Source organism: Oerskovia sp. 140933 (genome assembly GCF_059651515.1).
Genome location: NZ_JAMXIO010000011.1, coordinates 57672 through 113804, shown reverse-complemented (window position 1 = coordinate 113804; position 56133 = coordinate 57672). Strand labels below are relative to the sequence as shown.

Here is a 56133-nt window from a genome sequence, read left to right as displayed (position 1 = left end):
TGCCCGACGGCGCCGCCCACCCCCGCCCCCCCGTCACCCGCGCAGCGACGCGGCAGGGCAGGTCAGACGGACAGCTCGACGCTCCCCGCGCCCTCGGCGCGGACGACCTGCTCGCCGACCTGCACGGCCCACGGCGCCCGGGCGTCGTCCGAGGAGACCGTGACCCGCGCGCCCTCGCGGCGCGTGCGGAACGTCGTCGGCCCGCCCGTCTCCGACGGGACCGTGGTCGTCGAGTCGTGCCCGTCGGGCAGCTCGAACAGGCGCAGGGTCACGCCGTCGGCCCACTCGTAGTCGGGCCGGTCCGTGCGCCCGCCCACCGGCAGGACCGTGCCCGGGCGGACCAGGAGCGGCAGCGAGTCGAACCCGTGCCGCTCGCTCACCCACCGCGGCCCGGAGACGGAGCGCCCGTCGAGGAGGTTCGTCCAGCTCCCCTCCGGGACGTAGTACTCGACGTCGCCCTCGGTGCTGAACACCGGGGCGACGAGCAGCGCGTCGCCCAGCATGTACTGGGTGTCCACGCCGGCCGTCCCCCGGTCCTGGGGGAACTCGAGCATCATGGGCCGCATCATCGGGACCCCCTGCCCGTGCGCCTCCCCCGCCACCCGGGCCAGGTACGGCATGAGCGACATCTTGAGCCGTGTGAAGGCCCGGGTGACGTCCACGGCCTCGTCGTCGAACGCCCACGGCACGCGGTAGGAGTCCGAGGCGTGCAGGCGGCTGTGCGAGGACAGCAGGCCGAACGCGGCCCAGCGCTTGAAGACCGCGGGGTCCGGCGTGCCCTCGAAGCCCCCGATGTCGTGGCTCCAGTACCCGAACCCCGACAGCGCGAGCGAGAGCCCGCCGCGCAACGACTCGGCCATCGACGCGTAGGTCGACTCGCAGTCCCCGCCCCAGTGGACCGGGAACTGCTGTCCGCCCGCGGTCGCCGAGCGGGCGAAGAGCACCGCCTCGCCCTCGCCGCGCTCGGCCCGCAGCAGCTCGAACACGGCCTCGTTGTACAGGTGCGCGTAGTAGTTGTGCATGCGCTGCGGGTCCGACCCGTCGTGCCACACCACGTCCGTGGGGATCCGCTCGCCGAAGTCGGTCTTGAAGCAGTCCACGCCCTGGTCCAGCAGGCCCTTGAGCTGCGCGAGGTACCAGGCCTTCGCGTCCGGGTTCGTGAAGTCGACGAGCGCCATGCCCGCCTGCCACATGTCCCACTGCCAGACGTCGCCCGCGGGCGTCAGCACCAGGTACCCCTTCTCGCGCCCCTCGGCGAACAGGTGCGAGCGCTGGGCGACGTACGGGTTGATCCACGCCGAGATCCGCAGCCCCTTGGCACGCAGCCGCGCGAGCATGCCCTCGGGATCGGGGAACGTCGCCGGGTCCCACACGAAGTCGCACCAGTGGAACTGCCGCATCCAGAAGCAGTCGAAGTGGAAGACGCTCAACGGGATCTCGCGCTCTGCCATCCCGTCGATGAACGAGGTCACGGTGCCCTCGTCGTAGTCCGTGGTGAAGGACGTCGACAGCCACAGGCCGAACGACCAGGCGGGCACCCTGGCGGGCCGGCCCGTGAGCGCGGTGTACCGGCTCAGGATCTCCTTGGGCGTCGCCCCGTAGATCACGTAGTACTGGAGGGTCTCGCCCACGACCGAGAACTGCGTGCGCGAGACCACCTCGGTGCCCACCTCGAACGAGACCCGCTCGGGATGGGCCACGAACACGCCGTAGCCCGCGTCCGACAGGTAGAACGGGACGTTCTTGTACGCCTGGTCGCTCGCCGTCCCGCCGTCCTCGTTCCAGATGTCGACCGACTGCCCGTTCTTGACCAGGGCGCCGAAGCGCTCGCCCAGGCCGTACAGGTGCTCGCCCACGCCGATCGTGAGCTGCTCGCGGACGTGATGGGCGCCGTCGGGCGTCGTGACGACCCCGACGCTGCGGTCCGTCGAGCTCGTCAGGACCCTGCCGTCGGCCACGAAGTCCACGCGCCAGCCGCCGTCGGTCGCGACCCGCGCCGCGAGCCTGCCCGAGGTCAGCGACGCGCCGTGCTCCCCCTCGACGAGGGGCACGACGACCTTGGAGTCCCCCGACGCGCGCGCGACCTCGAAGTGCGGGCCCGTGTCCCGCCGCCCCTGGTGGTGCTCGATGCGCACCCCCACGACGTCGTCCATGGGTGCGTCGAACGACACCGTGACCAGCGGCCGGTTGAGCGTGTCACCACGCGTCAGGATCGGTGCCGTGGGCGCGTACACCACGAGCCGCCCGGCGTCGTCGACGACCTCGTCGACCGACTGCGGCCGCAGCAGCGTCACGCCCGGCAGCAGCTTCCAGTAACCATCCGTGAACTTCATGAGTTCCTCTCGATCAGGACGACGGCGTCGTCGGCCGCGAGGACGACCTCGCCGGCGGCAGGTGGGAGCCCGGTCAGGAGGTCGACGACCTCGGACCCGGGATGACGTGGGAGGGCGGACGACGACCCCGGGAGCAGGTCCTCCACGCGGACGCGGACCGTGCCCCGGCCGTGGTTGAGCACGAAGAGCGCGTCGCCGCGCCGGACGACCTCGACGCCGGGGACGCGCACAGCGGGCGCGGCCCCCTCGACGCCCGCCTCGGCGATCGCCTGGCGCAGCACGTCCGCGAGGGCGTCCTGCGGTGGCACGGTCCCGACGTACCAGGCCGCGCCCGAGCCCGGGCGCCGGTGACGCGTGATCGCCGGGGCCCCGTCGAGATGTCCGCCCCGGAACGACGCGAGCACCTCGGCACCCTCGGAGCGCAGCAGCTCGCCGAGGACCTCGGCCCGGAAGGAGCCCGACCGCGACGACGACGCGTCGGGCGTCCCGGCCGGCGCTCGCGACGGCTCCCCCGGCCGCCCCGGCGGCCCGGCCGTCCAGACGACCTCCGCGCCGTCGTCGGGAAGCGGGACCCACTCCTCGCCGCTGACCCCGACGACGTCCCGCAGCAGGGCGGGGAAGCGTCCGGTCCGCACGTGCGCGGACTCGTCGGCGACCCCTCCGAACGGGCCGAGCACGAGCGTCCCTCCCCGCACGACGTGCTCGCGCAGCGTGTCCGCCGCGGGCTCGGTGAGCAGGTAGAGCTGAGGCGCGAGCACGACGTCGTACCCCGACAGGTCCTCACCCGGGCGGGCGACGTCGACCGCGACGCCGTCCTCCCACAGCGGGCGGTACCAGGACCGGAGCTGCGCCAGGGCGTCGAGCCGGTCCGTCGGCAGGGCCTCGCCCTGCGACGCCCACCAGCTCGGCCAGTCGAACAGGATCGCGACCCGTGCCCCGACGCGCGAGCCGACGACGGGACGCAGCCTCGCGAGGTCCGCCCCCAGCCGCCGGACCCCCTGGTGCGCGCGGGTCTCGGGGCCCGCGTGCGGGAGCATGGCCGAGTGGAAACGCTCGGGCCCCTTGGTCGCGGCCCGCCACTGGAAGAAGCAGATCGCGTCGGCCCCGCGGGCCACTGCCTGCAACGACTCGAGGCGCGAGCGCCCGGGCGACTTGGTGAGGTTGTGCGGGCGCCAGCTCACGGCGCCGGCCGCCTGCTCCATGAGGACCCAGGGGCGACCGCGCCCGAGCGAGCGCATGAGGTCGTGCGTGAGCGCCGACGTGCTCGCGGCGTGCGGGTCCGTCGGGTCGGGGTACGCGTCGTCCGCGACCACGTCCAGGTCCTCGGCCCACGACCAGTAGTCGACGAGCGGGAAGAATCCCATGAAGTTCGTCGTCACGGGCCGCACGGGGTCGATCTCGCGGATCAGGTCGCGCTGCTCGCGGAACAACGACCGCAGGGCGTCGGACGAGTAGCGACGGAAGTCCAGGACCTGGGTCGGGTTGAGGTGGTACGGCGCCCGGCGAGGAGGGGTGATCTCCTCCCACCGCCCGTAGTGCTGCGACCAGACCGACGTCCCCCACGCCTCGTTGAGCGCCGCGAGGGAGCCGTAGCGCTCGCGCAGCCACCCCCTGAACGCGACCGCCGACTCCTCGCCGTGGCAGACCTGACCGAACTCGTTCCCCACGTGCCACATCCGGACCGCCGGGTGCGCGGCGTACCGCTCGACGAGGTCACGGGTGATCGCGAGCGCACGCTCCCGGTAGATGCGTGAGGCCGGGCTGAACTGGTTGCGCGAGCCCCACCCCAGACGCACGCCGTCCGCGTCGACCGGCAGCGTCTCGGGGTACAGCTTCCCGAGCCAGGGCGGCGGCGAGGCCGTCGGTGTCGCGAGGTCCACCGCGACGCCGTGCGCGTGCAGGAGGTCGAGGACCTCGTCCATCCAGGCGAAGTCCCGCACGCCCGGCTGGGGCTCGTAGCGCGACCAGCTGAAGACACCGACGGTCACGAGGTTGACCCCCGCCTGCCGCATGAGCCGGACGTCCTCGCGCCACACGGACGGGTCCCACTGCTCGGGGTTGTAGTCGCCGCCGAACAGGACGCCGAGCTCGGTCGTCAGCGGGGCGAGCCCGAGGGCCGGGTCCGTGCCCGGGGACGGGCGACCGCCGGCGCGGTCAGGGGTCAGTAGCGTCATTGCCTCTCCTGGTCTCCACTTCATCGAAGCGGTTCAACACGCTAGTCTGACCGCCGAGGTCCTGTCCAGCGTCTTTGCGAGACGCATCGTCGAACACGGCCTCCGGGACAGCCTGTGTCCACCCTGCTGCCACGAGGAGGCAAACCGCATGATCGCGCGGCAAGACGAGCATCGAGGCTCGCCGAGCGGCCCGTTCGACAGATGGTCGCTCGTGGACGACCGGCCCGCAGAAGATTGGGTCGAAGCGCTTCCGGTGGGCAACGGGAGGATCGGCGCCATGTGCTTCGGCAGGATCGGCACCGAGCGGCTCCAGGTCAACGACGCGACCGTGTGGTCCGGCACGGGGACCGAACCTCTCCCCCGCGACGGGGCCGCGAGCACCGGTGCACGCCCCCCGGCCTGGACGCCCGACGCCCCACGGGCCCACGGACCCGCGCACCTCGCCGCGGTCCGGGAGGCCGTCGCAGCAGGAGACACCCACCGCGCCGAGCGTCTCCTGCAGGACGTGCAGACCCCGTACGCGCAGGCCTACCTCCCGTTCGTCGACGTCTGGGTGACCGTCGAGGCCGCCGACGGGGCGGGTGAGGACTCGGACGGGGCCGCCCGGACGGCCGAGGCAGGACGGCCGGACGGGCTCGGCGGGCTCAGCGCGCTCAGCGGGCCAGGCGCACCCGCGACGAGCCGGGCTGCCGGCTACACGCGACGGCTCGACCTGCACGAGGCCGTCGCGTCGCACGAGTACTCTCTGCCGGGGTCGGTGCGGCCGGGCCCCGACGTCCGTCACGAGACGTGGGTCAGCGCCGCCGACCACGTGCTCGTCCACACGGTCACGTCCAGCGCACCGAGCATCCTCACGGTCCGCGTCTCGAGCGTCCTGCGGCCGGCGCCGGTCGCTGTCCCCCGCTCGCACCCCGCCCCCGGGGCGGGCCCCGGTCTCGCCGAGGCCCGCAGCGACCTCTCCGACGGGGTGCTGCGGCACGAGGTACAGCTCCCGGTCGACGTCGCTCCGGGCCACGAGAGCGTCGAGGTCCCGGTGCGGTACGCCGACGGCGGGCGGCACGCGGTCGCGGTCGTCGCGGCCCCCGGTGCGCGGGTCGAGGACGGCCTGCTCGTCCTGCCCGCGGCGCGGCGGCACGTGCTCGTCGTCGCGACCGCGACCTCGCAGGACCCGACGTCCGCGGGACCGCTCTCGCGAGCCGAGGCGTCCGCCCGCGCGACCGCGAGCGCCGTCGCGGCCCTCGGCGACCAGGGAGCCCCCGGGGTGCCGGGCACCGCGACGGACGACCTGGTCGCAGGCATCGTCGAACGACTTCGACGCCGCCACGTCGACGAGCACCGTCGCCTCTTCGACCGGGTCCGGCTCCGGCTCGGGCCGGCCCCCGCGCGGGAGGACGCGACGGGCACCACGACGACCGAGCACCACCTGCGGCGCCCGGCCGCCGGCGAGGCGACACCGGTCGACGCCGCGGACCCCACGCTGGCCGCGCTCGCCTTCCACCACGGCCGCTACCTCCTGATCTCGAGCTCGCGACCCGGGGGCCTCCCCGCGACCCTGCAGGGCCTGTGGAACGACGAGCTCCCGGCGCCGTGGAGCAGCAGCTACACGCTCAACGTCAACACACCCATGAACTACTGGGCGGCCGAGACCGCGGGCCTCGCCGAGTGCCACGTACCTCTGCTCGACCTGACCGCACGGATCGCCCGGGGCACCGGGGCCCGGGCGGCCGCGACGCTCTACGGCACGCGCGGGTGGGTCGCGCACCACAACACCGACGCCTGGGGGCACGCCTGGCCCGTGGGCGCGGGGCACGGCGACCCGGCCTGGGCGAGCTGGGCGCTGGGAGGGACCTGGCTCGCGCGCCACGTCTGGGACCACTACGTGTTCGCGCCCGACCCGGACTACCTGCGCGACGTGGCGTGGCCGGTCCTCGAGGGAGCGGGGCTCTTCGCGCTCGACTGGATCTGCACCGACGCCCCGCGCGACGCCGACGGGTTCGTGGGGGCGCCGCGCCGCGCTTGGACGTCACCGTCGACGTCCCCCGAGAACCACTACGTCGGGCCCGACGGCGTCCCCGTCGCCGTCGCGACGTCGGTCACCATGGACGTCGCCCTGCTGCGCGACCTCGCGGCGTCGTGCCGCGCCGCGCACGACGCGCTCGTGGAACCGGGCGGCCCGGTGCGCGAGGCTCCCGGGTGGCTGACCGACCTCGAGACCGCGGTCGCGCTCCTCCCTTCCCCGCGGGTCGGCCCCCGGGGGGAACTCCTCGAGTGGGCCGAGGACCTGCCCGAGGCCGAGCCCGCGCACCGGCACCTCTCGCACCTCGTGGGACTGTTCCCCCTGGGGAGCCTGACGCCCGACGAGGATCCCGCCCTGTGCCGGGCCGCCGCACGCAGCCTCGACCTGCGCGGCCCCGAGTCGACGGGCTGGTCCCTCGCCTGGCGGGCCGCGCTGTGGGCGCGGCTGGGGCGGGGCGACCGGGCCCACGACCAGGTGCAGCTCGCGCTGCGGACGGTCGAGGCGCCGTCGGGCCCGCGGGAGGGCGAGCCCGCCCCGCACCGCGGCGGGCTCTACCCGAACCTCTTCAGCGCGCACCCGCCCTTCCAGGTCGACGGGAACCTGGGCCTCACGGCGGCGATCGCCGAGATGCTCCTCCAGAGCCACACCGACCACCTGGACCTGCTCCCCGCGCTCCCCGCGGCCTGGCCCGAGGGCGAGGTCGACGGGCTGCGGGCGCGCGGCGGGCTCCTCGTGGGGATCACCTGGCGGGACCTGCGCGTGACCGAGGTCCGGCTGACCGCTCCCCCGGCGCGCGCCGTGCGCGCCAGTCTGCGCACCGCGGACGGACGCCGCACCGACGTCGACCTCGCGCCCGGCGCTAGGGTTGCCCTCGGGCACGAGGCCCTCGGCGCGTCCGGCACGTCCTCCGTCACGGACCCGACCGCCTCCCAGGACCTCGTCGGCCATGCCGCCGGACCATCCGCCGGGGGTCCGCCGTCCCCCGCCGTCCCCGCTCGAGAAGGAGCACACCGTGGCCACGATCGATGACGTCGCGAAGACCGCTGGGGTCTCCGCCTCGACCGTCTCCTACGTCCTGTCGGGCAAGCGCCCGATCTCGGCGGCGACGCGGCACCGCGTCGAGCGCGCGATCGAGCAGCTCGGCTACCGGCCGCACGCGGGGGCGCGTGCCCTGGCCTCGGCGCGCACCAACGTCATCGCGCTCATGGCACCGCTGCGCGTGGGCGTCAACGTCGGGGTCATCATGCAGTTCGTCGCCGGCGTCGTGACGAGCGCGCGGGCGGTCGACCACGACGTCCTGCTCCTGACCCAGGACGACACCACGGGCCTCGACCGGGTCGCGAGCGGCTCGATGGTCGACGCCCTGGTCATGATGGACGTCGAGGACGACGACCCGCGCATCCCTGTCCTCGTGGGTCTCAAGCAGCCGACCGTGCTGATCGGGCTCCCCCGCGACCCCGCGGGCCTGAGCTGCGTGGACCTCGACTTCGAGGCCGCGGGACGCACCGCGGTCCGGCACCTGCTCGACCGGGGGCACCGGCACGTCGCGCTGATCGGCTCGCCGCCCGCGGTGCTCGAGCGGCACACGTCCTACGCCGAACGCATGCTGCGAGGCTTCACCACGGCGTGCGAGCAGGCGGGTGCGACGTTCGCGGTCGAGCCTGCCGAGTCGTCCGTGGCGGGCGCCTACGACGCGGTCGACCGGCTCCTCGACTCGATGCCGGAGGTCACGGGCGTCGTCGTGCACAACGAGGTCGCGCTGCCGCACGTGCTCGCGCACCTGCGCGAGCGCGGCAAGTCCGTGCCCGGCGACGTCTCGGTCGTGGCCGTGTGCCCCACCGACGTCGCCCTCGCGATGCAGTCCCCCGTGACGAGCGTCGACATCCCGGCCGAGGCGATCGGCCGGGTCGCGGTCGAGATGGTCGTGGCGCGGCTCGGGGGCGACCAGCCGGCCGAGACCAGGCTGCTCGCCCCCGTGCTGACCGACCGGGGCAGCACCCGCGGGGCGCCACGGTAGCTGCGGGTCGGTCGTCGGAGCCCTCAGGTCACCCCTTGATGGCCCCGAAGATCACGCCCTTGGTGAAGTGCCGCTGGACGAACGGGTAGATCGCCAGGATCGGGATCACGGCCAGGACCATGACGGCCATCTTGACCGGCAGCCCCGTCACGGCCCCCGCCGCGACGTCCACCTGGTTGACCCCGCTGCCCGGCAGGGTCACGCCCTGGAGCACGTACGAGCGCAGCACGAGCTGCAGCGGCCACTTGGCGTTGTCGTTGATGTAGAGCATGGCGTTGAAGAACGCGTTCCAGTACCCGACGCCGTAGAACAGCGCGACGACCGCGATCGACGCCTTGGACATGGGCATGACGATCCGGCCCAGGATGCGCCAGTCCCCCGCGCCGTCGATGCGCGCGGCGTCGGTGATGCTCCGGTCGATGCCCATGAAGAAGGCCCGCAGGATGAGCACGTTGAACGCCGACACCGCGCCCGGCAGGATCAACGACCAGTAGGTGTCGATGAGCCCGAGCGCACTGACCAGCAGGTAGGTCGGGATCATGCCCGCCCCGAAGAACATGGTCACGAGCAGCGTGAACAGCAGCGGGCGGTGCCCGAACGAGCCCGGACGGCTCAGACCGTAGGCCGCCAGGATCGAGACGGACGTGGACAGCAGCGTGCCCACGAGCGTCACGCCGATGCTCACGAGCGCGGCCTGCGTGACGATCCCGCCCGCGAGGATCTGCGAGTACGCGCTCAGGCTCAGCGACCCGGGGATCGTGACCAGGCCTCCCGAGCGCGTGATGTCGGCCTGCGAGGACAGCGACGTGAGGATGATCGTGTAGAGCGGGAAGACCACCACGAACACGATCGCGGCGAGGATCACCACCTTGGCGACCGCCCCCACGGGGTGCGGGTCGCCCTCCCAGGGGGCGCGGTGCTTGGACCGTCGGCGCCGCCTGGCGGCGGGGGCGCCTCCCGACGAGCCGGGGGTCGCTCGGCCGGGAGCGCCCGGCACGCCTGTGCTGTCGGGCCCGCTGCGCGGGACCCGGTCCGCGTTCGTCGTGGTGCTCATGCTCGCTTGTACACTCCCGCTTCTCCGAAGACGTGCGCCAGCTTGTTCGCGCCGAGGACCAGGAGCAGGGAGACGATCCCCTTGACCAGCCCCGCGGCGGCCGCGAAGGCCCAGTCGCCGTTGACGACGCCCTGGTAGTAGACGAACGTGTCGATGACCTCGGACACGCCCGCCCCGACGGCTCCTCGCTGGAGGATGAGCTGCTCGAACCCGACCGTGAGCGCGTCGCCCAGGCGCAGGATGAGCAGCAGGATGATGACCGGCCGCAACGCGGGCAGGGTGATGTGCCACATGCGGCGCCACCGGCCCGCGCCGTCCATGGCCGAGGCCTCGTACAGCGCCGGGTCCACGGTGCTGAGCGCGGCGAGGAAGATGATGATCCCCCAGCCCGCGTCCTTCCAGACCGACTGCGCCGTGATGAGCAGCAGGAACGTGTCGGGGTTCGTCATGAGGTCGAAGCCCTGGTGACCGGCCGCCGCGAGGTGCTGGTTGATGAAGCCGGCCCCACCGAAGATCTGCTGGAAGATCGTCACGACGAGCACCCAGGAGAAGAAGTGCGGCAGGTAGACGATCGACTGGATCATGGTCCGCACACCCGGGGTCACGACGCTGTTGAGCAGGAGCGCGAGGACGATCGGGACGGGGAAGAAGAACACGAGCTGGAACGCCGTGATCGTCAGGGTGTTGACGATCGCGTCGAGGAAGAGCGGGTCGGTGAAGATGCGCTCGAAGTTGGCCCACCCGATGAACGGGCTGCCGCCGATCCCGACGTAGGGCGAGTAGTCCTGCCACGCGACGACGTTGCCGAGCATGGGGACGTAGGCGAAGACGACCAGCAGGATCACCGCGGGCAGCGTCATGAGGATCAGCGACCGGTCGCGCCGGAGGCGGACCCGCCAGGGGATCTTGCGGACCGCGGGGACGGACGGGGCGGTGGGGTCCGCCACCGCGGCGGCGCCCCCTCCCGGGCCCGACGGCGTCGCGTCCGTCGGGCCCGGGACCTCGCCGTCGGCGGTGGCCACGGTGGGCGCCCCGTCGCGGTCTCCGACGTGGAGCGTCACTGCGCGTCCAGGATGTCCTGGTAGAACGCGCGCAGCTCGTCACCGCCGGCGGACTTCCACGTGGTGATCGCCGCGTCGAGGTCCGTCATGGACTTGCGGCCGCGCGCGATGTCCTTCTCGAGGTCCTCGAAGGGCTGGGCGATCGAGGCGTACTGGTTGGGCTCGGTGATCTGCTGACCGTAGAAGACCGGGTCGACGGTCGTCTTCGCGGCGTCGGCCATCCAGGTGCAGAAGGCCTCGACGAAGCCCGGGTACTGGACCTTGGCGTTCACGACCGGCGGGTCGGTGAGGAAGATGAAGGTCGGCTGGAGCTCGGTCGCCGCCCGGTCGGTCGAGACGGGAAGGTTGTTCTCGTCCAGGTCGTAGTGGACGCCCTCGACCCCGTAGTTGATGAGCGCGAACTCCTCGGTGCCGAACGGGGACGCCAGGAAGTTCGCGACCGCCAGCAGCTCTTCGATCTTGGCCTTGTCGGAGTTCTTCTTGAGGAAGCTGAAGATGTTCGCGGGGTTGCCCTTGAAGAGGGTGGCCTTGCCGCCGTCGGCCGCGAAGGGGGCGAAGGGCAGCTGCGAGTACGCGGCGTTGATGGGGAGGTTGCGTCCCAGCGCCTCGTGCCAGCCACCCAGGCCGTCGCTCGAGATGAGGACCTGGCCCGACTCGAAGCGCTGCTTGGCGTCGCCGGAGTTGTCCGCGACCGCGTCGGGGTGGACGGAGCCCTGCGCGTAGAGCTTGGACTGCCACTCGAGCGCCGCTCGGTACTCGTCGGTCTCGACCCGGTGGACCAGCTTGCCCGCGTCGTCGACCTTCCACTTGGGGGGGACGGAGTACATCTGCGTGGCCGTGACCCACAGGTCGTTGGCCCCCCACCGCTTGGCCGCAGGGTCCGTGACCTCCTTGGCGAGGTCGAGCAGCTCCTGGGCGTTCGTGGGCAGCGCCGTGATGCCGAGCTCGTCGAACACGTCCGCACGGTAGAACGTGGCGTCGGTGATGATCTCGCCGGGGAAGGGCAGCGCGTACAGCTTGTCGTTGAAGACGCAGAACTTCCAGGTGTCGGTCGAGATGTTCGCGAGGTTGGGGTACTTCTTGACGGCGTCCCCGGCGAGGAACGGCGTGAGGTCCTCGAACAGCGCGTCGACGGCCTGACCGAAGCGCGGCGGCACGTTCCAGGAGGGGATCGAGACCCAGTCCGGGACGTCCTTCGCGGACGCGAGCACGGCCGCGAGCTTGTCCCCGTAGGTGTTGCCGTCGCTGATCTGGAACGCGAGCGTGGTCCCCGACGCCTCGTTGACCGCGTCGAAGTACTGGTTGCCCTTGGTCGGCGGGATGGTGCCCCACAGCGGCGTCATCGCGGTGTAGGTCCCGCCGCTCCCGGGCGGCTTCGGGAACGCCTTGACGAGCTCCTTCGGGATCGAGGCGTAGCCCGCCGTCGATCCGTTGACGCTCGGGAAGTCGGGCGAGACGTACTCGACCGGGAAGTACCCCGGGAGCACGCCCGCGCTGACCTTGCCGGCTGTGCCGGCGTTCACCCCGGCGCCCGCGGTGCTGCACGACGAGAGCAGCGAGGGCACGCCGACCACGGCGATCCCGGCGCCGAGCAGGCCGAGGAACGAGCGGCGATTGAGCGTGCCCTGCATCGGTGAGGTAGCGGATTGCCTCTTCATGGGCGTTCTTCACTCCTTCGTGGATAACGCGGCACGGCATCGTGCCATGGTGCGGGCTGGCGGAGCCAGACCGTTCGTGGATGCTCGTCGTCAGCCTCGAAGAACGTCGAAGCGGTTCGACGCCCAGGACTCTATGGCACGCACACCGGGTGAAGCAATAGCAACCGTGGAAACGTGACCACCTTGCCTCGCTGCGCGATCTGGTGGACGATACCGACACCCCTCTTGGCCTGTACGTACCCGGTTCATTGTCGAACCGTTTCGAAGAACGAGGAGCCATGCACTCTCTCCACGACGCCCCCGACCTGGCCCAGGACGCCCCTGATCTCGACCCCGTCGAGGTCCGGGCCGGCGCGGTCCTCGCGCTCCTGACGCTCGACGAGAAGATCGCCATGCTGCACCAGGCGGCCCCGGCCGTCGAGCGGCTGGGCCTCGCCCCGTTCCGCACCGGCACCGAGGCCCTGCACGGGGTCTCGTGGCTCGGCACCGCGACGGTCTTCCCCCAGCCCGTGGGGCTCGCGGCCTCGTGGGACGAGGACCTGCTCACCCGCGTGGGCGACGCGGTGGCGACCGAGGTCCGGGCCAAGCACGCGGCCGACCCCACGGTGAGCCTCAACGTCTGGGCACCGGTCGTGAACCCGCTGCGCCACCCCCTCTGGGGCCGCGGCGAGGAGGGGTTCTCCGAGGATCCTCACCTGACCGCAGAGCTCGCGACGGCCTACGCCCGGGGGCTGCGCGGCACGCACCCGACGGTCTGGAAGACCGTGCCGACGCTCAAGCACTTCCTCGGCTACTCGAACGAGGTCGACCGGTCGGTCACGAGCTCGCACCTCCCACCCCAGGCGCTGCGCGAGTACGAGCTGCCCGCCTATCGGGGCGCGGTCGCCTCCGGCACGGTCGGAGCCGTCATGCCGTCCTACAACCTCGTCAACGGGCGTCCCAACCACGTCGCCCGCGAGCTCCTGGACGAGCTGCGAGGCTGGGCCCCGGGCTCGATCGCGGTGGTCTCCGACGCCGCGGCCCCCACCAACCTGGTCGAGTCCGAGCGCTACTTCCCGACGCACACCGCGTCGCACGCCGCCGCGCTGCGGGCCGGCGTCGACTCGTTCACCGACAACGACGCCGACCCCCGCCTCACGGTCGAGCGCGTCACGGCGGCGCTCGACGCCGGCCTGGTCAGCGAGGCCGACGTCGACCGCGCGGTCCTGCGCCTCCTCGTCCTGCGCGCCCGGACGGGCGAGCTCTCCCCACCCGACCAGGACCCCTACCGGTCGATCGGTCCCGACGCGATCGACCTGCCCCAGCACCGGGCGCTCGCGCGCGAGGCGGTCGCGCGCGGCGTCGTCGTGCTCTCGAACCGCGGGGCGCTGCCGCTCCCTGCCGCCCCGACCCGGGTCGCGGTCGTCGGCCCCCACGCCGACCGGGTGGTCCACGACTGGTACTCGGGCACACCGCCGTACACCACGTCGATCGCCGCAGCTCTCGTCGCGCGCTACCCGGGAGCGGAGGTCCTCGTCGCCGACGGCGCCGACCGGGTCGCGCTGCGCTCCCGCTCGACGGGCGCGTACGTCGAGGTGAGCGACGACGCGTCGGTCCTGACCGCGACGTCCCCGACCTCGACGCGCAGCACCCACCTCGACGTGACCGACTGGGGTGAGGGGGTCCTGACGCTGCGCTCGGTCGCGAGCGGCCGCCTGCTCACCGGGTCCTCGTGGATCCTCGCGGCGGACGCCGAGCGGATCGGCGGCTGGATCGCGCAGGAGACCTTCCGCTCGCACCGCCACGCCGACGGGTCGTGGTCGCTCCAGCACGTCGGGAGCCGCCGGTGGGTGCGCGTCCAGCACGGCAGCGGCCTGCTGGTCGCCGACGCCGACGACGCAGCGGCCGCCGAGCGGTTCACGGTGCGGACCGTGCGGGCCGGTGCCCCGGAGGTCGCCCGGGTCGCCGCGGAGGCCGACGTCGTCCTCGTCGCCGTGGGCAACGACCCCCACGTGCTGGGCCGGGAGACCGAGGACCGCCCGCACCTCGACCTGCCCACGGGCGCGCAGGAGATCTGGAAGGTCGCGCACGAGTCGGGCCGCCCCGCCGTCCTCGTTGTCGTCTCGAGCTACCCCTACGCCCTGGGGTCGGTCGCCGACGAGGCCGCCGCGGTCGTGTGGACGTCGCACGGCGGGCAGGAGCTGGGCCCGGGGCTCGTCGACGTGCTCTCGGGCGACCTCGAGCCGACCGGACGCCTCGCGCAGACGTGGTGGCGAGAGACCCGGGACGCGGGCGAGATCCTCGACTACGACGTCGTGTCGGCCGGCACGACCTACTGGTACAGCGACGCCGACCCCCTGTATGCGTTCGGGCACGGCCTGTCCTGGTCCACGGTCGCGTACGACGCGATCACGCTCTCGACCCCCGAGCTCCCCTCGGCGACCGGGACGACCCCCGAGGAGGTGACCGCCCGGGTCGCGCCCCTCACCGCGACCGTGCGCCTGCGCAACACGGGGACCCGACCGGTCGACGAGCTCGTGGCCCTGTACGGGCTCACCCGGGAGCTGCCGGTGGCCGCACCACGCCGTCGCCTCGTGGCCCGCACCCGGGTCCACCTCGCGCCGGGCGAGGCCGCGAGCGTCGACCTCGCGATCGACGTCTCGCGCCTCGCCGTCTGGGACGTGGGCCTGAGCGCGGAGGGTCGGGGCACGTCGTCGCCCGGGGCCTTCCACCTCCAGCCGGGCCGCTACGCGATCGGCACGGGCCCCTCGAGCGTCGACCTCCCGGTCCGCGCTCCCCTGCGGGTCACGGGTGCGCCCCGCCCCGCCCGACCGCTCGACGGGGTGACGCTCCTCGCCCACGGGTTCGACGCGTACGACGGGGTGCTCACGAGCGACCGTACCCCCGAGGAGGGCTCGGCGATCGAGGTCGCGGCCGGCCGGACGTCGGGCTGGGCGCGCTACGACGGCCTCGTGCTCGACGGCGTGCCGCGCGCGACGTTGTCCGTCGCCTCGACGACCGGGCCCCGCACGTGCCGCGCGCCCGGTGCGGGCGGGGACGGACCAGGTTCCGGCGCCGGCGCCCCGGGGACACCGGACGGCCCGTCCGTGGGGACGGTCGAGCTCCTGGTCCGCCGCGCCGGGGACCACGCCGGCACCTGGGAGCCCGTGGGCCGGGTCGAGGTCGGGGCCGCGGGCCGCTACACGTGGCGGGACGCCGCCCTCGACGTCCCGGGCACGATCACGGGCACCGTGGACCTCCTCGCCCGGGTCGAGGGCGCCGCACGGCTCGCCTCGATCAGGTTCTGAGGCGAGCCGACGGGTGCGTGGGCCCGCGGTGAGTCACCGGGGCGCACGTCCCGCCCGACGGCGCGCCGCGCGCACGGGGCGCGTGCCGCCGTCGGGCACCGGGCAGCGCCCGGCGCGGGTCAGACGACCGGAAGGCCCCCGCGCCACACCGCGAGCGGCATGAGGTCGGCGTCGGTCACGACGACGTCGGCACGGCGCCCGGCCTCGAGCGCTCCGATGTCCGAGCGCCCCAGGACGCCCGCGGGCGTGTACGAGGCGGCCTTGACCGCGTCGACGAGCGGGATGCCGAACCCGGTCGTCGCCCGCACCACGTCGAGCAGGTGGAACGTGCCGCCTGCGATCGAACCCTCGGGCGTGCCGTCGTCGAGCCGTGCGACGCCGTCGGCGACCGTCACGGCCATGGGGCCGAGCTGGTAGGTGCCGTCCGCCATGCCTGCGGCGGCCATCGCGTCGGTGACGAGCACGATCGCGTCGGGCCCGACGAGCTCGAACACGCTGCGCACGGTCCCGGCCGCGAGGTGGGTGCCGTCGGCCACGAGCTCGACCACGAGCTCGCCGCGCGCCGCGGCCGCCAGGCACGCCGCGACGGGACCCGGCGCCCGGTGGTGCAGGGGCCGCATGCCGTTGAACAGGTGCGTCGCGGTCAGGCGCGGCGCCGGGCCGACGGGCTCGCCCGCCGCGGCCTGCGCCGCCCGGCGCGCCGCGAGGGCCGCGACCCCCTCGGCGATCGCGGCGTCGGTCTGCTCGGACGAGGCGTCGGTGTGCCCGATCGAGGGGACCGCGCCGACCTCGACGAGCGTCTCGACGACGCCCCCGGGACCCGTGTTGCCCGGGACCTCGGGCGCGAACGTCATGGTGCGGAAGTGTCCGCGCCCGGCCTCGGCGATGGCCCGGACCAGGTCGGCGTCGCCCGCGAGCATGTCGTGCGGGTTCTGCGCACCGCAGCGCACCTCCGACAGGAACGGACCTTCGAGGTGGATGCCCGCGATCTCGCCCGCGTCTCCCAGGTCGGCGAGCGTCGCGACCCTCCGCAGGAGCGTCTCGCGCTCGGCCGTCACGAGCGAGGCGACCAGGCTCGTGGTCCCGTGGCGCCGGTGCTCACGCACCGCGACGAGAGCCTGCTCGGCGTCCTCGGCGTCCGGGAAGCTCGCGCCGCCCCCACCGTGGTTGTGCAGCTCGACGAGCCCGGGCAGGACGACCTGACCGTCGACCGGAGCCTCGGCCGCCTCGACCTCGGCGCCGTACCCGGCGGCAGCGGCGTCGCGGCGGTCGCCGACCCACGCGATCGTCGCCCCGTCGAGGACGACGACGCCGTCCTCGACGACCTCCTGCGGGGTGACCACACGCCCACGCAGTGCGGAGCGCGCGGCTCCGGCGGACGACGGGACGGTGGGCTGCGGGGAGGCGTTCGACGTCATGTCCTCATTCTTGCGCACTTCGTTCGGACGACGCACGAATGGCCACGGTGCCCACCGCGGAGCGGTCGAGGGCCGAGACGGCGACTCATCCGTCGCGCAGGAGCCGACGCGCCGCCCGAGCGAGGTGCGCGATGTACAGGCGCTGGAAGGTCGGGACGAACAGGCGCAGCGCCGAGACCCAGCGCGCCGCGGGGTTGCTGAAGGCGTCCACGACGAACCACACGTCCCCGGCCGCGTCACGTTCGAGCACGAACGACTCCTCGCCCACGAACGCGTGTCCCGGCAGCGTCCCGTACCCGAACCCGATCCGCTGCTCCTCACGCTCGACCCACACGATCTCGCACGGTTCGCTCAGGCGCAGCCACCCCAGGCCGAGCAGCGTCGTCACGAGCCCGCCCGGCGTGGCGACGGGCGCCGACGTCTCGATCCGCACGCGGGCGGCGCGGTGCACCTGCCAGGTCAGGAGCTGCTCGCCCAGACGTCCGAGCTCGTCGACCGAGTACGGTCGCTCGGAGAGCCGGTGCCGCAGGCGGAGGTGGCCGTAGCCCTCCGGCAGCTCGGCGGCCAGGGTGGCCCCCACCTCGGGGTACGTCGTGCGGCTGAGGGTCGTCATGCCTGTCTCCGTCCTGGGCTCCTGCTGGGTGTATGTGCCGGGCGTGGTCTTTCTTGCAGCAGCGTGTCGGTGCGCGGCGACCGACCCGGCGGACCGGGGCGCCGCTGCGCCTCGCGCGCGACCCGCCCCAGCCCGAGCAGCGTGCACAGCGCGAACCCGAGCGCGTTCGCGAGGCCGTGCGTCGCCGCCATGAGCCCGATGCCCGGGTGCGGCGCCCCCGTGAGCTCACCGACCGCCCACCACACCGCGAGCAGCATCGAGGCGCCGAGGGCGACCGAGCCCACGGCGAGGAGGACCCGCGCTCCCCGCCGGGCCGGGATCCCCAGGACGGCCCAGGCGGTGCACCAGAGCGCGCCCGTCAGCACGAGCGCGCCCAGGAGCTCGACCAGGTCGCTCACGAAGTAGCCCACCAGGACCGTCCCCGTCCCCAGCGGCACCCCGAGCGCACCGAGACGGGCGGCAGCCGGTCGACCGGTTGCCCGTGCCGGGGTGTCGCGGTCGACCACGACCGTCAGCCCCGCGACGAGCGCCGCGGCGAAGCCCGCGAAGAGCATGTGCGGGACCGTCAGCGTCAGGTACGTCCCCGAGAACCCGAGCAGTCCCCAGCCGCCCCGGTCGGCGAGCATGGCCGCGGCACCGACCCCCGGCATCACCAGAGCGACCCCGACGGCGAGCCGCACCTCGAGCGGGAGCGGCGGCGTCGGGCCGGGCAGGACCAGGCGGACCGCGGCGCCGAGCAGGACCACCGCGCCCACCAGGAACGGGACGGTCGCCCCCTGGGCGAGGGGACCCGACGGGAGCCACGCCCCGGCCGCCGCGACGGCACCGGCGGCAGGCCACCACGGACCTCCCGCCCCCGGGACGGTCCGCGGCCCCAGCAGCGACAGCCCCAGCGGGAGGACGACGACGAGCCCGACGGCCACCACGACGTCGACGAGGAGCGCGGTCGCCGGGCTCACGTCAGGCCTTGAGCGAGGCGGTCAGGCGCAGGACGTCGTCGACGACGCCGCGCGCCACCGGCAGGCGCGAGAGACGGACGAGCGTGCCCACGATCGGACTCGCCCCCGCCACGAGGCGCCGCGTGCGCACCGTGCCTGCCGACGAGTCCTGGACCCAGAAGAGCGTCACCCCGAGCTGGGCCAGCCACAGCAGCTCGGGCAACCGGGCCCGCAGGGCCGACGGGACGGCGGGCGAGGCCCCCGCGACCACGTCCTCGAAGATCCCGAGCGACAGCTCTCGAGCCTCGCGCGAGGCCTCGCTGAACGGGTTGGCCGCGGCGCCCGGACGGATCGCGACCGAGACGAACTCGGCACCGAACGAGTGGTACGGCGAGAAGACGTCGACCGACGCGTCGAGCACCCCGCGCAGCCGCTCCGTGAGCGTCCCGCCGCGCGCCAGGAACTCGTCCGCCGCCGCCCGGTGAGCGCGCAGGACGTCGAGGTACAGCTCCTGCACCAGGTGGTCCTTGGACGGGAAGTAGTAGTACGCGTTGCCCGTGCTCACCCCGGCGCGCTGCGCGATCGCCCGCATGGTCGTGGCCTCGTAGCCCTGCTCACGCAGCATGGCCAGCGCCGTGTCGAGGACCGTGGCCCGGGTGTGCGCCGACTTGGCGGTGAGCGTCGTGGGCACGGTCGGCGCGACCCGCTCGGGCCCCGTTTTGAACATGTTCAAAAACCTAGCACGAGAAGAGCCCGCCCGGCCACCACGGCCGGACGGGCCGTCCCACGCCCCCTGCTGCTCCTAGAACAGCCGGGAGTCCACGTCGTCGACGCCGCGCATCGCGTCGTAGTCCAGGACCAGGCACCCGATCCCCCGGTCCGTCGCCAGGACGCGGGCCTGCGGCTTGATCTCCTGCGCCGCGAACACACCCCGCACCGGCGCCAGGAGCGGGTCCCGGTTCAGCAGCTCCAGGTAGCGCGTGAGCTGCTCCACGCCGTCGATGTCGCCGCGACGCTTGATCTCGACCGCCACCGTCGCGCCGTCCTTGTCACGCGCCAGGATGTCGACCGGACCGATCGCCGTCGGGTACTCGCGACGGATCAGCGTGTGCCCCGTCCCCAGCAGCTGGATCTGCGCCGCGAGCATCTCCTGCAGATGAGCCTCGACCCCGTCCTTGATCAGGCCGGGATCGACACCCAGGTCGTGGGCCGAGTCGTGCAGGACCTCGTACAGCTCGATCTCGAGCCGGTCGTCGCTCTTGGCGTGCTGGACCGCCCAGAGCTGGGTCACCCCGCGCTCCCGCGCAGCCTCGTCGGGCTCCGAGACCGCCATCGAGCACGGCGGGCTCATCCAGTTGAGCGGCTTGTACGAGCCGCCGTCCGAGTGCAGCAGCACGCTGCCGTCAGCCTTGACGAGCAGCACGCGCGTCGCGAGCGGGAGGTGGGCCGAGAGCCGGCCCGTGTAGTGAGCCGAGCACCGGGCAACCACGAGACGCACGAAGAACTCCTCAGAAGGGACGATGGGGCGGTGGGACCGGAGGGTCGCCGCGGCGGCGAACCGCCGCTGGGGCGAGCACCGGACAGCGCCGGCAGGGACCCCACGAGCGACCGTAGCACCCGGCCACGGCACACCGGCCGGCTCAGACCACCACGCCGCGGCGGCCCGGCGGGGCGGCCTCGAGCCACGACGCCAGGCCGGCGTACGCGCCGCTCGACATCGACAGCTCGAAGCGGACGCCCTCGTACGAGCACTCCACGAGGAACAGGTCGCGGTCCGCGTCGAGCGGACGCCGGGACACGATCTCGAGGTCGGTCCGGCGCCACGTGCGGGCCGGGCGCAGCGACAGGGACCAGCAACGCCACCAGTCGATCCGGCCGACCCCGTACTGCGCGATGCCCAGCGACCAGGACTGACCGGCCCCGACGGGGCGGGCACTGCACTCGAAGGCCCCCACCCGGTGGGCGATGGCCCGAAGACGCAACGCTCCCAGCCCGGCCACGAGCGCCACTGCGAGAAGCAGTGCGATCGCGATCCAGGCGGGGAGCGGCACGTGAGATACCCGGGTCCGTCAGTGGCCGGAGACGCCGGCGCCGTCGAGCACCTCGGCGTCGTCCACCACGAGCATGACCTGGTTGGAGTCCACCGACAGGAACCCGCCGGTGACCCGCACGGCGACCTTCTCGCCGTTCGTGCCGGTGATCCGCACGGTGCCCTCACCGAGGACGGACAGGACGGGCGAGTGGTTCACGAGGATACCGATCTCACCGTCGGCGGCCGGCGCGCTCACCGCGCGCGCGTCCCCGGACCAGATCTTGCGGTCCGCCGCCACGAGGTCGACGTTCAGCTGTGCCACTTCAACTCCTTCATGTCGGTGCGCGGGTCTGACGAAGCGCGCCGCGTGCCCAGCCTGTCGGCCGGGCCCGCGGCGCGCTCACGGCGTGTCAGACGCCGTACTCCTTCTGGATACGGGCCCAGTTGCGCTCGAGGTCCTCGAGGCCACCGATGTTGAAGAACGCCTGCTCGGCGACGTGGTCGAACTCGCCGTCCGCGATCTTCTTGAAGGCCTCGATGGTCTCCGTCAGCGGGACCGTCGACCCGACGACACCCGTGAACTTCTCGGCCATGTAGGTGTTCTGCGAGAGGAACTGCTGGATGCGGCGCGCACGCGCCACGACCGTCTTGTCCTCCTCCGACAGCTCGTCCACACCGAGGATCGCGATGATGTCCTGCAGCTCCTTGTTGCGCTGCAGGATCGACTTCACGCGCGTCGCGACGTCGTAGTGCTCCTGGCCCACGTAGCGCGGGTCGAGGATGCGCGAGGACGACGTCAGCGGGTCGATCGCCGGGTACAGACCCTTCGAGGCGATCTCGCGCGAGAGCTCGGTGGTCGCGTCCAGGTGGGCGAACGTCGTCGCCGGCGCCGGGTCGGTGTAGTCGTCGGCAGGGACGTAGATCGCCTGGAGCGACGTGATCGAGTGACCACGCGTCGAGGTGATGCGCTCCTGGAGCAGACCCATCTCGTCGGCCAGGTTCGGCTGGTAGCCCACCGCGGAGGGCATGCGCCCGAGCAGCGTGGAGACCTCGGAACCGGCCTGCGTGAAGCGGAAGATGTTGTCGATGAAGAGCAGCACGTCCTGCTTCTGCACGTCACGGAAGTACTCCGCCATGGTGAGCGCGGAGAGCGCGACGCGAAGACGCGTGCCCGGCGGCTCGTCCATCTGGCCGAAGACGAGGGCCGTCTTGTCGAAGACGCCCGCCTCCTCCATCTCGACGATCAGGTCGTTGCCCTCACGCGTGCGCTCGCCGACACCGGCGAACACCGAGACACCACCGTGGTTCTGGGCCACACGCTGGATCATCTCCTGGATGAGGACCGTCTTGCCGACGCCCGCACCCCCGAAGAGGCCGATCTTCCCGCCGAGCACGTACGGCGTCAGGAGGTCGATCGACTTGATGCCGGTCTCGAACATGGTGGTCTTCGACTCGAGCTGGTCGAATGCCGGGGGCTTGCGGTGGATGGGCCAGCGCTCGGTGATCTCGAGCTTCTCGCCCTCCTGGAGGTTGAGGACGTCACCGGTCACGTTGAACACGTGCCCCTTGGTGACGTCGCCCACGGGGACGCTGATCGGCGAGCCGGTGTCGGTGACGACGGCGCCGCGGACCAGGCCGTCGGTCGGCTTGAGGGCGATCGCACGGATGAGCGAGTCGCCCAGGTGCTGCGCGACCTCGAGGGTCAGGCGGAAGGACTTCTCCCCCTCGCCCTGGCTGGACAGGTCGATGTCGACGGTCAGCGCGTTGTAGATCTCGGGGATCGCGTCCGACGGGAACTCGATGTCGACGACGGGGCCGATCACGCGGGCGACACGGCCCACGCCGGGTCCGCTCTGGTGCTCGACCTGGGCTTCCACGGTGGTGGCGGTCATTACTGGCCTCGCTTCGCAGGGCCGGAGACAGCTCCGGCAGGTTCGGTGCAGGTGGTGGAGATCGTCGGTGTCGTCATGCGGCGCCTCACGACGCCGCGAGGGCGTCGGCACCGGAGACGATCTCGCTGATCTCCTGGGTGATGTCGGCCTGTCGTGCCTGGTTCGCAAGTCGCGTGTACATGCGGATCAGGTCCTCGGCGTTGTCCGTCGCGGTGTGCATCGCGCGCTGGCGGGCAGCCAGCTCCGACGCGGCCGCCTGCAGCAGGCAGCTGTAGATGCGGCTGCGCACGTAGCGCGGCAGCAGTGCGTCCAGGACGGCCTCGGGCGACGGCTCGAAGTCGTACAGGGGCAGGACGTCGTTCTGACCGACCGGCGCGACCCCTTCGACGACCTCGAGGGGAAGCATCCGGACGACGCGGGGACGCTGCGTCACCATGTTCACGAACTGCGTGGACACGATGTGCAGCTCGCCGACGCCGCCCTCGTCCGCGGGGGCGAGGAAGGCGCCGAGCAGCGTGTCGGCGATCTCGCCCGCCGTGTCCGCCGAGGGCGAGTCCGAGCCGCCGGTCCACGAACCGGCGAGCTCGCGGTGACGGAAGGTGTAGTAGGTCACCGCGCGACGCCCTGCGGCGTAGAGCGCGACCTCCTTGCCCTCGTGCGTGAGGCGCTCGACCAGACGCTCGGTCTCACGGATGATCGACGCCGAGTAGGCGCCGGCCATGCCGCGGTCCGAGGCGACGACGAGCACCGCGACCCGGTTGGTGTCGGTGCGCTCGGACGTCAGCGGGTGCTGGGTCGTCGAGTGCGTCGCCACGGCCGACACCGCGGTGGTGATCGCCTCGGCGTAGGGGCCCGCCTCGGACGACCGGGCGCGAGCCCGGCCGATCCGGGACGCAGCGATGAGCTCCTGCGCGCGGAACATCTTCTTGAGGGACTGCGTCGACTTGATCCGCTGCTTGTAGACGCGCTGGGATCCGGCCATGTCAGGCCTTCTTCTGCCGGACGATCTGCTCCTGCTCGACGACGACGCCCTCTTCCTCGTCGGACTCGCCACCGACGAGGGGGGTGCCGTCGCCCGTGAGGAAGCCGTTGCGGAAGTCGTCGACGCCCTGAGCCAGTGCAGCCTCGGTCTCGTCCGAGAGCTTGCCGGTCGAGGCGATCGTGCTGAGCACCTCGGTGTTGCGGCGCAGGTGGTCGAGCAGCTCGGTCTCGAAGCGACGCACGTCCTCGAGGGGCACGTCGTCGAGCTTGCCCTTGGTGCCGGCCCAGATCGAGGCGACCTGGTCCTCGACCGGGTACGGCGAGTACTGACCCTGCTTGAGGAGCTCCATGAGGCGAGCGCCACGGGTCAGCTGGCCGCGCGAGGCGGCATCGAGGTCCGAGGCGAACATCGCGAAGGCCTCGAGCGAGCGGAACTGGGCCAGCTCGAGCTTGAGCGTTCCCGACACCTGCTTCATGGCCTTGACCTGCGCGGCACCACCGACTCGGGAGACGGAGATTCCGACGTCCACGGCGGGACGCTGGTCGGCGTTGAAGAGGTCCGACTGGAGGAAGATCTGTCCGTCGGTGATCGAGATGACGTTGGTCGGGATGTACGCCGACACGTCGTTCGCCTTGGTCTCGATGACCGGCAGGCCGGTCATCGAGCCCGCGCCCAGCTCGTCCGAGAGCTTCGCACAACGCTCGAGCAGACGGGAGTGCAGGTAGAAGACGTCACCGGGGTACGCCTCGCGGCCCGGCGGGCGGCGGAGGAGCAGCGACACGGCACGGTAGGCCTCGGCCTGCTTCGACAGGTCGTCGAACACGATGAGGACGTGCTTGCCGCCGTACATCCAGTGCTGGCCGATGGCCGAGCCGGTGTAGGGCGCGAGGTACTTGAACCCGGCCGGGTCGGAAGCCGGAGCCGCGACGATCGTCGTGTACTCCAGCGCGCCGGCCTCTTCCAGCGCGCCGCGGACGGCGGCGATGGTCGAGCCCTTCTGGCCGATCGCGACGTAGATGCAGCGGACCTGCTTGGTCGGGTCGCCGGTCTCCCAGTTCGCCTTCTGGTTGATGATCGTGTCGATCGCGATCGCCGTCTTGCCCGTCTGGCGGTCGCCGATGATCAGCTGACGCTGACCACGACCGACGGGGATCATCGAGTCGATCGCCTTGAGGCCGGTCTGCAGCGGCTCGTGGACCGACTTGCGGTCCATGACGCCGGGGGCCTGCAGCTCGAGGGCACGACGGCCCTCGGTCTCGATCTCCCCGAGGCCGTCGATCGGCTGACCCAGCGGGTCGACGACGCGACCCAGGTAGCCGTCGCCGACCGCGACGGAGAGGACCTCTCCGGTCCGACGGACCTCCTGGCCCTCCTCGATGCCGGTGAACTCACCCAGGACGACGACACCGATCTGGCGAACGTCCAAGTTCAGGGCGAGGCCGAGGGTGCCGTCCTCGAAGCGCAGCAGCTCGTTGGCCATTGCGCCCGGAAGGCCTTCCACCTGGGCGATGCCGTCAGCGGCGAGGGTGACGCGACCGACTTCCTCGGTCACCGCGCCCCCGGGCTCGTAGGACTTCACGAAGCTGTCCAGCGCGGCCCTGATCTCGTCGGGCCGGATCGTCAGCTCAGCCATTGCTCTTCTCCTGTCGTGGCCACCCCGCGATGTGCGGGAGCGGTCGAACGTTCTTGTCAGTTCGCCGGCTCGGGAGCCGGCGGGGTGTCGACGACACCGGGGGCCGCGAGGACCTCAGTGTTCGGGCGAACAGGTCAGCTGACCAGTCGTCTGCGTGCGTCGGCCAGGCGCGAGAGGACCGTCGAGTCGACGACGTCCGCCCCGACCTGGACGCGCAGGCCGCCGAGGACCTCGGGGTCCACGGTGACGTTCAGCTGGACTGCCCGGCCGTACGCGCGCTCGAGGAGCGCGGACAGACGGTCCTGCTGTGCCTGGCTGAGCACCGTGCCCGACGTCACCGAGGCGACGAGGCGACGGCGGCGACGTGCGGCGACGTCCCCGAGCCACACCAGGGTGGCCACGAAGCGGCGACCGCGAGGTGCGACGGTCGCCCGCTCCGCGAGGAACTGGGTGACCGGGTCGACCTTGCCCGCGAGCAGAGTGTCGACGAACGCCTTGCGACGAGCGGGTTCGGTCGAGGTCTCCGTCAGCACGCGGCGGGCCTCGCGCTCGCCGACGAGCGACCGCGTGATGCGGAACAGCTCGTCCTCGACGCGCTCGAGCGCCCCGCGGGCCTCGGCCGAGGCCAGGACCGCGTCGACGCCGAGGTGCTCGACGGCGTCGGCGATGTCGCCGTCGTGCGCCCAGCGGTCCCGGGCGAGCCCGGAGACCAGGTCGACGACGCGACCGTCGAAGCCCTCGCGCAGCACGTCGGCCGCCAGGGCGGCCTTGTCCTCGCCCGACCGCGACGGGTCGGCGAGGGCGCGGCGCAACGGCACTGAACCGTCGAGCGCCGCGGCCACGGTGAGGAGCTCCTCGCCCAGGGTGAAGGCGCCCTCACCGGCAGCACGCAGCACCGGCTCGAAGCGCTCCTGAGCCTGCGCGAGGGAGGCTCCGCTCGTCCCGCGCATCAGCCCTCCTTGCCGTTGGCCGCCGCGCTGGCGGCCCCGGCTCCCGCTGCCTCGAGCTCGTCGAGGAATCGGTCCACGACCCGCGACTGACGGGCGGAGTCCTCGAGGGACTCGCCGACGATCTTCGAGGCGAGCTGGGTCGCGAGCGTCCCGACGTCGTTGCGCAGGGAGATCGCGGCCTGCTGACGCTCGGCCTCGATCTGGCGGTGGGCGGTGTCGACGATGCGAGCGGCCTCCTCACCGGCCTTGACCTTGTGGTCGGCGACGATGGCCGACCCCTCGGCACGCGCGTCCTCACGGATCTTCGCGGCCTCGGTGCGGGCCTCCTGCAGCTGCTGGTGGTACTCCGCCAGCGCCGCGGCGGCCTCGGCCTGAGCCGACTCCGCCTTGGCCAGACCGCCCTCGATCTTGGCCGTGCGCTCGTCGAGCACCGCCTGGAACTTGGGCAGGACCATCTTGTAGAAGACGACCGCGATGATGATCAGGACGATCGCCGACCAGAACAGGTCGTAGAACGGCGGGAGGAACAGCTTGATGGGGTCGACCTCGCCAGACTCTGCGGCGAGGACCGCCTGGGGGCCGATGGTCGACATCAGAAGATGAAGCCAGCGACGAAGCCGAGCAGCGCGAGGATCTCGACGAACGCCAGACCGATGAACATGGTGCCGCGGAGCTGGCCGGCGACCTCGGGCTGGCGGGCCATGCCCTCGACCGTCTTGCCGATCAGGATGCCGAGGCCGATGCCCGGGCCGATCGCGGCGATGCCGTAGCCGATGGTGTTGATGCTGCCTTCGACAGCGGCGAGGGTGGTGACGTCCACGGTGTTTCCTTCCGTTGGGCGCCCGGTCGTGCGAACGGGCGTCAGGTGCGATGCGTCAGGTGGAGCTCAGGGGCGGTTCCGGGACCGAGGGCCCGGGACCAGGTGCGTGGTGCGGGTCAGTGCTCTTCCTCGATCGACATGTTGATGTAGACCGTGGCGAGGAGCGCGAAGATGTACGCCTGCAGGCCCGCGACGAACACCTCGAAGAGCGTGATCGCGATGCCGCCCGCGAGGGTCAGCGCGCTGATCGCCTTGAGGGCCGGCGCTGCCTCGAGGAGCAGGAAGTTCGTGGCGGCGAAGCACAGGACCAGCATGATGTGGCCCGCGACCATGTTCGCCGTGAGTCGGATGACGAGCGAGGCCGGGCGGATGATCAGGAGCTGGAGCAGCTCGATCGGCGCCAGGATGAAGTAGATCGGGAACGGCACACCCGGGGGGAACAGGTTCGCCCGGATGTAGCCCCAGAGGCCGTGCTGCCTGATGCCCGCGGCCCAGTAGGCCACGAAGACCCACAGCGCCAGGAGGATCGCCACGCCGGCGACCGAGGTGCCCGCGAGGTTGAGACCCGGCACGACGCCCGTGAGGTTGAACGCGAGGATCGTCACGAAGATCGTCGTGATCATCGGCACGTAGCGGCGAGCCCGCTCGGTCCCCATGATCTCCTCGACGATGTTCACCCGAGCGAAGTCGAGGACCATCTCGACACCGTTCTGGAACCTGCCGGGGACGAGCTTGGCACGCCGGGCCGCGAGCACGAAGATCGTCAGGATCACGATCGTGGCGATCACGCGGATGAGCTGCAGCCGGTTGAACTCGAACGGGGTGTCGCCGAAGAAGATCGCGTCGGGGAAGAACTCACCGATCGTCGGCGCGTGGAAGCCCTCGCCTTCTGCTGCGGCAACGAAGGAAGAGGGGGTCGCGAGCGTGAACAGGGTGGACTCCCGGTGGTCGTCGATTGCCAGGGCCGGGTGCTCTCAGGCACGCCGTCGGACCAGGCCTTCATGGATTCGCCGATAGCCTAACGCATGTTCACGCCTTCACATGTCACGGTCCGGGCATCCTGGCGGTCGCGGGGATATGATGCCCCGGCCCACGGCCCGGCTCGCGCCGCACGTGGGCGCGCACGAGCCGGGCCGAGCCCGGAAGACCCGTCAGGACTTCGGTGTGACGTACGGAATACGGCCACGGTCGACCGCACGGTAGTCGAGCAGCGCGGAGCCGATCACGCCCAGGAGCAGCACGGCCGCGAAGACGATCCGGTCGTAGAACTCGTAGTTCCGCAGCACGGCCAGGACGATCCCGAGCAGCACGATCTTCACGAGCCAGCTCCCCAGGACGACCGCTGCGGTCGTGGTCGGGGTCGAGCGCGCGGTGCGGGCCATCGCGACGATCGTCGTGCCGGAGAAGACCAGCGCGATCGCGACGCCCATGAGCGCGCCCCAGACGCCCGCCGTGCCGGCGAGGAGCGCACCGAGCCCGACACCGAGCACCAGGAGGCCGCCGAGCAGGAGCAGGGTGTCGCGCAGGGCGCGGCGGAACACCGCGCTCACGGCCTCGGCCACGACGTCGGCCGGGTCGGGGGCGGACACGCCCTCGGCCGGGAGGGCCACGGGGGCCCCGGACGTCGACGGCGCGCGGGCCGCGTCCGCGGCCGTCGGCTCAGCCGCCGCCGCGGGCGTCGTCGGCTCGTCGGGGGTCTGCGGTGCAGGAGTCGTCATCGGGAGGTTCCTTCGGGGTGAGCGCGGTGGGGGTCGGTGGGGCCCGTCGGGGGGCCCGGCGTCGGTGCGGGGACGACCGGTGACGCGCCGCTGGCCCCGGCGGCCCGCCGGGGCACCGCCGTCGGGATGCCCTCGGGCGCGGTCACGGCGTCGTCGTCGAGGAACCTGCCCCGGGTCCGTAGCGGTCCGAGCGTGAGGATCGCGGCCACGACCACCGCGACGCCGAGCCCGATCGCGACGTTCTCCGCGGGCCAGCGCACGAGCGCGACCGCGCCGAACGCGAAGACCGCGGTCCACAGGTACATGATGATGACGGCGCGGCGGTGCGAGTGACCGAGCGCCAGCAGCCGGTGGTGCAGGTGGAGCCGGTCGGGGTGGAAGGGCGACTTGCCCGTGCCCACCCGGCGGGCCACCGCGAGGACCATGTCGAGCAGCGGCAGGAGGATGACGGCGAGCGGCAGCAGGATCGGGATGAGCTCGCGCTGCTTGCTCGGGTCCGAGGCGGTGCCCATGTCGATGCTCCCCGTCACCACGATCACCGCGGACGCGAGCACGAGGCCCAGGACCATGGATCCCGAGTCCCCCATGAAGATCCGGGCCGGGTGGAAGTTGTGCGGGAGGAACCCCAGACAGATCCCGACGAGGGCCGCCATGACCAGGGTCGCGAGGTTGGAGTAGTCCGTGGGGCTCGCCGCGACCGTGAGGCTGTACGTGTACACGAAGTAGGCCGAGCCTCCGATCGCGATGAGCCCGGCGGCCAGCCCGTCGAGGCCGTCGACGAAGTTCACGGCGTTCATCGCGACCACCACGACGAGCACCGTCACGATGAGCGAGAGCCGCGACGAGCCGATCACCAGCCCGTTGATGGGGAACGTCGTGAGCTGCACGCCCTGCCACGCGATGAACAGGGCCGCGAGGACCTGCCCGGCCAGCTTGGTCATCCAGTCGAGGTCCCAGATGTCGTCGGCCACGCCCAGCAGGCAGACGATCAGCGCTCCCCCGACGATCGCCCAGGCCCGGTGGTCGATCTCGAAGACCCCTTCGAGGAACGGCATCTGCGAGGCGAACGCCACGGCCACGACGAGGCCCGCGGTCATCGCGAGCCCGCCCAGCCGGGCCGTGGGGATGGTGTGCACGTCACGGTCCCGGACGGCCGTGATGGCTCCCGTCCTCGCGGCGATCCAGTAGGCCAGCGGTGTCAGCAGGTAGGTGACGGCCGCTGCGATCAGCAGGACGAGCAGATAGACCCTCACCCGCCGTTCGCCCCCGGGGTGCTCGTCGTCTCGTCGCGGTCAGCGCGGCGTTCTCCGGCGGCCTCGTCGACAACCGTCCCGTCGAGGCCGTCCACGCCCTCGCCGGGCGCCTCGGACGAGCCGTCGGCCCCCGGGGCGACCTCGTCGCCGGGCGCAGGGACCTCGGCGGGCTCCTCCCCGATGCCCAGGACAGGGGCGATCTCGCGCAGTCGCTCGAGCGAGACCGCACCCTCGCGCACGACCCGCAGGTGCGGACCGGTCGCGTCGACGATGGTCGAGGCCACTCCCCCGGGCGCCGTGCCGCCGTCGAGGTAGACCGCGACCGAGTCCCTGAGCTGCTCCTGGGCGTCTTCGACGTCGAGCGCGGCCGGACGTCCGGTGGAGTTGGCGCTCGAGACCGCGAGGGGTCCCGTACGGCGCAGCAGGGCGAGCGCGGCCGGGTGGTCGGGCATGCGCAGCGCGACGGTCCCGTGCGTCTCGCCGAGGTCCCACATGAGCGAGGGCTGCGCGGGCAGGATGACGGTGAAGCCACCGGGCCAGAACGCCTCGACGAGGGCGCGCGCGTCGTCGGGCACGTCGGTCGCGAGGCCGTCGAGGGTCCGCAGGTCCGGGACCAGGACGGGCGGCGGCATCTGCCGCCCGCGCCCCTTCGCGGCGAGGAGGGCCGCGACGGCGTCGGCGTCGAACGCGTCGGCCCCTATCCCGTAGACGGTGTCGGTCGGCAGGACCACGAGGCCGCCGCGCGAGACGGCGTTCACCGCCTCGTCGATCGACGGTCCCCAGGTGTTCGGGTCGGTGACGGGGTGCACAGAGCTCACGCTTCTCAGTCTTCCATGTCCGAAGGGTCCGCTGGTGCGGCGGTCGTGCCCGTCGTCGCCCGCGAGCGGCGGGCCACGACCATGCGGGGTCTGCCCGTGAGGTCGTGGGCGGTCCTGATGTCCTCGAAACCACCGACCGCGGCGACCATCTCTCGCACGGCAGCCGCCTGGACCTCGGCGTGCTCCATGACGTAGAGACCGCCGGCGGTCAGCAGCCGCGCGGCCGCACGGGTCACGCCGCGCGGCACCTCGAGGCCGTCCTCGCCGAGCCCGTAGAGCGCGACCTGCGGGTCGTGCAGGGCGACCTCGGGGTCGTGCGGGACCGCGTCGGGCGGCACGTAGGGCGGGTTGGAGACGACGACGTCGCACGACCCGTCGAGCGAGGTGAGCGCGGTCCGGGCGTCCCCCCGGACGAGCTGCACGACGGCGCCGCTCGCCTCGCGGACGCGGGCCACGTTGCGCTCGGCCCAGGCGTGGGCGGCGCGGTCGAGCTCGACGGCGTGCACGAGCGCCCCGGGGACCTCGGTCGCGACGGCCAGGGCGATCGCGCCCGACCCCGTGCACAGGTCCACGACGACGGGGGCCCGCGAGCTGCGGGCGGCGACCGCGAGAGCCTCGTCGACCGCTACCTGCGCGACCTGCTCGGTCTCGGGGCGCGGGACGAACACGCCGGGGCCCACGACGAGGTCGAGGTGGCGGAACGGAGCGGTGCCCGTGAGGTGCTGGAGCGGGACGCGCGCGGCGCGGGCGTCGAGCAGGCGCGCGAGGTCGCCGAGCACGTCGGCCGAGGTGCGGGGCGCCGGGTCCCCGTCCACGGGGTCGGGCAGCAGGGTCCCCACGGGTCGACCCAGGACCGCGGCCGACACGACCCGCTCGCGCGGGACGCCCGCGGCGTGCGCGAGCAGCAGCTCGGCGTCCACGCGGGGCGTGTCGATCCCGGCTCGCCCCAGCCTGGCCGCAGCCTCGCGCACGAGGCGCGAGACGTCGTCGGGCAGGTCGACGGACGAGGAGCCGGGGGTCCGGGGCGGGACCTCCGCGGAGGTCACGACGCCGCGGCGGCGAGGCGCGCCGCCTCGTCGGCGTCGATGGCCGACCGGATCACGGGCTCCAGGTCGCCGTCGAGGACCTGGTCCAGGTTGTACGCCTTGTAGCCCGTGCGGTGGTCCGCGATCCGGTTCTCGGGGTAGTTGTACGTCCGGATGCGCTCGGAGCGGTCCACGGTGCGCACCTGCGAGCGGCGCAGGTCGTTCGCGGCGGCCGCCTCCTCCTCCTGGCGCGCGGCCAGCAGACGCGCGCGCAGCACGCGCATGGCCTGCTCGCGGTTCTGGAGCTGGGACTTCTCGTTCTGCATCGAGACCGTGATCCCCGTGGGCAGGTGCGTGATGCGCACCGCGGAGTCCGTCGTGTTGACCGACTGCCCGCCGGGGCCCGACGACCGGTACACGTCGATGCGGAGCTCGTTCTGGTCGATCTCGATCTCGCCCGCGTCCTCGACCTCGGGGAACACGAGCACGCCCGCGGCCGAGGTGTGGATGCGGCCCTGCGACTCGGTCACGGGCACGCGCTGGACGCGGTGGACACCGCCCTCGTACTTGAGGTTGGCCCACACGCCGTCCGCGGGGTCCGTGGCGCCCGCTCGCGCCTTGACCGCGACCTGGACGTCCTTGTAGCCGCCGAGGTCCGACTCCGTGGCCTCGATGACCTCGGTCTTCCAGCCCCGGCGCTCGGCGTAGCGCAGGTACATGCGCAGCAGGTCCCCCGCGAACAGCGCGGACTCCTCGCCGCCCTCGCCCGCCTTGATCTCGAGGATCACGTCGCGTCCGTCGTCGGGGTCGCGCGGCACGAGGACCCTGCGCAGCTTCTCGGTCGCGGCCGCAGCCGTCGCCTGGAGCGCGGGCAGCTCGGCGGCGAAGGACGCATCCTCGGCAGCGAGCTCGGCCGCGGCCTCGACGTCGTCGGTCGCGTCGCGCCACGCGCGGTAGGCCGCGACGACCTGGCCCAGCTCGGCGTACCGGCGCCCGAGCGTGCGCGCCCGGCCGGCGTCCGCGTGGACCGCGGGGTCGGCGAGCAGCGTCTCGATCTCGGCGTGCTCGGCGAGCAGGTGTTCGACGGCGGCAAAGGACTCGGTCACGAGGGTGTCCTGACGAGAGGGTGGGTGGTGGGGCTGTCCGGCACGTCCGGCACAGTCGGTCGGGGCCGTGGCGCCGGACGTCGGCACCGGACAAGACGACAGCGCCGGTGGAACGAGCGCTCCGCCTGCCCCTGGAGAGGTTGACGGACGCCCGGACCACCGGCGCTGGAGAGTCGCTACTTGTCGGCGGCCTTCTTGCCGTAACGAGCCTCGAAGCGGGCCACGCGGCCACCGGTGTCGAGGATCTTCTGCTTGCCCGTGTAGAACGGGTGGCAGGCCGAGCAGACGTCGGACGAGATGCGCCCGGACTTCTCGGTGCTGCGCGTGACGAACGTGGAACCGCAGGTGCAGGTCACCTCGGTCACGACGTACTCGGGGTGGATATCAGCCTTCACAGGACTCTCCTCAATGGGGTGCCCCCGGGTCGCCTGCGGACAGCAGCCGTGAACCGGGGACGGGGAAACCAACAGGACATTGTGCCAGACGGGTCCGGCACAAGGGAAACTCGTGGGCCGCCCGCCCGCGAGGACGGGGGCGGACGGCCCACGGTGGATCAGACGGCGCGACCGACCTCTTCGTCGTTGTTGATGCCGCCAGGTGTGGTCTTCTGCACCTGGAGCAGGAACTCGACGTTGGACTTGGTCTCCTTGAGCTTGCCGAGCAGCAGCTCGATCGCCTGCTGCTGGTCGAGCGCGCCCATCACGCGACGCAGCTTGTAGACGATGCGGAGCTCGTCCTGCGGCATGAGGATCTCCTCGCGCCGCGTACCGGACGCGTTGACGTCCACGGCCGGGAAGATGCGCTTGTCCGCGAGCGAGCGGGAGAGCCGGAGCTCCATGTTCCCGGTGCCCTTGAACTCCTCGAAGATGACCTCGTCCATCTTGGAGCCGGTCTCGACGAGCGCCGAGGCGAGGATCGTGAGCGACCCGCCGTTCTCGATGTTGCGAGCGGCACCGAAGAAGCGCTTGGGCGGGTACAGCGCCGAGGCGTCGACACCACCCGACAGGATGCGCCCGGAGGCCGGGGCAGCCAGGTTGTAGGCGCGCGACAGACGCGTGAGCGAGTCGAGCAGCACGACGACGTCCTGACCCAGCTCCACGAGACGCTTGGCGCGCTCGATCGCGAGCTCCGCGACGATCGTGTGGTCGGACGCGGGGCGGTCGAACGTCGAGGCGATGACCTCGCCCTTGACCGTCCGCTCCATGTCCGTGACCTCTTCAGGTCGCTCGTCCACGAGCACGACCATGAGGTGGACCTCAGGGTTGTTCGTCGTGATCGCGTTCGCGATCTGCTGCATGATGATCGTCTTGCCCGCCTTGGGCGGGGCGACGATCAGACCACGCTGGCCCTTGCCGATCGGGGCGACGATGTCGATCACGCGCGGCGTGAGACGACCCACCTCGCCCGTCTCGAGGCGCAGGCGCTCCTGCGGGTAGAGCGGCGTGAGCTTGTTGAACTCGGCGCGGTTGCGCGCGGCCTCCGGCGACATGCCGTTGACCGAGTCGAGCCGGACCAGCGCGTTGAACTTCTGGTTGCGCGGACCGGTCTGCTGGAACGACTCGCCGTCGCGGGGCTGACGCACCGCACCGACGATCGCGTCTCCGCGGCGCAGCCCCGACTTCTTGACCTGGCCGAGCGAGACGTAGACGTCGTTCGGCCCGGGCAGGTAGCCGCTCGTGCGCACGAACGCGTACTGGTCGAGCACGTCGAGGATGCCCGCCACGGGCAGCAGCACGTCGTCCTCGGTCACCTCGATGTCGTCGAGGCCCGCGACGTCGATGTTCCCGCCCCGGCTGCGTCCGCGCTTACGGTCCCGGTCGCGGTTGCGGTCACGACCCCGACGGCGGCGGCCGCCGCGCTCGTCGTACTCGTCGTTCTGGCGGTTGCCCTGGCCCTGCTGGTCGCGCTGGCCGCCCTGCGACTGCTCGCCCTGGCGGGCGCCCTGGCCCTGCTGGTCGCGCTGGCCCTGCTGGTCGCGCTGGCGCTGGCCGCCCTGGCGGTCGGCCTGTCGCTCCTGCTGGCCGCTCTGGCGGTCCTGCTGGCCCTGCTGGCCCTGACGCTCACCGCGGTGGGTGCTCGCGCCCTCGGGTGCGGGCTCGCGACCGGCCTCGCGACCGGCCTCGACGTCGCCGCCGCGCGGGGCACCGGCGCCCCGACCGGAACGACGCGAGCCGCGCTCGGGAGCCGCGCCGGTCACCAGGCCGACCGCCGCCGCGGCACGCGCGGCACGCTCGTCCGGGGTCTCTCCCCCGGCGGCGCGGTGCTCGCCGTCCGTCCGGGCGGCACGCCCGCCCTGCTCGAGGAGCGGGGCGACGATGTCGGCGGCCTGGTCGGTGCGGGCGGAACGCTCGCCCCGCTCCCGACGCGGGCGCTCGACGCTCTCGGTCGCTGCACGCGCGGGCACCTCGACGGCCGGCTGCACGACGACCTTCTCGGTCTGGGTGTCCCTCTCCGGCGCGCGGCGCGCGGAGTCGGACCCGCCGGCGGGGCGCTCGGAAGCGCTCTTCTCGCCGGAGGTGGTACGGATGACGTCGACAAGATCGCTCTTGCGCATCTTGGACGTGCCCTTCACACCGAGCTGCGAGGCGAGTGCCTGCAGCTCGGGGAGGCGCAGCGTCGAGAGTGCGCCTGCACGGGCGGTGTCGGTGGTGTCTGTCACGAAGGACCCTTCCCCTCGTTTGCGCCCACTTGTCTCGGTTCGAGGGGTGGGCCGCGGGTGATCGACGCTCGGCACGTGACGGCCGGAACGCAGTGGAACCACGCGTCAGTGGTACGACGACGTCAGCTGACGTGGGCTGGATTGCCTTCTCGCGGGGTCTGAGTCGCAGTCAGTGGTTGCTCTGCCGATGCCCGGGGACTCGGCGGGTACTCGTCGAGGGAATCACCGAGGCATCATCATGAACCTGCGAAGGCTCAATGGATTCTACCATCCGTGGACCTCGTGCGGACCAGTCCTCCCACGGGTCGGCGTCGCGCCCCGAGAAGCGGTCAGCGCACCTCTCGGCGGGGCGTGCCCGTCGCGTGCGTCGTGCCCAGGACGCGCTCCGAACGCACACCGCCCAGGTCGATCCCGGGACGGTAGGCACGCCACCGGTCGGAGCCGTGCAGCAGGTCGCGCAGCACCCGGTCCGCCCGCTCCCGGTCCGCGACGCTCCCGAGGAGCAGGACGGTCGGCCCCGCACCCGAGATGGTCGCGGCCAGCCCGTCGGCGCGCAGCGCCCGCACGAGCTCCCAGGACGCCGACATGACGCCCGCCCGGTACTCCTGGTGGAGCTTGTCCTCGGTCGCCTCGAACAGGTGCTGGGGAGAACGCGTGAGGGCCTCGACGAGCAGTGCGGCCCGGCCGGCGTTGAGCGCGGCGTCGGCGTGGGGCACCGTCTCCGGCAGGACGCCACGGGCCCGGCTCGTCGCGAGCCGGATCGTCGGGACCAGGACCGTGGCCTCGATGTCGGGGTGGACGTCGAGACGCACCGCGTGCGCGCCCTCCTGCCCCTCGACCGTGCTGGTCCACGCGATCGTCGCTCCCCCGTAGATTGCGGGGGCCGCGTTGTCGGGATGCCCCTCGAACTCGGTCGCGAGCCGCAGGACGGTCGCGTCGTCGAGCGCGGCGGGGTCGGCGACGAGCGCGCGCGCCGCGACGATCCCCGCGACGACGGCCGCCGCGGAGGATCCGAGGCCGCGCCCGTGCGGGATCGCGTTGGTGCAGGTCAGGTGCAGGCCCGTCTGCGGGGCGCCGACCAGGTCGAGCGCCGCGCGCAGCGCGCGCACGACCAGGTGCCGCTCGTCGCCCGGGACCTCCCCGGCGCCCTCGCCCTGGACGTCGACGACCACGTCACCGTTGCCGAGCGCCTGGACCTCGAGCACGTCGTAGCGGGCGAGCGCGAGCCCCAGGGCGTCGAAGCCCGGCCCCAGGTTCGCGCTCGTCGCGGGCACACGCACGCGCACATGGTCGGCTCCGAGCTGCATCTCGCGGACCTCTCTTCAGGGACGGGCGGGCGGGCCCGGGACGGGTGCCGCCCCGGCGCCGCTGGGGCGCCGGGGCCGGACGGGACAGGCGTCGGGACTGGCGGCGGCCGGGTCAGCCGAGCTCGAGCGCGTCGGCGATCGAGACGACGTCGGCGCTCACCCGGACCGGGGTCACGTCGGCGCCGTCGAGCGTCTTGAGCGCCCACTGCGGGTCCTTGAGGCCGTGCCCCGTGACCGTCACGACGATGCGCGCACCGGCGGGCACGAGGCCGCGCTCGGCGCGCGAGAGGATGCCCGCGACGCCGGCCGCGGAGCCCGGCTCGACGAACACGCCGGCCTCGGCCGACAGGATGCGGTGCGCCGCGAGGATCTGCTCGTCGGTCACGGCCTCGATGACTCCGCCCGACTCGTCGCGCGCGGCCTCTGCCTGGGCCCACGACGCGGGGTTGCCGATGCGGATCGCGGTCGCGATGGTCTCGGGGTGCGTGATGGGGTGGCCCGCGACGATCGGTGCCGCGCCGGCAGCCTGGAAGCCCCACATGACCGGGGTCCGCGTGGAGACCGCGGGCAGGTGCGCGCCGGGGGCGTCGGGGTCGCCCAGGCCCGCGTACTCGCGGAAGCCTTTCCAGTACGCCGTGATGTTGCCTGCGTTGCCCACGGGCAGCGCGTGGATGTCGGGGGCGTCGCCCAGGGCGTCGACGATCTCGAACGCGCCGGTCTTCTGGCCCTCGATGCGGTCCGGGTTCACCGAGTTGACGAGCTCGACCGGGTAGGCCTCGGCGAGCTTGCGTGCCGCGACCAGGCAGTCGTCGAAGTTGCCGTCGACCTGGAGCAGCCTGGCGCCGTGCGCGATGGCCTGGCTCAGCTTGCCCATGGCGATCTTGCCGTCCGGGACGAGGACGGCGCAGACCATGCCGGCCTTGGTCGCGTACGCGGCGGCCGACGCCGACGTGTTGCCCGTCGAGGCGCACACCACGACCTTCGCCCCCCGGCTCGCGGCCGAGGAGATCGCGGCGGTCATGCCGCGGTCCTTGAACGACGCGGTCGGGTTCATGCCCTCGACCTTGAGGAAGACCTGGGCCCCGGTCCGGGCCGAGAGCGCGGGCGCCTCGACGAGGGGCGTGCCGCCCTCGCCGAGCGTCACGATGCGCTCGGTGACGTGGGCGGGCATGCGGTCGGCGTACTCGGCGATGATGCCTCGCCACTGGTGGGCCATCAGGCTCCCTCGACTCTCAGGACGGACGTGATCTCTCGGACGGGTTCGAGCACCGCGATCGCGTCGACCGTCGCGGCGAGCGCGGCCTCCGCTGCGGCGTGGGTCGTGATGACGAGGTGCGCGACGCCGGTCGGCCCGTCGCCCTGGGTGCCGTCGGACGGCTCGGACGGCTGGCGGACGGCCTCGATCGAGACGCCCTTCGAGGCGAGCACCTGCGCCACCTGGGCCAGGACGCCGGGGCGGTCGTCGACCGCGAGGCGGACCTGGTAGCGCGTCACCGCGGTGCTGGCGGGCAGGATCGGCAGCGCGGCGTAGATCGACTCCTCGGGGCCCTTGCCCCCCAGCACCCGGTGACGCGCGGCCGACACGACGTCGCCCAGGACCGCCGATGCCGTGGGCGAGCCTCCCGCGCCGCGACCGTAGAACATGAGCTCGCCCGCGGCGTCGGCCTCGACGAAGACCGCGTTGAAGGCCCCCCGGACCCCGGCGAGGGGATGCGTGAGCGGGACGAGGGCCGGGTGCACGCGCACCGAGACGCCGTGCGCGCCGTCGTCCCCCGTCACGGCCTCCGCGATGGCGAGCAGCTTGATGACGTGACCGGTCTGCGCGGCCCACGCGACGTCGTCGGCCGTGATGGCCGTGATGCCCTCGCGCGCGACGTCCTCGAGCGAGACGCGCGTGTGGAACGCGAGGCTCGCGAGGATCGCGGCCTTGGCCGCTGCGTCGAAGCCCTCGACGTCGGCGGTCGGGTCGGCCTCGGCGTAGCCCAGGTCCTGGGCCTGCTTCACGGCGTCGTCGAACGACATGCCCGTGCTCGCCATCTGGTCCAGGACGTAGTTCGTGGTCCCGTTGACGATGCCCAGGATGCGTCGCACGTGGTCGCCCGCGAGCGACTCGCGGACCGGGCGGACGATCGGGATGGCGCCCGCGACGGCGGCCTCGAAGTAGATGTCGACGCCCGCGGTGTCCGCGGCCTTGTAGAGGGTGGGGCCGTCCTCGGCCAGGAGCGCCTTGTTCGCGGTCACGACGGCGGCACCCGCCTCGATCGCCCGCAGCAGCAGCGAGCGGGCCGGCTCGATCCCGCCCATGACCTCGATGACGATGTCGGCGCGCGTGACGAGCCCCTCGGCGTCCTCGGTGAGCAGCGAGCGGTCGACCGACTCCGCAAGGGGGCGCGGGGCCGACGCGTCGCGCACCGCGATCCCCACGAGCTCGAGCGGCGCACCGACGCGCGAGGCGAGGTCGGCGCTCTGCTGCGTCAGCAGCCGGGCCACCTCGGACCCGACGACGCCGCACCCGAGCAGCGCGACGCGCAGCGGACCTTGCTCCTGCTGGCTGGCTCCCACGAAGCTCCTCCTCCATCACCCGGCCCGCACGGTCAGCGGTGCCGTCGTTCTCGGGTCCCTGCCGGACGCGGTCGCGTCGGAGGGACTGCCTGACCCTGGCGGACCGCGGCACCCCGTGCCGCACGTCCCGACCCGTCGGTCCGAGCCTGTCGATCCTCGCCCGGTTGCCCGGATCCTGGGCGCTCGTCTCAGGATACGAGTGCGTGAGCACCGTTCCACGGTGCGCGCGCCCAGGCTCCGCGCCGTCAGCCCAGGTCGAGCGCGAGCAGGTCGTCCTCCGTCTCGCGCCGGACCAGGACCCTGGTCTCACCCTCCGCCACGGCCACGACCGGGGGCCGGGGCACGTGGTTGTAGTTCGAGGCCATCGAACGGCCGTAGGCACCCGTCGCGGGGACGGCCAGCAGGTCGCCGGCCTGCACGTCGCCCGGGAGCAGCACCTCGTGGATCACGATGTCGCCGCTCTCGCAGTGCTTGCCGACCACCCGAGCGAGCACGGGCGCCGCGTCCGAGAGACGGTTCGCGAGCTCGGCGTGGTAGTCCGCGCCGTACAGGGCCGGGCGGATGTTGTCGCTCATGCCGCCGTCGATCGAGACGTACGTGCGGACGAAGGTCTCGGCCTCCGACCCGGCACCGCCCCCCGCGACGCGCACGGGCTTGACCGTGCCGACCGTGTAGAGCGTCAGCCCCGCGGGACCGACGATCGCCCGACCAGGCTCGATCGAGAAGCGGGGCAACGGCGTCCCCAGCTCCGCCGACGTGGCCGCGACCGAGGCGGCGATGTCCTTCGCGATGCGGTCGGGGTCGAGCGAGACCTCGCCCGGCAGGTAGGCGATGCCGTACCCGCCGCCCAGGTCCACCTCGGGGACGAGGAAGCCCGTGCGCGCTGCGAGCGCTGCCCGCAGCTCGAGGACCTTGCGCGCCGCGACCTCGAAGCCCGACGGGTCGAGGATCTGCGACCCGATGTGCGAGTGGATGCCCAGCAGCTCGAGCTCGGGGTGCGCGAGCACCGCGAGGAGCGCGGTCATGGCCGGGCTGTCCTCGTCCTGCGCACCGGGGGCCGTCGCGAGCGAGAGCCCGAACTTCTGGTCCTCGTGCGCGGTCGAGATGTACTCGTGCCCGCCCGCGTGCACGCCTGTGGTCACGCGGATCATGACCGGGGCCGGAGCCCCGCCGCGCGCCCTGGCCGCGGCCGCCACGCGCTCGACCTCGACGAGCGAGTCCACGATGATCCGGCCCACGCCCGCGTCGAGCGCACGCTCGATCTCCGCGTCCGACTTGTTGTTGCCGTGCAGTCCGACGTGCTCGCCGGGCACCCCCGCACGCAGCGCGACCGCGAGCTCTCCGCCCGTCGCGGTGTCGATCCGCAGCCCCTCGGCGTGGAGCCAGCGTGCCACCGCGACCGACAGGAACGCCTTGCCCGCGTAGTAGACGTCGACGCCCGCACCGACCTCGGCGAACGCGGTCTCGAAAGCCCGCCGGTAGGACCGTGCCCGCTCGCGCAGGTCGGCCTCGTCGAGGACGTACGCTGGCGTGCCCTGGGCAGCCGCGAGCTCACGCACGTCGACCCCCCCGACGCTCAGCGCGCCGTCCGGCCCGCGGCGCACGCCGCTCGACCACGGCTCGCCCGGCACGAACGTGCCGGTCGGCGAGAAGGTGGGCGACGTCGTCGGGCCGGCGGCGGCCGCCGCGCTCACATGCGCTCCGGCGCAGACACCCCGAGCAGACCCAGGCCGTTGGCGAGCACCTGACGCGTCGCGTCGTTGAGCCACAGGCGCGTGCGGTGCACGTCCGTGACCTCCTCGTCGCCCAGCGGCGTCACGCGGCACTCGTGGTACCAGGAGTGGTAGTCGCCCGCGAGCGCCTCGAGGTAGCGCGCGACACGGTGCGGCTCGCGCAGCTCGGCCGCCTGGGCGACCACGCGCGGGAACTCGGTGAGCGCGCCCAGCAGGACCGACTCGGTCTCGTGCGTCAGGAGCGACGGGTCGAACGCCTCGCTCCCGTCCTCACGGAACCGCGAGACCCCGTGCGCCTGCGCGTTGCGCGCGACGTTCGCCGTGCGGGCGTGCGCGTACTGCACGTAGAAGACCGGGTTCTCGTTGGTCGCCCTGGACAGCAGGTCGAGGTCCAGGTCGATGCTCGAGTCGGTCGAGGAGCGGGCGAGCGAGTAGCGCGCGGCGTCCACGCCCACGGCGTCGACCAGGTCCTCGAGCGTCACGACGGTCCCGGCACGCTTGGACATGCGGACCGGCTGGCCGTCCTTGACCAGGTTGACCATCTGGCCGATGAGGATCTGGAGGTTCTTGCCCGGCTGGTCGCCGAACGCCGCGCACACCGCCATCATGCGGCTCACGTACCCGTGGTGGTCCGCACCGAGCATGATGATGACGTCGTCGAAGCCGCGATCGCGCTTGTCGAGGTAGTACGCGATGTCGCCCGCGATGTACGCCGCCTCGCCGTCCGACTTGATGATGACGCGGTCCTTGTCGTCGCCGAAGTCGGTCGTGCGCAGCCACGTCGCGCCGTCGGCCTCGAACACGTGACCGCCCTCGCGCAGACGCTGGACCGCGCGCTCGACCGCGCCCGACTCGTGCAGCGAGTCCTCGTGGAAGTACACGTCGAAGTCGACGCCGAAGTCGTGCAGCGCGGCCCGGATCTCGTCGAACATCCGCTCGACGCCGCGCGCCCGGAAGACCTCCTGGGCCTCGTCGTCGGGCAGCGTGCGCGGGTCCGGGTCTCCCGCCGCGACCGCGTCGGCGATGACGGCCTCCGCGATCTCCGAGATGTACTGGCCGCCGTAGCCGTCCTCGGGAGCCTCCTGGCCCTTGGCACGCGCGAGCAGCGAGCGCGCGAAGCGGTCGATCTGCGCGCCGTGGTCGTTGAAGTAGTACTCGCGCGTGACCTCCGCGCCGGACGCCTGCAGCACGCGGGCCAGCGAGTCCCCCACCGCGGCCCAGCGCACGCCACCGATGTGGATGGGGCCCGTGGGGTTCGCCGAGACGAACTCGAGGTTGATGCGCGTGCCGGCCTCGGAGTCGTTGTTCCCGTAGGTCGCGCCCTGCGCGAGGATCGTGCGGGCGAGCTCGCCCGCGGCGGCCGCGTCGAGCGTGATGTTCAGGAAGCCCGGTCCCGCGATGTCCACGGACTTGATGCCCGGGTGCGCGGCGAGACGCTGCGCGAGGTCCTCGGCCAGGACGCGCGGGGCGACGCCGGCCTTCTTCGCGAGCTGCAGGGCGACGTTCGTGGCCCAGTCGCCGTGCTCGCGCTGGCGGGGTCGCTCGACGTGGACCGACGTGGGCACCGCGTCGGCAGGCAGGGCGAGGGTGCCGTCGGCGACGGCGGAGGCCAGGGCAGCGCTGAGCGCTTGGGAGAGCTCGTTCGGGGTCACCCGACGATTCTAGCGAGGGACGCTAGGGCTTTGTGTCGACGTCCGCAGCCGTGGTCGAGGGGCGCCCCCGGCGGGCGCGCCGAGCCCACGTGTCCTCGATCATCACCGGACGGCAGCCCGCGACGGCCGCGACGAGGATCACGACGAGCGTGCCGAACAGGAAGACGAACGTGCTGTCCCACGAACCGCTGCGCCCGTAGAGGATGCCCGCGGTCAGGGGCCCGGCCCCTGCCAGGAGGTACCCGACGCCCTGCACGAACCCGGACAGCGCGACGGCCCCGGCCGACGTGCGGCTGCGCAGGTTGATGAGCGCGAGCCCGAGCGGGAACGTCGAGGCCCCCAGCCCGGCGAGCACGACCCACACCCACGTCGCGGGGCCGGCCTGGCCGCCCATGAGCCCGCCGTAGCCGACCGCGAGCATCGCGACGAAGAGCACCACGAGCGGGTACGGGTTGCGCATCCGGGCCGCGAGCAGCGGCGTGACGATCGACATGGGCATGCCGACGAACGCGTACAGCGCGAGCGCGCTCGCCGCGACGGGCTCCGACATCCCCGCGTCGATCAGGACGTGCGGCAGCCACGCGAACATGACGTAGGTGTTGAGCGAGTTGAGACCGAACATGACCGCGATGCCCCACGCGAGCGGGCTGCGCCAGGCGCGACCCTCGTGGCGGTGGCGGCCGTCCAGGCCCGCGGTGTGCTCGGGTGAGTGCTCGAGCACCGACGCGAGCTCGGCCCGGGCGCGCGCCGAGCGGGCGATCACCACGGTCCACGGCACGGCCGCGAGCAGCCCCACGAGCGCCCACCCGCCCAGGGCAGGACGCCAGCCGAGCGAGGACGCGATGCCGACCACGAGGAGCGGCGGGATCGCCGTGCTCAGCGACAGCGTCACGGTGTACGCCGCTGTCACCGCACCGATCCGGTCCGGGAAGTACCGCTTGACCAGGGGTGGCAGCAGCACGTTGCCCATGCCCATGCCCGCCAGCGCCACCGCGGTCCACACCAGGAAGGACGGGGCCGTGCTCGACAGCGACCGCAGGATCTCCCCGACCGAGCTCACGACCAGCGCGGCCACGAGCGTGGGCTCGAGGCCGAACCTCCGCGAGAGGACGGGGACGAGGGAGCCGAAGACCGCGAACGCGATCACGGGGACCGTGCCCAGCAGCCCGGCCACCTGGTCGCTCAGGTCGATGTCGGTCCGGACCACGTCCAGGATCGGGGAGACCGAGGCGACCGCGATCCGCAGGTTGAAGGCCGCGAGGACGATCCCGGCAAGGACGACGAACCTCCCCTTCCACGGCCGGAGGGTGCTGTCGGGGGTCGAGCTCGAGTCCTGGCGATCCACTCCAGGAGGGTACGCACCGGTCGCCCCGGGCACCGGTCCCGGAGCGCTCCCCGGGCTGGTGAGTCCGGTCACCCCGCCCCCACCGGGCCCGGGTGTCGCGTGCGGATCGCGGCAGGTGGGAACAGGTGGGAGCACGAACCCGCCGGAGACTGGTAGTCTCGTGCACCGTGCCGGATGCTCGTCAGAGCGAACGCATGCTGCCCTCGTAGCTCAGTGGATAGAGCGTCTGCCTCCGGAGCAGAAGGTCGTAGGTTCGAGTCCTATCGAGGGCACCGCAGACCAAGCCCCTGGACCCTTCGGTCCAGGGGCTTCGTCGTGCCCGGGACGGCGTCGTCGGGGCCCCGGGGCCGGGGGGCTGGTCGGGGTGCTCCCCGCACCCGTGTAGCGTCCGCAGTACTGGGCCACCGTGGTCTCGTTGACGGGACAAGCGTGACAACAGCATCGAACGACACCATCCTGGGCCTCCTCGGAGCGTCGCGGAAGCCCGACGAGCGCAGGCTCCCCCTGCACCCGGACCACCTCGAACGCATCGCACCGGAGCTCCGGGCGCGCATCGTCGTCGAGCGCGGGTACGGCGAGCGCTTCGGGGTGAGCGACGAGCAGATCGCCCCCTGGGTGCGCGCCCTCGGCTCCCGGGCCGAGGTCGTCGAGGCCGCCGACGTGGTCCTGCTGCCCAAGCCCCAGGTCGAGGACCTGCTCGACCTTCGCCCCGGGCAGACCCTGTGGGGCTGGCCGCACTGCGTCCAGGACGAGGCCCTGACCCAGGTCGCGATCGACCGGCGGCTCACGCTCGTCGCGTTCGAGGCCATGCACCACTGGGCCTCCGACGGCGGGTTCGGCCTGCACGTCTTCCACAAGAACAACGAGATGGCCGGCTACTCCTCGGTCCTGCACGCGCTCGAGCTGTGCGGGTCGACGGGCGACTACGGCCGGCGCCTGACGGCCGTCGTGATCGGGTTCGGCGCCACGGCCCGTGGCGCGGTCACCGCGCTCAACGCGCACGGGATCCACGACGTCCGCGTGCTGACCAACCGCCGCGTCGCCGCGGTCGCCGCCCCCATCCACTCGGCGCAGATCGTCCAGTTCGACCACGACGACGCGCCCTACCTCAGCGAGGTCATCACCGACGAGGGAAGGCTCCCGCTGGCGCCGTTCCTCGCCGAGAGCGACGTCGTCGTCAACTGCACGCTCCAGGACCCCAACGCGCCGCTGCTGTACCTGCGGACCTCGGACCTGGGCGCGTTCCGACCGGGCAGCCTGATCGTCGACGTCTCGTGCGACGAGGGCATGGCGTTCGACTGGGCGCGCTCGACGACGTTCGCCGAGCCCCTCGTCACGGTCGGTGAGAACGTCAGCTACTACGCGGTCGACCACAGCCCGTCCTACCTGTGGAACTCGGCGACGTGGGAGATCAGCTCGGCCGTCCTGCCGTTCCTCCCGGCGGTCATGGCGGGCCCGGCCGGGTGGGAGGAGAACGAGACGGTCCGCCGTGCGATCGAGATCCGCGACGGCGTGGTCGTCAACCCCGCGGTGCTCGAGTTCCAGCACCGCGAGGCCGCGTACCCGCACGCCCAGATCCGGCCGTGACGTGCGCGGACGCGTACCGTATGTCCCATGACGGACGGCGGTAACGGAGACTTCGAGTTCGAGCGGCGCTTCCTGGTGAAGGACGTCCCGGTGGACCTGCTCGACGCGCCCGCGCTCATCGTGCAGAGCTACTTCCTGGCCGAGGACGGCTATGCGCTGCGCCTGCGCGCCCAGGCGAGCGCGACGGCCGCCGAGCTCAGCGGCAGGACGTCTCCCCTGAGCGTCCTGGACCGGTACGCGTTCGACTTCTGCGCCCTGACCGTCAAGGGGCCGCAGGTCGGTGGCACCCGGTACGAGGCCGAGCGCGAGATCGACGTGAACGTCGGGGTCGAGATGATCCGGCGGGGCGGCGGGCGCGTCGTGAAGAACCGCTACTCGGCGTGGCTCGGGGCGGACGGCTGGGTCATCGACGTGTTCGGGGGCGCGAACCACCCGCTCGTGATCGCGGAGTGCGAGCGGTCGGGTCCGGTCGTGGACCTCCAGATCCCGTCGTTCTGCGTCACCGAGATCACCGACGACCGTCGCTTCTCCAACGACTCGCTCTCGCACACCCCGTACTCGGCCTGGGCCGGGTCCTTCGCCGCGGAGCTCGCGGTCTCCGGGCCGCGGTTCCGCCAGGACTTCGGGCACAACGCGCACCTGCCCGGGGAGTAGCCCGGGCAGGGGCGCGACCGCTCAGGCCTCGTCGCCCACGAGGTGCGGGCCGTCCACGACGACCCGGTCTCCCCCGGCAGGGGCGACCCCCAGGCTGCGCGCGTAGTAGACCCACGGGAACCACGTCCCGATCCGCTCCCACCCGTCGGCCTCGAGACCGAACCTGCTCGCCCCCAGGACGTACACGCGCGTGTGCTCCCACTGCGTCGTGGTCCGCACGAGCCGGTGGAAGCCCGCCCCGAACCCGGACGAGCGCCAGCCCTTGCGCCCGTAGGCCTCGAGCGCGGCCATCTCGGTCACGGCCGTGACGGGCGAGAGGATCCGGGTGTCGCCGACCTCCGCCCCTGCGGCGAGGTCCTGGACGGTGCCGGGCGCGCCAGGCCCGACCGGCCGGCCGAAACGCTGCTGCGCGGCCTGCCTCGAGATCCCGAGGGTCTTCCCGATCGCCTCCCAGCTGTGCCCTGCCGAACGCGCGGACGACACGGCCGTCGCGAGCAGCGACTCGGCCGCGGCGCTCGCACGCGCCGTGAGCCCGACGAGCTCGAGGTGCGCTCCGGGGTCCGTCGTGATGCGGTCGCCGATGCCGGGGTCTGCGGCGGTCACGGCCTCGGCGAGCAGGTCGTCGAGCGAGCGCCGGGCGTCGCCCGGCTCGATGCTCCCCCAGGCGGGCACGTCGCTCACCGTCCGCCCCTCTCGTCGATGCCCGACGCCGGAGCGTCCGTCGCGTCTCGCCACCAGGTCCTCATGCGTCAACCCTGGCTTGACGCCACGCGCCTGTCAAGAGCTGATTGACACCCGCGGTGCGGCGCGCACCCCGCGGGGAGCACGCCGTCGGGCTCCACCGCGCCGTCCCGGCCGGTGCGACGGAGAATGCAGGTCATGGACGAGGCCGTCGTACTCCTGGTCATCACCGGTGCCCTGGCCGTCACGGCCGTCGCCCGGCACTGGGACCTGCCCGCCCCCCTCCTGCTCGTCGTGGTGGGACTGGGCGTCTCGCTGATCCCCGTGGTCCCGCACATCGAGCTTCCCCCCGAGGTGCTGCTCGGCATCATCCTGCCGCCGCTGCTCTTCTCGGCGGCCACCGGGAGCTCCTACCAGGACTTCCGCACGTCGCTCAACGCGATCGTGCGCCTGGGCGTCGGGCTCGTGGTCGTCACGGCGCTCGCCGTGGCCTGGGTCGCGACGATGCTGCTCCCCGACCTCCCGTTCGCCGCGGCGCTCGTCCTGGGCGCCGTGGTCGCCCCGCCCGACGCCGTCTCGGCCGCCGCGGTCGGCCGGCGGCTCGGCCTGCCCCGCCGCGTCATGACGCTCCTGGGCGGCGAGAGCCTCATCAACGACGCGACCTCGCTCACGCTCTACAAGGTCGCGCTCGCAGGGGTCGCGACGGGCGCCTGGGTCTGGACCGAGGGCATCGGGGTCTTCGCGCTCGCGGTCGTGGTCGGCGTGGGGATCGGGCTCGTCATGGGCATCGGGATGCACGCCGCCAGGCTCCGGCTCGCCGACCCGCTCCTGACGAGCGTCGCGGGGATCATCCTCCCGTTCGCGGCCTACTGGATCGCCGAGGAGCTCAGCGGCTCGGGCGTCCTCGCGGTCGTCGCCGCAGGCCTCTACCTGGGGCACACCGCACCGACCGCGGGCTTCGAGACCCGACTCGTCGAGGAGCCGCTGTGGGACAGCCTCGACCTGCTGCTCGAGGCCATCACGTTCGCGCTCATCGGCCTCCAGCTCAAGTTCGTGGTCGAGACGGTCGTGACGTCCGACGAAGGGCTCCGCACGGCCGTCTGGGTCTCCCTCGCCGCCCTCGCGGTCACCATGGCGATCCGACCCGTGTACGTCTTCGCCACGTCCTGGCTCGACCGCGTGCACCTGCCCGGGTCGCGACGCTCGCGCGCCGACGCGCTCGGCTGGCGCGAGTCCCTCGTGGTCTCGGCAGCCGGGATGCGCGGTGTCGTGACGCTCGCCGCCGCGGCCGCCATCCCCGTGACGCTCGGCGGCGCCGAGTTCCCCGGCCGGGCCACGATCCAGCTCGCAGCCTTCACGGTCGCGATCGGGACGCTCCTGCTGCAGGGCGTGACCCTCCCCTGGGTCATCCGGCGGCTCGGCGTCGGCGGTGAGGACGAGGCAGCGAGCGACGCCGTCGAGGAGGCGCGGGTCCGACGGCTCATGGCCGAGGCGCAGGCCCACGAGATCGCCCGCGCGACCAGGGAGTGGGCCCCCGTGATCGGCGAGGAGAAGGCCGAGGCGACACGAGAGGCCATGTCCGCGGCCCTCGTCGCCCGGGCGAGCGCCGCGGCACGCCTCATCTCCCCCGAGTCCGAGATCGAGGAACCGCCCGAGCCGCCCCACGCCCGGGCGCGGCCCACGGGAGGGCGCGCCTTCCCCGTGGCACGCCACGGCGACCAGCCCGAGGACCTCCGACGGCTCAACGCGCTGCGCGCCGACATGAACAGGGCCCAGCGTCAGGTCCTCGTGGACGAGCGCGACGCCGGCCGCCTGAACGAGACCGTGATGCGCCGCATCCTGCGCGAGCTGGACATCGAGGCCGAGGCGCTGGCCGAGTCCTGGGTCAACCGGATCTGACGAGACCCGTCAGAGCAGGCCGCCGTGCTCGATGACACCCTCGGTGAACTCGAAGTGCCACGGCTCGTACGCGCCGCCGCCGCCGCGCTTTGCCCACGCCGGGTTGGCCCAGCCGTACAGCACGCCGTTCTGGTTGATCCACGTGTATACCTCGCGGTTCCCCGTCTCCAGCGAGCACAGGTCGATCGCGAGGCCCCAACCGTGGAAGGACGTCCCGGGCTTGGCCGCGAACGCGCCGCGCGACCCCTTGAGAGAGACCTGCGACGCCAGCGTCCGATAGCTCGAGACCAGGCACATGTCGCGCCCGAAGGTCGCGCGGAAGGCCTCGTTCATGGCCGAGAGCGCCACCGCGGCGTCCGGGCGCAGGGACTCGCCCGCCTGCCACAGGTCGCACAGCTCATGGGCCGAGAGGTTGCCGTTGGTGCTCGTCGTCACGACCGCCGGGTCGCAGTTCGGCAGGGGCGCGCGCTCGACCGAACGGCTCGCCGCCTGCACCCGCCCGTCGATCTTGGGGGCCGAGGCCACGTACTCCGACGTGGGCTCGGAGGCGGTCGGGTTGTTCACGAGGTCCAGGGCGCTCGGCCCGATCGGCCGCCCGTCCGGACCGTACGGTGCGGCGGGACCGTCCTGCGCACCGGCCGACAGGGGCATCGCGATGGTCGCGACCGCGAGGGTCCCGAGGACCGCCATGCGCGGCGCCCAGCGCTGGTGGGAGGGGATCTCCGTCCGACGGCGTCCCCTGTGCCCGGTCTCCGCCTCGCGTCGCGCGCGGCGGGAGTCAGAGGACGAGGGCGTCGTCTCCACCGGACCTCCACTACCGAGAGCCGCGGGGCACCACAGGTGACCGGAGCGGCACAGACGAACAGGAACACGCTGCACCGCGCAGAACGGACGAGCCTCCCATGCGGGAGGAACCGTGCGAGACGAAGCATCGGACACGATATCGGCGGGCGCCAGGGAAGCCAAGTCCCCTGCTCAACGGCCCGACGGCCCGTTCACCCACGCCCGGTCCCACGCCCGGGACCGGGCGTGGGGTGGGCGTGGGTCGGGGCGTCTCGGGCGGCAGCGGCCCAGGCCCAGACCCAGGCCCAGGCCCAGGCCCAGGCAGGACGGTGCGGGCGGCACGCGACGCTCGACGGCGTCAGTGCACCCGCCGCTGCATCGCGTCCCGCACCTCGCCGACGAGCTCCTCCAGGATGTCCTCGAGGAAGACGACGCCCAGGGCCCCGGGCTCGCGGTCCGGAGCGACGCCGTCGGGCCCCGACGACGCGGGCCCACCAGGTGGCACGGCACCCGCTGCCGACGAGACCGCGCGATCCGCCGGGCCCTCGTCCACCCGCGCCAGGTGCGCGCCCGAGCGCTGCATGGCCCGCAGGGCGTCCTCGATCTCGTCGCCCGGCTCGGCCGTCGCGAGCGCACGCACGCGCCACGACGGCACCGGTCGGAAGCGGTCCTCGCCGCTCGCGTACAGCACGTCCTTGAGGTGCAGGTACCCGACCAGCTCGCCGTGCGCGTCGGCGACCGGGAAGCGGCTGAAGCCCGTCTTCGCGACCAGGCGCTCGATCTCGTCCGGGGTGCAGCCCTCGACCACCGTCACCAACCGGTCGACCGGCACCATGACCTCGGCCGCCGTGCGCTCCGAGAACTCGATGGCCCCCGAGAGCAGACCCTGCTCGTCCTGCAGGATGCCCTCGGCCTGCGAGTGCTCCACGATCGACTGCACCTGCTCGGCCGTGAAGACCGAGGCGACCTCGTCCTTGGGCTCGACGCCGGTCCAGCGCACCACGTGGTTCGCGAGCCAGTTCAGCGACACGATGATCGGCTTGAGGACACGCCCCAGGACCACGAGCGGAGGACCGAACCACATCACGGCCTTCTCCGGCCCCGCGACCGCGAGGTTCTTGGGGACCATCTCCCCGAGGACCACGTGCAGGTAGACGACGATCGCCAGCGCGACCACGAACGCGATCGGGTGCGTGAGGGACGGGCTGACGCCCAGCGCGTGCAGCGGCACCTCGATGAGGTGCGCCACCGCCGGCTCGGCGACGACGCCCAGGCCCACCGAGCAGACCGTGACGCCGAGCTGGGCGCACGCGAGCATGAGCGAGACGTGCTCCATGGCCCACAGGACCGTCTGCGCCCGAAGGTTGCCCTGCGCCGCGAGCGGCTCGATCGCGCTGCGCCGGGCCGAGATGATCGCGAACTCGGCCCCCACGAAGAACGCGTTGGCCGCCAGCAGGAACAGCCCCAGGAGAAGTGCGGCGGTCGAGCTCATCGCGCACCTCCCGGCGTCTGCGTGCCGTCCGGGCCCGGGGCCCCACCCGGTGGGCGTTCGTGCACGAGCCGGCGCGGCACACCCGGGGCGGGCGTCCCGCCCGTGCCGGGCACGGACCCGTCACCCTCGCCCTGCGGCGCGAGCACGCGGACCCGCAGCCGCTCGACCCGGCGCCCCTCCATGGCCTCGACGCGCAGCACGACGTCCCCTGCCCGGACCTCGTCACCGACCCGGGGCACCCGCCCGAGGTCGGCCATGACCAGACCGCCGAGCGTCTCGTACGCGCCGTCCTCGGGCACCACCAGCCCCGTCGACTCCCTCAGCTCGTCCGGACGAACGACCCCGGGCACGATCCACGAACCGTCCGTGCCCCGCGCCACCCCCGCACGGCGCGGGTCGTGCTCGTCCGCGACGTCCCCGACCAGCTCCTCGACGACGTCCTCCAGGGTCACGACCCCGGACGTGCCGCCGTACTCGTCCACGACCACGGCCATCTGCAGGCCGAACCCGCGCAGCTCGACGAGCAGCGGGCCCAGCGCGACCGTCTCCGGGACCCGCGGGGCGTCGACCATGAGCGCCGCCGCGGGGACCTCGGCGCGCCGCTCGTGCGGCACCCCCACGGCCCGCCGCAGGTGGACGAGGCCGAGCACGTCGTCCCGGTCCTCGCCGATCACGGGGAAGCGCGAGTGCCCCGAGGTCCGGGCGAGCGCCACGACGTCCTCGGCCGTGTCGTCGCGGCGCAGGACCACCATGCGCATCCGGTCCGTCATGACGTCGACCGCACTGAGCTCGTCGAGCTCGATCGAGTTGGTCAGGAGCGTCGCCACCGACGTGTCGAGAGTGCCCTCCTGCGCCGACCGCTTGACCAGCGCCGCGAGCTCGGACGCCGAGCGGGCACCCGACAGCTCCTCGCGGGGCTCGACACCCATGCGACGCAGGATCGCGTTCGCCGAGCCGTTCAGGGCCGAGATGACGGGGCGGAACAGCTTGGTGAACTGCCGCTGGACGGGGACGACCTGCCGCGCCGTGCCGTACGGCGCGGACAGTGCGAAGTTCTTGGGGATGAGCTCGCCGAACAGCATCGAGAAGAGGTTCACGACCACGAGCGCGAGGACCACCGCGACGACCGTCGCCGCACCGGCACCCAGAGCCGTGCCGCCCAGGGCGTCGCCCAGCAGGTTCTGCAGGGCCGGCTGGGCCGTGTAGCCGAGCAGGATCGTCGTGATGGTGATGCCGACCTGCGCCGACGACAGCTCGGTCGACAGGTGCTTGAGGCCCGCCCGGACGCTGCGGTCGCGTCGGCTGCTGCGCCTCCGGTCGCCCCCGGCCCCGGCCTGGCGAGCGCCACCCGGCGGTGCGCCGTCCGCCTCGTCGTCGGGGACGTCGTCGTCCCCCGGCCTGGACAGCACGGCGGGATCGAGAGTGACGAGGGAGAACTCGCTCGCCACGAAGACTGCTGTACCTGCGGTCAGGAGCACCCCCAGCGCGACCATCAACCAGTCGCCTACCACGGGGTGCTCCACGGATATCGGGATGTGCTCTTCATCGTGGCAACGATGTTATCGGGCGAGAGCCCGGCAGCCATCCGGACCGCCGGCGCACGGCTCCTCCGCGATCCCCGGGCGCCGCGACATCCGGCGACGACTCCCGCCGTCGTGCGACCATCGTCGCCCCGTCTGTGCCACGCTGGTGCCATGACAGCCAGCGCATTCCCCACCGGCACCGGCGCGACGAGCGCCGGTGGACCCGCCGGCACCCCGGCTCAGGCCGCGAACATCCTCGTCGTCGAGGACGAGCCTGCCATCGCCACGGCCATCGCCCAGCGCCTGAGCGCCGAGGGCTGGCGCGTCGAGGTCGCCCGCGACGGGCTCTCGGGCGTCGAGGCCGCGACCCGCCTGCGACCCGACGTGATCGTGCTCGACGTCATGCTGCCCGGCATCGACGGGCTCGAGGTCACGCGCCGCATCCAGGCCGAGCAGCCCGTGCCGATCCTCATGCTGACCGCCCGCGACGACGAGACCGACATGCTCATCGGGCTGGGCGTCGGCGCGGACGACTACATGACCAAGCCCTTCTCCATGCGCGAGCTGGTCGCCCGGGTCAAGGCCCTGCTCCGCCGCGTGGACCGCGCGGCCCAGGCCGCGACGTCGACCCCCACGGACCCGCCCATGGTCGTGGGCGACGTCGTGATCGACCGCGCCCAGCGGCGCGTGCACCGCGCGGGCGAGGAGGTCCACCTGACCCCCACGGAGTTCGAGCTGCTCGTCATGCTGGCCAGCTCTCCCAAGACCGTCCTCACGCGCGAGCGCCTGCTCGCCGAGGTGTGGGACTGGGCCGACGCGAGCGGGACCCGCACCGTCGACTCCCACATCAAGGCTCTGCGGCGCAAGCTCGGGCCGGACCTGATCCGCACCGTCCACGGCGTCGGGTACGCGTTCGAGCCCCCCGTCGCGTGACCTCCGGCCACCGGACCATCCGCCCCCACCTCCCGGACGTCCGGCCCCTCGACTCGTTCCGGTCGCTCAAGATCAAGCTCGGCGTCCTGGTCTTCGCGACCGTCACGCTCGCGGTCCTCATCACCTGGCTCGGTCAGCAGAACAAGCTCGGCCCGACCCGCACGTTCCCCCTGGCGATCGTGCTCTCGCTCCTGCTCACCCAGATCCTCGCGCGCGGCATGACGTCCCCCCTGCGCGAGATGACGGCAGCGGCGCAGTCCATGGCCGACGGCGACTACACCCGGCGCGTCCGCGCGACGAGCCGGGACGAGGTGGGCCAGCTCGCGGTCGCCTTCAACATCATGGCCGAGGACCTCGCGTCGTCCGACCAGATGCGGCGAGAGCTCATCGCGAACGTCTCGCACGAGCTGCGGACCCCCATCGCGGCGCTCCAGGCACAGCTCGAGAACGTCGTCGACGGCGTGAGCGAGGCGAACCCCGCGACCATGGAGATGGCGCTCGCGCAGACCGAGCGGCTCACGCGCCTCGTGACCTACCTGCTGGACCTGTCCCGGATAGAGGCCGGCGCCGCAGCCCTCAACATCACCGACGTCCCGCTCGGGGACTTCCTGGAGGAGAACGCCGACGCGGTCTCGATGGTCGAGGCCGGCAAGCACCTCCAGTACGTGATCGACGTGACGCCCGAGGACCTGACGCTGCCCGCGGACCCCGAGCGGCTGCGCCAGATCATCACCAACCTCCTGCAGAACGCGATCCGCCACTCCCCCCAGCACGGCGAGATCCGGCTCGAGGCCTACCCCGTGGACGACGACGTGGTGATCGAGGTCATCGACCAGGGGCCCGGCATCGCGAAGAAGGACCGCGAGCGGATCTTCGAGCGCTTCGCCCGGGGCAACGCCCCGTCCCAGGGGCACTCCTCGACCGGCGGGACGGGGATCGGCCTGGCGATCGTCCGGTGGGCGGTCGACCTGCACGGCGGTCGGATCGAGGTCGCGGACTCGCAGCAGGGGGCGACCATGCGCCTGACGTTCCCGGCTCACCCCAGGCCGCAGGCGCCCGGGCTGCCGGACGACCTGCCCGAGATCGTCGGGCACACCGGCGGGTCCGGGCCGGACCCGCAGGAGGGCCGGTCCCCCACCCTCGGGACGTGAGACGTTCGTCACACTCTGCGCGGGGCATACCCGGCGATGGGCTAAACGACCTGACCTTTGGTCAGCGAACAGGTCGCTGTTGCCCCCCCGTTTGCCTCGCGCAGACGTCCCGTGAGGATGGTGCCGACACCCCGCGCACTTCCTGTGCCCAGGGCACCGCTCCGAGGACCGGAGGGCCTACGCTTGACGGGTCCGGCTCCGGACTAGGTACCCGATATCCAATGACGATCAGTGGTGAAAGTGGGCGATCCTCGCGTGTCCCCGAAGGCTGAGTCAGAGTCGATCAGCGCAGCAAGTTCTGTGTTCGGCGCCAACGAATGGCTCGTCGACGAGCTCTACGAGCAATACCTCAAGGACAAGAACGCGGTAGACCCCGCGTGGTGGGAGTTCTTCGCGGACTACCGTCCCGGTGACAAGACCGCCGGTGCGAACGGGAGCCAGGCCCCCGCCGCCGGCGCCACGACGCCCGCGGTCGCGACGCCGTCGCCCGCCGTCCAGATCCCCGCCGCCGGCCCGGCAGCGCCGCCGGCCCGCACGGCCGCCGGCGTCCCCGCGACCGACGGCTCCGCCGCCGGCGAGTCGGCGCAGCGCCCCAAGTCCCCCGTGGTCCCCGCGGACCCGTCCGTCAACGCAGCCATCGCAGCCGTCAAGGCCAACCGGCCCGTCGCGACCGCGCAGCCCGCCACGGCCCCCTACGCGGCGGTCGCCGCCTCGAGGTCCAAGACCGACGCTCCCGACACCGCGGACGACGTCCAGAAGCTGCGCGGCCCCGCCGCGCGCGTCGTCGTGAACATGGAGGCGAGCCTCGAGGTCCCCACGGCGACCTCCGTGCGCGCCGTGCCCGCCAAGCTCATGGTCGACAACCGCATCGTGATCAACAACCACCTCGCCCGCGGGCGCGGCGGCAAGATCTCGTTCACGCACCTCATCGGGTACGCGCTCGTCGAGGCCCTCGGCGAGATGCCGGCCATGAACGCGAGCTACACGCAGCTCGACGGCAAGCCCGCCGTGAACAACCCGGCGCACGTCAACTTCGGCCTCGCGATCGACCTCGCCAAGCCCGACGGCACCCGCCAGCTCCTCGTGCCGAGCGTCAAGAAGGCCGACCAGATGGACTTCGCCCAGTTCTGGGCAGCCTACGAGGACCTGGTCCGCCGGGCCCGTGGCAACAAGCTCACGGTCGACGACTTCGCGGGCACCACGATCTCGCTCACCAACCCGGGCGGCATCGGCACCGTGCACTCGGTCCCGCGCCTCATGCAGGGTCAGGGCACGATCATCGGCGTCGGCGCCATGGACTACCCCGCGGAGTTCGCGGGCGCCTCGGTCGAGCAGCTCGCCCGCCTCGGCGTCTCGAAGGTCCTGACGATCAC

At 72.7% G+C, this 56133-nt stretch carries 45 protein-coding genes and 1 tRNA gene (1 of these 46 cut by a window edge); 10 read left to right on the top strand and 36 right to left on the bottom strand.

Features of this window, described 5'->3' with window-relative positions; translation table 11 throughout:
* Window positions 1-62: 62 nt before the first annotated feature.
* Together yicI and NHG27_RS08235 are read right to left on the bottom strand one after the other, a co-directional pair.
* The gene (yicI, locus tag NHG27_RS08240) at window positions 63-2333 is read right to left on the bottom strand and encodes an alpha-xylosidase (RefSeq protein WP_497015756.1); all 2271 of its coding nucleotides are present in this window, start codon (window positions 2331-2333) and stop codon (window positions 63-65) included.
* Window positions 2330-4507, bottom strand: a complete 2178-nt coding sequence (locus NHG27_RS08235; RefSeq protein WP_497015754.1) for a beta-galactosidase — start codon at window positions 4505-4507, stop codon at window positions 2330-2332. Before NHG27_RS08235 ends, yicI begins: the two co-directional genes overlap by 4 nt.
* Window positions 4508-4655: 148 nt before the next feature.
* Between NHG27_RS08235 and NHG27_RS08230 the strand changes: the two genes are divergently transcribed.
* Together NHG27_RS08230 and NHG27_RS08225 are read left to right on the top strand one after the other, a co-directional pair.
* Window positions 4656-7553 carry a glycosyl hydrolase family 95 catalytic domain-containing protein gene (locus NHG27_RS08230; RefSeq protein WP_497015752.1) on the top strand — a complete coding sequence of 966 codons (2898 nt, stop codon included), beginning with the start codon at window positions 4656-4658 and terminating at the stop codon, window positions 7551-7553.
* Entirely contained in the window at window positions 7537-8541 is a 1005-nt protein-coding gene (locus NHG27_RS08225) for a LacI family DNA-binding transcriptional regulator (protein WP_377616867.1), read from the top strand. The genes NHG27_RS08230 and NHG27_RS08225 overlap by 17 nt, the downstream gene beginning before the upstream one ends.
* A gap of 28 nt (window positions 8542-8569) precedes the next feature.
* Here NHG27_RS08225 and NHG27_RS08220 read toward each other — a convergent pair whose 3' ends face one another.
* The 3 genes from NHG27_RS08220 to NHG27_RS08210 all read right to left on the bottom strand — a co-directional run bounded on the left by NHG27_RS08220 (window position 8570) and on the right by NHG27_RS08210 (window position 12314).
* Entirely contained in the window at window positions 8570-9595 is a 1026-nt protein-coding gene (locus NHG27_RS08220) for a carbohydrate ABC transporter permease (protein WP_497015749.1), read from the bottom strand.
* Window positions 9592-10542: an ABC transporter permease gene (locus NHG27_RS08215; RefSeq protein ID WP_497015763.1), complete on the bottom strand. Its 951-nt coding sequence runs from the start codon at window positions 10540-10542 to the stop codon at window positions 9592-9594. Before NHG27_RS08215 ends, NHG27_RS08220 begins: the two co-directional genes overlap by 4 nt.
* 110 nt (window positions 10543-10652) lie before the next feature.
* Window positions 10653-12314, bottom strand: coding sequence for a type 2 periplasmic-binding domain-containing protein (locus NHG27_RS08210; RefSeq protein WP_497015747.1), 1662 nt, complete (start codon window positions 12312-12314; stop codon window positions 10653-10655).
* 278 nt (window positions 12315-12592) lie between these two features.
* Between NHG27_RS08210 and NHG27_RS08205 the strand changes: the two genes are divergently transcribed.
* Window positions 12593-15601 (top strand): glycoside hydrolase family 3 C-terminal domain-containing protein, encoded by a 3009-nt coding sequence (locus tag NHG27_RS08205; protein WP_497015745.1) that lies wholly within the window; start codon window positions 12593-12595, stop codon window positions 15599-15601.
* A gap of 119 nt (window positions 15602-15720) precedes the next feature.
* Here NHG27_RS08205 and NHG27_RS08200 read toward each other — a convergent pair whose 3' ends face one another.
* The 27 genes from NHG27_RS08200 to NHG27_RS08070 form a co-directional block, all read right to left on the bottom strand.
* Window positions 15721-17019: an N-acetylglucosamine-6-phosphate deacetylase gene (locus NHG27_RS08200; RefSeq protein ID WP_497015743.1), complete on the bottom strand. Its 1299-nt coding sequence runs from the start codon at window positions 17017-17019 to the stop codon at window positions 15721-15723.
* A gap of 85 nt (window positions 17020-17104) precedes the next feature.
* Entirely contained in the window at window positions 17105-17632 is a 528-nt protein-coding gene (locus NHG27_RS08195; protein ID WP_497015741.1) for a DUF1990 domain-containing protein, read from the bottom strand.
* Window positions 17629-18591 carry a YndJ family protein gene (locus NHG27_RS08190; RefSeq protein WP_497015739.1) on the bottom strand — a complete coding sequence of 321 codons (963 nt, stop codon included), beginning with the start codon at window positions 18589-18591 and terminating at the stop codon, window positions 17629-17631. The genes NHG27_RS08195 and NHG27_RS08190 overlap by 4 nt, the downstream gene beginning before the upstream one ends.
* A gap of 1 nt (window position 18592) precedes the next feature.
* A complete protein-coding gene (locus tag NHG27_RS08185; RefSeq protein WP_497015737.1) occupies window positions 18593-19297 on the bottom strand; it encodes a TetR/AcrR family transcriptional regulator in 705 nt (234 codons plus the stop codon).
* A 75-nt stretch (window positions 19298-19372) separates the two neighbouring features.
* Window positions 19373-20068, bottom strand: coding sequence for an endonuclease NucS (gene nucS / locus NHG27_RS08180; RefSeq protein ID WP_193720026.1), 696 nt, complete (start codon window positions 20066-20068; stop codon window positions 19373-19375).
* A 142-nt stretch (window positions 20069-20210) separates the two neighbouring features.
* Window positions 20211-20621 carry a DUF2550 domain-containing protein gene (locus tag NHG27_RS08175; protein ID WP_193720025.1) on the bottom strand — a complete coding sequence of 137 codons (411 nt, stop codon included), beginning with the start codon at window positions 20619-20621 and terminating at the stop codon, window positions 20211-20213.
* 18 nt (window positions 20622-20639) lie between these two features.
* Complete coding sequence (locus NHG27_RS08170; protein ID WP_193720024.1) at window positions 20640-20924, bottom strand: F0F1 ATP synthase subunit epsilon; 285 nt, start codon at window positions 20922-20924, stop codon at window positions 20640-20642.
* Between the two features lie 88 nt (window positions 20925-21012).
* Entirely contained in the window at window positions 21013-22494 is a 1482-nt protein-coding gene (atpD, locus tag NHG27_RS08165; RefSeq protein ID WP_193720023.1) for a F0F1 ATP synthase subunit beta, read from the bottom strand.
* Window positions 22495-22579: 85 nt separating this feature from the next.
* Window positions 22580-23476 carry a F0F1 ATP synthase subunit gamma gene (locus NHG27_RS08160; RefSeq protein WP_193720022.1) on the bottom strand — a complete coding sequence of 299 codons (897 nt, stop codon included), beginning with the start codon at window positions 23474-23476 and terminating at the stop codon, window positions 22580-22582.
* Between the two features lies 1 nt (window position 23477).
* Window positions 23478-25109 carry a F0F1 ATP synthase subunit alpha gene (gene atpA, locus NHG27_RS08155; protein ID WP_193720021.1) on the bottom strand — a complete coding sequence of 544 codons (1632 nt, stop codon included), beginning with the start codon at window positions 25107-25109 and terminating at the stop codon, window positions 23478-23480.
* 134 nt (window positions 25110-25243) lie between these two features.
* Window positions 25244-26059, bottom strand: a complete 816-nt coding sequence (locus NHG27_RS08150; RefSeq protein WP_497015732.1) for a F0F1 ATP synthase subunit delta — start codon at window positions 26057-26059, stop codon at window positions 25244-25246.
* The gene (locus NHG27_RS08145; protein ID WP_193720019.1) at window positions 26059-26652 is read right to left on the bottom strand and encodes a F0F1 ATP synthase subunit B; all 594 of its coding nucleotides are present in this window, start codon (window positions 26650-26652) and stop codon (window positions 26059-26061) included. The genes NHG27_RS08150 and NHG27_RS08145 overlap by 1 nt, the downstream gene beginning before the upstream one ends.
* A complete protein-coding gene (atpE, locus tag NHG27_RS08140) occupies window positions 26652-26879 on the bottom strand; it encodes an ATP synthase F0 subunit C (protein ID WP_030149959.1) in 228 nt (75 codons plus the stop codon). Before atpE ends, NHG27_RS08145 begins: the two co-directional genes overlap by 1 nt.
* Before the next feature lie 116 nt (window positions 26880-26995).
* Window positions 26996-27667: a F0F1 ATP synthase subunit A gene (gene atpB, locus NHG27_RS08135; protein ID WP_407671898.1), complete on the bottom strand. Its 672-nt coding sequence runs from the start codon at window positions 27665-27667 to the stop codon at window positions 26996-26998.
* 363 nt (window positions 27668-28030) lie between these two features.
* Complete coding sequence (locus tag NHG27_RS08130) at window positions 28031-28597, bottom strand: Cg1360 family ATP-synthase-associated protein (RefSeq protein WP_227748494.1); 567 nt, start codon at window positions 28595-28597, stop codon at window positions 28031-28033.
* Window positions 28594-29850, bottom strand: coding sequence for an MraY family glycosyltransferase (locus NHG27_RS08125; RefSeq protein WP_193720018.1), 1257 nt, complete (start codon window positions 29848-29850; stop codon window positions 28594-28596). The genes NHG27_RS08130 and NHG27_RS08125 overlap by 4 nt, the downstream gene beginning before the upstream one ends.
* Window positions 29847-30659, bottom strand: coding sequence for an L-threonylcarbamoyladenylate synthase (locus NHG27_RS08120; protein WP_193720048.1), 813 nt, complete (start codon window positions 30657-30659; stop codon window positions 29847-29849). The genes NHG27_RS08125 and NHG27_RS08120 overlap by 4 nt, the downstream gene beginning before the upstream one ends.
* 14 nt (window positions 30660-30673) lie before the next feature.
* Complete coding sequence (gene prmC, locus NHG27_RS08115) at window positions 30674-31663, bottom strand: peptide chain release factor N(5)-glutamine methyltransferase (RefSeq protein WP_497015760.1); 990 nt, start codon at window positions 31661-31663, stop codon at window positions 30674-30676.
* 47 nt (window positions 31664-31710) lie between these two features.
* Entirely contained in the window at window positions 31711-32799 is a 1089-nt protein-coding gene (gene prfA / locus NHG27_RS08110) for a peptide chain release factor 1 (RefSeq protein ID WP_497015727.1), read from the bottom strand.
* Between the two features lie 176 nt (window positions 32800-32975).
* Window positions 32976-33194, bottom strand: coding sequence for a 50S ribosomal protein L31 (gene rpmE / locus NHG27_RS08105; protein WP_030149966.1), 219 nt, complete (start codon window positions 33192-33194; stop codon window positions 32976-32978).
* Window positions 33195-33352: 158 nt separating this feature from the next.
* Window positions 33353-35458, bottom strand: a complete 2106-nt coding sequence (gene rho / locus NHG27_RS08100) for a transcription termination factor Rho (protein WP_497015723.1) — start codon at window positions 35456-35458, stop codon at window positions 33353-33355.
* Between the two features lie 329 nt (window positions 35459-35787).
* Window positions 35788-36765 (bottom strand): homoserine kinase, encoded by a 978-nt coding sequence (thrB, locus tag NHG27_RS08095; RefSeq protein WP_497015721.1) that lies wholly within the window; start codon window positions 36763-36765, stop codon window positions 35788-35790.
* Window positions 36766-36877: 112 nt separating this feature from the next.
* Window positions 36878-37981: a threonine synthase gene (gene thrC / locus NHG27_RS08090; RefSeq protein ID WP_497015719.1), complete on the bottom strand. Its 1104-nt coding sequence runs from the start codon at window positions 37979-37981 to the stop codon at window positions 36878-36880.
* A complete protein-coding gene (locus NHG27_RS08085; RefSeq protein WP_193720013.1) occupies window positions 37981-39327 on the bottom strand; it encodes a homoserine dehydrogenase in 1347 nt (448 codons plus the stop codon). The genes thrC and NHG27_RS08085 overlap by 1 nt, the downstream gene beginning before the upstream one ends.
* 245 nt (window positions 39328-39572) lie before the next feature.
* A complete protein-coding gene (lysA, locus tag NHG27_RS08080) occupies window positions 39573-41021 on the bottom strand; it encodes a diaminopimelate decarboxylase (protein ID WP_497015717.1) in 1449 nt (482 codons plus the stop codon).
* Window positions 41018-42712: an arginine--tRNA ligase gene (gene argS / locus NHG27_RS08075; RefSeq protein ID WP_193720012.1), complete on the bottom strand. Its 1695-nt coding sequence runs from the start codon at window positions 42710-42712 to the stop codon at window positions 41018-41020. The genes lysA and argS overlap by 4 nt, the downstream gene beginning before the upstream one ends.
* A gap of 22 nt (window positions 42713-42734) precedes the next feature.
* Window positions 42735-44057 carry an MFS transporter gene (locus NHG27_RS08070; RefSeq protein ID WP_193720011.1) on the bottom strand — a complete coding sequence of 441 codons (1323 nt, stop codon included), beginning with the start codon at window positions 44055-44057 and terminating at the stop codon, window positions 42735-42737.
* Between the two features lie 199 nt (window positions 44058-44256).
* Here NHG27_RS08070 and NHG27_RS08065 point away from each other — a divergent pair.
* The 3 genes from NHG27_RS08065 to NHG27_RS08055 all read left to right on the top strand — a co-directional run bounded on the left by NHG27_RS08065 (window position 44257) and on the right by NHG27_RS08055 (window position 46298).
* Window positions 44257-44329 (top strand) — tRNA-Arg (locus NHG27_RS08065).
* A 157-nt stretch (window positions 44330-44486) separates the two neighbouring features.
* Complete coding sequence (locus NHG27_RS08060) at window positions 44487-45644, top strand: N(5)-(carboxyethyl)ornithine synthase (protein ID WP_497015714.1); 1158 nt, start codon at window positions 44487-44489, stop codon at window positions 45642-45644.
* A gap of 27 nt (window positions 45645-45671) precedes the next feature.
* On the top strand, window positions 45672-46298 hold the full coding sequence (locus NHG27_RS08055) for a CYTH domain-containing protein (RefSeq protein ID WP_193720009.1): 627 nt from the start codon (window positions 45672-45674) through the stop codon (window positions 46296-46298).
* A 21-nt stretch (window positions 46299-46319) separates the two neighbouring features.
* Here NHG27_RS08055 and NHG27_RS08050 read toward each other — a convergent pair whose 3' ends face one another.
* Window positions 46320-46979: a hypothetical protein gene (locus tag NHG27_RS08050; protein WP_497015712.1), complete on the bottom strand. Its 660-nt coding sequence runs from the start codon at window positions 46977-46979 to the stop codon at window positions 46320-46322.
* Window positions 46980-47177: 198 nt separating this feature from the next.
* Between NHG27_RS08050 and NHG27_RS08045 the strand changes: the two genes are divergently transcribed.
* Window positions 47178-48878, top strand: a complete 1701-nt coding sequence (locus tag NHG27_RS08045; protein ID WP_497015710.1) for a cation:proton antiporter — start codon at window positions 47178-47180, stop codon at window positions 48876-48878.
* Window positions 48879-48887: 9 nt separating this feature from the next.
* Here the strand turns inward: NHG27_RS08045 and NHG27_RS08040 are convergent, their stop codons facing one another.
* The 3 genes from NHG27_RS08040 to NHG27_RS08030 all read right to left on the bottom strand — a co-directional run bounded on the left by NHG27_RS08040 (window position 48888) and on the right by NHG27_RS08030 (window position 52664).
* Complete coding sequence (locus tag NHG27_RS08040) at window positions 48888-49568, bottom strand: M15 family metallopeptidase (protein ID WP_497015708.1); 681 nt, start codon at window positions 49566-49568, stop codon at window positions 48888-48890.
* Between the two features lie 451 nt (window positions 49569-50019).
* On the bottom strand, window positions 50020-51153 hold the full coding sequence (locus NHG27_RS08035; RefSeq protein WP_497015706.1) for a hemolysin family protein: 1134 nt from the start codon (window positions 51151-51153) through the stop codon (window positions 50020-50022).
* Complete coding sequence (locus tag NHG27_RS08030; RefSeq protein WP_497015704.1) at window positions 51150-52664, bottom strand: hemolysin family protein; 1515 nt, start codon at window positions 52662-52664, stop codon at window positions 51150-51152. Before NHG27_RS08030 ends, NHG27_RS08035 begins: the two co-directional genes overlap by 4 nt.
* Before the next feature lie 183 nt (window positions 52665-52847).
* Here NHG27_RS08030 and NHG27_RS08025 point away from each other — a divergent pair, with 183 nt between their 5' ends.
* The 3 genes from NHG27_RS08025 to NHG27_RS08015 all read left to right on the top strand — a co-directional run.
* Window positions 52848-53609: a response regulator transcription factor gene (locus NHG27_RS08025; RefSeq protein ID WP_227748492.1), complete on the top strand. Its 762-nt coding sequence runs from the start codon at window positions 52848-52850 to the stop codon at window positions 53607-53609.
* A complete protein-coding gene (locus tag NHG27_RS08020; RefSeq protein WP_193720004.1) occupies window positions 53606-54760 on the top strand; it encodes a sensor histidine kinase in 1155 nt (384 codons plus the stop codon). Before NHG27_RS08025 ends, NHG27_RS08020 begins: the two co-directional genes overlap by 4 nt.
* Before the next feature lie 255 nt (window positions 54761-55015).
* Window positions 55016-56133: the 5' end (the start) of a multifunctional oxoglutarate decarboxylase/oxoglutarate dehydrogenase thiamine pyrophosphate-binding subunit/dihydrolipoyllysine-residue succinyltransferase subunit gene (locus NHG27_RS08015; RefSeq protein ID WP_193720003.1), read on the top strand. The gene runs 2728 nt beyond the window's last position; the window shows 1118 of its 3846 coding nt (coding positions 1-1118); it begins with the start codon at window positions 55016-55018; its stop codon lies off the right edge, out of view.

What these genes read in the sequence shown, in the direction of transcription:
- yicI (WP_497015756.1), bottom strand. Translation starts at nt 2,333, where the DNA reads ATGAAGTTCACGGATGGTTACTGGAAGCTGCTGCCGGGCGTGACGCTG.
- NHG27_RS08235 (WP_497015754.1), bottom strand. Translation starts at nt 4,507, where the DNA reads ATGACGCTACTGACCCCTGACCGCGCCGGCGGTCGCCCGTCCCCGGGC.
- NHG27_RS08230 (WP_497015752.1), top strand. Translation starts at nt 4,656, where the DNA reads ATGATCGCGCGGCAAGACGAGCATCGAGGCTCGCCGAGCGGCCCGTTC.
- NHG27_RS08220 (WP_497015749.1), bottom strand. Translation starts at nt 9,595, where the DNA reads ATGAGCACCACGACGAACGCGGACCGGGTCCCGCGCAGCGGGCCCGAC.
- NHG27_RS08210 (WP_497015747.1), bottom strand. Translation starts at nt 12,314, where the DNA reads ATGAAGAGGCAATCCGCTACCTCACCGATGCAGGGCACGCTCAATCGC.
- NHG27_RS08205 (WP_497015745.1), top strand. Translation starts at nt 12,593, where the DNA reads ATGCACTCTCTCCACGACGCCCCCGACCTGGCCCAGGACGCCCCTGAT.
- NHG27_RS08200 (WP_497015743.1), bottom strand. Translation starts at nt 17,019, where the DNA reads ATGACGTCGAACGCCTCCCCGCAGCCCACCGTCCCGTCGTCCGCCGGA.
- NHG27_RS08195 (WP_497015741.1), bottom strand. Translation starts at nt 17,632, where the DNA reads ATGACGACCCTCAGCCGCACGACGTACCCCGAGGTGGGGGCCACCCTG.
- NHG27_RS08185 (WP_497015737.1), bottom strand. Translation starts at nt 19,297, where the DNA reads ATGTTCAAAACGGGGCCCGAGCGGGTCGCGCCGACCGTGCCCACGACG.
- atpD (WP_193720023.1), bottom strand. Translation starts at nt 22,494, where the DNA reads ATGACCGCCACCACCGTGGAAGCCCAGGTCGAGCACCAGAGCGGACCC.
- NHG27_RS08160 (WP_193720022.1), bottom strand. Translation starts at nt 23,476, where the DNA reads ATGGCCGGATCCCAGCGCGTCTACAAGCAGCGGATCAAGTCGACGCAG.
- atpA (WP_193720021.1), bottom strand. Translation starts at nt 25,109, where the DNA reads ATGGCTGAGCTGACGATCCGGCCCGACGAGATCAGGGCCGCGCTGGAC.
- NHG27_RS08150 (WP_497015732.1), bottom strand. Translation starts at nt 26,059, where the DNA reads ATGCGCGGGACGAGCGGAGCCTCCCTCGCGCAGGCTCAGGAGCGCTTC.
- NHG27_RS08145 (WP_193720019.1), bottom strand. Translation starts at nt 26,652, where the DNA reads ATGTCGACCATCGGCCCCCAGGCGGTCCTCGCCGCAGAGTCTGGCGAG.
- NHG27_RS08130 (WP_227748494.1), bottom strand. Translation starts at nt 28,597, where the DNA reads ATGACGACTCCTGCACCGCAGACCCCCGACGAGCCGACGACGCCCGCG.
- thrB (WP_497015721.1), bottom strand. Translation starts at nt 36,765, where the DNA reads ATGCAGCTCGGAGCCGACCATGTGCGCGTGCGTGTGCCCGCGACGAGC.
- thrC (WP_497015719.1), bottom strand. Translation starts at nt 37,981, where the DNA reads ATGGCCCACCAGTGGCGAGGCATCATCGCCGAGTACGCCGACCGCATG.
- NHG27_RS08055 (WP_193720009.1), top strand. Translation starts at nt 45,672, where the DNA reads ATGACGGACGGCGGTAACGGAGACTTCGAGTTCGAGCGGCGCTTCCTG.
- NHG27_RS08045 (WP_497015710.1), top strand. Translation starts at nt 47,178, where the DNA reads ATGGACGAGGCCGTCGTACTCCTGGTCATCACCGGTGCCCTGGCCGTC.
- NHG27_RS08040 (WP_497015708.1), bottom strand. Translation starts at nt 49,568, where the DNA reads ATGGCGGTCCTCGGGACCCTCGCGGTCGCGACCATCGCGATGCCCCTG.
- NHG27_RS08035 (WP_497015706.1), bottom strand. Translation starts at nt 51,153, where the DNA reads ATGAGCTCGACCGCCGCACTTCTCCTGGGGCTGTTCCTGCTGGCGGCC.
- NHG27_RS08025 (WP_227748492.1), top strand. Translation starts at nt 52,848, where the DNA reads ATGACAGCCAGCGCATTCCCCACCGGCACCGGCGCGACGAGCGCCGGT.